The organism is Pseudomonas vranovensis DSM 16006 (assembly GCF_000425805.1).
Lineage (GTDB): Bacteria > Pseudomonadota > Gammaproteobacteria > Pseudomonadales > Pseudomonadaceae > Aquipseudomonas > Aquipseudomonas vranovensis.
In genome coordinates, this window is the sequence record NZ_KE384455.1 from 215,281 (window position 1) to 271,007 (window position 55,727).

General features: G+C 62.9%; 62 protein-coding genes (2 of these 62 only partly in view). 9 read left to right on the forward strand and 53 right to left on the reverse strand.

Annotated elements, in window-relative coordinates:
- A protein-coding gene (locus H621_RS0121990; RefSeq protein WP_036990289.1) for a TonB-dependent receptor crosses the window boundary here: on the forward strand, positions 1–1,748 show its 3' portion. Its footprint begins 421 nt before the window's first position; 1,748 of the gene's 2,169 nt are visible here — the last part of the coding sequence; the start codon falls outside the window, past its left edge; it ends in the stop codon at positions 1,746–1,748.
- 10 nt (positions 1,749–1,758) lie between these two features.
- Positions 1,759–3,213 (forward strand): PepSY domain-containing protein, encoded by a 1,455-nt coding sequence (locus tag H621_RS0121995; protein WP_028945438.1) that lies wholly within the window; start codon positions 1,759–1,761, stop codon positions 3,211–3,213.
- A gap of 139 nt (positions 3,214–3,352) precedes the next feature.
- Here the strand turns inward: H621_RS0121995 and H621_RS27470 are convergent, their stop codons facing one another.
- Positions 3,353–4,315: a class I SAM-dependent methyltransferase gene (locus H621_RS27470; protein WP_051270682.1), complete on the reverse strand. Its 963-nt coding sequence runs from the start codon at positions 4,313–4,315 to the stop codon at positions 3,353–3,355.
- A gap of 149 nt (positions 4,316–4,464) precedes the next feature.
- Between H621_RS27470 and H621_RS28280 the strand changes: the two genes are divergently transcribed.
- On the forward strand, positions 4,465–5,160 hold the full coding sequence (locus H621_RS28280; protein WP_028945439.1) for a DsbA family oxidoreductase: 696 nt from the start codon (positions 4,465–4,467) through the stop codon (positions 5,158–5,160).
- Here H621_RS28280 and H621_RS0122010 read toward each other — a convergent pair.
- Positions 5,069–5,983, reverse strand: coding sequence for a LysR family transcriptional regulator (locus H621_RS0122010; protein WP_028945440.1), 915 nt, complete (start codon positions 5,981–5,983; stop codon positions 5,069–5,071). The two genes, H621_RS28280 and H621_RS0122010, sit on opposite strands and share 92 nt — an antisense overlap.
- Before the next feature lie 86 nt (positions 5,984–6,069).
- Here H621_RS0122010 and H621_RS0122015 point away from each other — a divergent pair, with 86 nt between their 5' ends.
- Complete coding sequence (locus H621_RS0122015) at positions 6,070–6,762, forward strand: alpha/beta hydrolase (RefSeq protein WP_028945441.1); 693 nt, start codon at positions 6,070–6,072, stop codon at positions 6,760–6,762.
- On the opposite strand, the gene H621_RS0122020 is transcribed toward H621_RS0122015, so the two are convergent.
- Positions 6,749–7,654, reverse strand: a complete 906-nt coding sequence (locus H621_RS0122020; RefSeq protein WP_028945442.1) for a DMT family transporter — start codon at positions 7,652–7,654, stop codon at positions 6,749–6,751. The two genes, H621_RS0122015 and H621_RS0122020, sit on opposite strands and share 14 nt — an antisense overlap.
- A 130-nt stretch (positions 7,655–7,784) precedes the next feature.
- On the opposite strand from H621_RS0122020, the gene H621_RS0122025 reads away from it, so the two are divergent.
- Positions 7,785–8,222, forward strand: a complete 438-nt coding sequence (locus tag H621_RS0122025) for an Lrp/AsnC family transcriptional regulator (RefSeq protein WP_028945443.1) — start codon at positions 7,785–7,787, stop codon at positions 8,220–8,222.
- Between the two features lie 133 nt (positions 8,223–8,355).
- On the opposite strand, the gene H621_RS0122035 is transcribed toward H621_RS0122025, so the two are convergent.
- The 3 genes from H621_RS0122035 to H621_RS0122045 are packed head-to-tail and all read right to left on the reverse strand — an operon-like array spanning position 8,356 to position 10,913.
- The gene (locus tag H621_RS0122035) at positions 8,356–9,276 is read right to left on the reverse strand and encodes a transporter substrate-binding domain-containing protein (protein ID WP_028945444.1); all 921 of its coding nucleotides are present in this window, start codon (positions 9,274–9,276) and stop codon (positions 8,356–8,358) included.
- 9 nt (positions 9,277–9,285) lie between these two features.
- Positions 9,286–9,636, reverse strand: a complete 351-nt coding sequence (locus tag H621_RS0122040; RefSeq protein ID WP_028945445.1) for a RidA family protein — start codon at positions 9,634–9,636, stop codon at positions 9,286–9,288.
- Between the two features lie 35 nt (positions 9,637–9,671).
- Complete coding sequence (locus H621_RS0122045) at positions 9,672–10,913, reverse strand: D-amino acid dehydrogenase (RefSeq protein WP_028945446.1); 1,242 nt, start codon at positions 10,911–10,913, stop codon at positions 9,672–9,674.
- Positions 10,914–11,019: 106 nt separating this feature from the next.
- Between H621_RS0122045 and H621_RS0122050 the strand changes: the two genes are divergently transcribed.
- Complete coding sequence (locus H621_RS0122050; protein WP_028945447.1) at positions 11,020–11,934, forward strand: LysR family transcriptional regulator; 915 nt, start codon at positions 11,020–11,022, stop codon at positions 11,932–11,934.
- Between the two features lie 12 nt (positions 11,935–11,946).
- Here the strand turns inward: H621_RS0122050 and H621_RS0122055 are convergent, their stop codons facing one another.
- From H621_RS0122055 to H621_RS0122065, 3 genes are all read right to left on the reverse strand, one after another.
- A complete protein-coding gene (locus tag H621_RS0122055) occupies positions 11,947–12,609 on the reverse strand; it encodes a hypothetical protein (RefSeq protein ID WP_028945448.1) in 663 nt (220 codons plus the stop codon).
- Between the two features lie 210 nt (positions 12,610–12,819).
- Complete coding sequence (locus H621_RS0122060) at positions 12,820–13,158, reverse strand: FKBP-type peptidyl-prolyl cis-trans isomerase (RefSeq protein ID WP_028945449.1); 339 nt, start codon at positions 13,156–13,158, stop codon at positions 12,820–12,822.
- Positions 13,159–13,300: 142 nt separating this feature from the next.
- The gene (locus H621_RS0122065) at positions 13,301–14,263 is read right to left on the reverse strand and encodes a DMT family transporter (RefSeq protein WP_028945450.1); all 963 of its coding nucleotides are present in this window, start codon (positions 14,261–14,263) and stop codon (positions 13,301–13,303) included.
- A 155-nt stretch (positions 14,264–14,418) separates the two neighbouring features.
- Between H621_RS0122065 and H621_RS0122070 the strand changes: the two genes are divergently transcribed.
- Positions 14,419–15,312, forward strand: a complete 894-nt coding sequence (locus tag H621_RS0122070; protein WP_028945451.1) for a LysR substrate-binding domain-containing protein — start codon at positions 14,419–14,421, stop codon at positions 15,310–15,312.
- Here H621_RS0122070 and H621_RS0122075 read toward each other — a convergent pair.
- From H621_RS0122075 to ccmA, 12 genes are all read right to left on the reverse strand, one after another.
- Positions 15,305–15,712: a GFA family protein gene (locus H621_RS0122075; protein ID WP_028945452.1), complete on the reverse strand. Its 408-nt coding sequence runs from the start codon at positions 15,710–15,712 to the stop codon at positions 15,305–15,307. The genes H621_RS0122070 and H621_RS0122075 overlap by 8 nt on opposite strands.
- Before the next feature lie 124 nt (positions 15,713–15,836).
- Entirely contained in the window at positions 15,837–16,775 is a 939-nt protein-coding gene (locus H621_RS0122080; protein ID WP_028945453.1) for a 2-hydroxyacid dehydrogenase, read from the reverse strand.
- 46 nt (positions 16,776–16,821) lie between these two features.
- Positions 16,822–17,235, reverse strand: a complete 414-nt coding sequence (locus tag H621_RS0122085) for a hypothetical protein (RefSeq protein ID WP_028945454.1) — start codon at positions 17,233–17,235, stop codon at positions 16,822–16,824.
- Between the two features lie 9 nt (positions 17,236–17,244).
- Positions 17,245–18,462, reverse strand: a complete 1,218-nt coding sequence (ccmI, locus tag H621_RS0122090; protein ID WP_028945455.1) for a c-type cytochrome biogenesis protein CcmI — start codon at positions 18,460–18,462, stop codon at positions 17,245–17,247.
- The gene (locus H621_RS0122095; RefSeq protein WP_028945456.1) at positions 18,455–18,931 is read right to left on the reverse strand and encodes a cytochrome c-type biogenesis protein; all 477 of its coding nucleotides are present in this window, start codon (positions 18,929–18,931) and stop codon (positions 18,455–18,457) included. Before H621_RS0122095 ends, ccmI begins: the two co-directional genes overlap by 8 nt.
- Positions 18,928–19,464 carry a DsbE family thiol:disulfide interchange protein gene (locus H621_RS0122100; RefSeq protein ID WP_028945457.1) on the reverse strand — a complete coding sequence of 179 codons (537 nt, stop codon included), beginning with the start codon at positions 19,462–19,464 and terminating at the stop codon, positions 18,928–18,930. The genes H621_RS0122095 and H621_RS0122100 overlap by 4 nt, the downstream gene beginning before the upstream one ends.
- On the reverse strand, positions 19,461–21,434 hold the full coding sequence (locus H621_RS0122105; protein ID WP_177431042.1) for a heme lyase CcmF/NrfE family subunit: 1,974 nt from the start codon (positions 21,432–21,434) through the stop codon (positions 19,461–19,463). The genes H621_RS0122100 and H621_RS0122105 overlap by 4 nt, the downstream gene beginning before the upstream one ends.
- Positions 21,435–21,445: 11 nt before the next feature.
- The gene (gene ccmE / locus H621_RS0122110) at positions 21,446–21,901 is read right to left on the reverse strand and encodes a cytochrome c maturation protein CcmE (RefSeq protein WP_028945459.1); all 456 of its coding nucleotides are present in this window, start codon (positions 21,899–21,901) and stop codon (positions 21,446–21,448) included.
- Complete coding sequence (ccmD, locus tag H621_RS0122115; RefSeq protein WP_028945460.1) at positions 21,898–22,074, reverse strand: heme exporter protein CcmD; 177 nt, start codon at positions 22,072–22,074, stop codon at positions 21,898–21,900. Before ccmD ends, ccmE begins: the two co-directional genes overlap by 4 nt.
- On the reverse strand, positions 22,071–22,847 hold the full coding sequence (locus H621_RS0122120) for a heme ABC transporter permease (protein WP_028945461.1): 777 nt from the start codon (positions 22,845–22,847) through the stop codon (positions 22,071–22,073). The genes ccmD and H621_RS0122120 overlap by 4 nt, the downstream gene beginning before the upstream one ends.
- Positions 22,848–22,890: 43 nt before the next feature.
- Positions 22,891–23,559, reverse strand: coding sequence for a heme exporter protein CcmB (ccmB, locus tag H621_RS0122125; RefSeq protein WP_028945462.1), 669 nt, complete (start codon positions 23,557–23,559; stop codon positions 22,891–22,893).
- Positions 23,556–24,188, reverse strand: coding sequence for a cytochrome c biogenesis heme-transporting ATPase CcmA (gene ccmA / locus H621_RS0122130; protein ID WP_028945463.1), 633 nt, complete (start codon positions 24,186–24,188; stop codon positions 23,556–23,558). The genes ccmB and ccmA overlap by 4 nt, the downstream gene beginning before the upstream one ends.
- A gap of 162 nt (positions 24,189–24,350) precedes the next feature.
- Between ccmA and fliK the strand changes: the two genes are divergently transcribed.
- Both fliK and H621_RS0122140 read left to right on the forward strand, forming a co-directional pair.
- The gene (gene fliK, locus H621_RS0122135) at positions 24,351–25,925 is read left to right on the forward strand and encodes a flagellar hook-length control protein FliK (RefSeq protein WP_028945464.1); all 1,575 of its coding nucleotides are present in this window, start codon (positions 24,351–24,353) and stop codon (positions 25,923–25,925) included.
- 103 nt (positions 25,926–26,028) lie between these two features.
- Positions 26,029–26,331: an EscU/YscU/HrcU family type III secretion system export apparatus switch protein gene (locus tag H621_RS0122140; protein WP_028945465.1), complete on the forward strand. Its 303-nt coding sequence runs from the start codon at positions 26,029–26,031 to the stop codon at positions 26,329–26,331.
- A 120-nt stretch (positions 26,332–26,451) separates the two neighbouring features.
- Here H621_RS0122140 and H621_RS0122145 read toward each other — a convergent pair whose 3' ends face one another.
- The 32 genes from H621_RS0122145 to fliE form a co-directional block, all read right to left on the reverse strand.
- Positions 26,452–26,844 carry a DUF2802 domain-containing protein gene (locus H621_RS0122145; RefSeq protein WP_028945466.1) on the reverse strand — a complete coding sequence of 131 codons (393 nt, stop codon included), beginning with the start codon at positions 26,842–26,844 and terminating at the stop codon, positions 26,452–26,454.
- A 1-nt stretch (position 26,845) separates the two neighbouring features.
- Positions 26,846–27,325, reverse strand: a complete 480-nt coding sequence (locus tag H621_RS0122150) for a chemotaxis protein CheW (RefSeq protein ID WP_028945467.1) — start codon at positions 27,323–27,325, stop codon at positions 26,846–26,848.
- A gap of 60 nt (positions 27,326–27,385) precedes the next feature.
- On the reverse strand, positions 27,386–28,210 hold the full coding sequence (locus H621_RS0122155) for a CheW domain-containing protein (protein WP_028945468.1): 825 nt from the start codon (positions 28,208–28,210) through the stop codon (positions 27,386–27,388).
- On the reverse strand, positions 28,210–28,998 hold the full coding sequence (locus H621_RS0122160; protein WP_028945469.1) for a ParA family protein: 789 nt from the start codon (positions 28,996–28,998) through the stop codon (positions 28,210–28,212). Before H621_RS0122160 ends, H621_RS0122155 begins: the two co-directional genes overlap by 1 nt.
- Before the next feature lie 44 nt (positions 28,999–29,042).
- A complete protein-coding gene (gene motD / locus H621_RS0122165) occupies positions 29,043–29,930 on the reverse strand; it encodes a flagellar motor protein MotD (protein WP_028945470.1) in 888 nt (295 codons plus the stop codon).
- Positions 29,931–29,933: 3 nt separating this feature from the next.
- A complete protein-coding gene (locus H621_RS0122170) occupies positions 29,934–30,674 on the reverse strand; it encodes a flagellar motor protein (RefSeq protein WP_028945471.1) in 741 nt (246 codons plus the stop codon).
- Positions 30,674–31,783: a protein-glutamate methylesterase/protein-glutamine glutaminase gene (locus H621_RS0122175; RefSeq protein WP_028945472.1), complete on the reverse strand. Its 1,110-nt coding sequence runs from the start codon at positions 31,781–31,783 to the stop codon at positions 30,674–30,676. Before H621_RS0122175 ends, H621_RS0122170 begins: the two co-directional genes overlap by 1 nt.
- A 44-nt stretch (positions 31,784–31,827) precedes the next feature.
- Positions 31,828–34,041, reverse strand: coding sequence for a chemotaxis protein CheA (locus tag H621_RS0122180; protein ID WP_028945473.1), 2,214 nt, complete (start codon positions 34,039–34,041; stop codon positions 31,828–31,830).
- 12 nt (positions 34,042–34,053) lie between these two features.
- Positions 34,054–34,842, reverse strand: coding sequence for a protein phosphatase CheZ (locus H621_RS0122185; RefSeq protein WP_028945474.1), 789 nt, complete (start codon positions 34,840–34,842; stop codon positions 34,054–34,056).
- Between the two features lie 20 nt (positions 34,843–34,862).
- Complete coding sequence (locus H621_RS0122190) at positions 34,863–35,237, reverse strand: chemotaxis response regulator CheY (protein ID WP_036990294.1); 375 nt, start codon at positions 35,235–35,237, stop codon at positions 34,863–34,865.
- A gap of 104 nt (positions 35,238–35,341) precedes the next feature.
- Positions 35,342–36,082 (reverse strand): RNA polymerase sigma factor FliA, encoded by a 741-nt coding sequence (gene fliA, locus H621_RS0122195; RefSeq protein WP_028945475.1) that lies wholly within the window; start codon positions 36,080–36,082, stop codon positions 35,342–35,344.
- The gene (gene fleN / locus H621_RS0122200; protein WP_028945476.1) at positions 36,079–36,912 is read right to left on the reverse strand and encodes a flagellar synthesis regulator FleN; all 834 of its coding nucleotides are present in this window, start codon (positions 36,910–36,912) and stop codon (positions 36,079–36,081) included. The genes fliA and fleN overlap by 4 nt, the downstream gene beginning before the upstream one ends.
- 119 nt (positions 36,913–37,031) lie before the next feature.
- Positions 37,032–38,342, reverse strand: coding sequence for a flagellar biosynthesis GTPase FlhF (gene flhF / locus H621_RS0122205; protein ID WP_028945477.1), 1,311 nt, complete (start codon positions 38,340–38,342; stop codon positions 37,032–37,034).
- A gap of 11 nt (positions 38,343–38,353) precedes the next feature.
- Positions 38,354–40,483: a flagellar biosynthesis protein FlhA gene (gene flhA, locus H621_RS0122210; protein ID WP_028945478.1), complete on the reverse strand. Its 2,130-nt coding sequence runs from the start codon at positions 40,481–40,483 to the stop codon at positions 38,354–38,356.
- A 249-nt stretch (positions 40,484–40,732) separates the two neighbouring features.
- Positions 40,733–41,869, reverse strand: a complete 1,137-nt coding sequence (gene flhB / locus H621_RS0122215; protein ID WP_028945479.1) for a flagellar biosynthesis protein FlhB — start codon at positions 41,867–41,869, stop codon at positions 40,733–40,735.
- 2 nt (positions 41,870–41,871) lie between these two features.
- Positions 41,872–42,648, reverse strand: a complete 777-nt coding sequence (gene fliR, locus H621_RS0122220) for a flagellar biosynthetic protein FliR (RefSeq protein ID WP_028945480.1) — start codon at positions 42,646–42,648, stop codon at positions 41,872–41,874.
- A 7-nt stretch (positions 42,649–42,655) separates the two neighbouring features.
- Positions 42,656–42,925, reverse strand: coding sequence for a flagellar biosynthesis protein FliQ (gene fliQ / locus H621_RS0122225; protein WP_028945481.1), 270 nt, complete (start codon positions 42,923–42,925; stop codon positions 42,656–42,658).
- 21 nt (positions 42,926–42,946) lie between these two features.
- A complete protein-coding gene (fliP, locus tag H621_RS0122230) occupies positions 42,947–43,699 on the reverse strand; it encodes a flagellar type III secretion system pore protein FliP (RefSeq protein ID WP_028945482.1) in 753 nt (250 codons plus the stop codon).
- The gene (gene fliO, locus H621_RS0122235) at positions 43,699–44,148 is read right to left on the reverse strand and encodes a flagellar biosynthetic protein FliO (protein WP_028945483.1); all 450 of its coding nucleotides are present in this window, start codon (positions 44,146–44,148) and stop codon (positions 43,699–43,701) included. The genes fliP and fliO overlap by 1 nt, the downstream gene beginning before the upstream one ends.
- Positions 44,149–44,619, reverse strand: coding sequence for a flagellar motor switch protein FliN (gene fliN, locus H621_RS0122240; RefSeq protein WP_028945484.1), 471 nt, complete (start codon positions 44,617–44,619; stop codon positions 44,149–44,151).
- A gap of 48 nt (positions 44,620–44,667) precedes the next feature.
- Entirely contained in the window at positions 44,668–45,636 is a 969-nt protein-coding gene (gene fliM, locus H621_RS0122245) for a flagellar motor switch protein FliM (RefSeq protein WP_028945485.1), read from the reverse strand.
- A gap of 9 nt (positions 45,637–45,645) precedes the next feature.
- Positions 45,646–46,143 (reverse strand): flagellar basal body-associated protein FliL, encoded by a 498-nt coding sequence (fliL, locus tag H621_RS0122250; protein ID WP_028945486.1) that lies wholly within the window; start codon positions 46,141–46,143, stop codon positions 45,646–45,648.
- A gap of 79 nt (positions 46,144–46,222) precedes the next feature.
- Positions 46,223–47,437, reverse strand: a complete 1,215-nt coding sequence (locus tag H621_RS0122255; protein WP_028945487.1) for a flagellar hook-length control protein FliK — start codon at positions 47,435–47,437, stop codon at positions 46,223–46,225.
- A gap of 82 nt (positions 47,438–47,519) precedes the next feature.
- A complete protein-coding gene (locus tag H621_RS0122260; protein ID WP_028945488.1) occupies positions 47,520–47,867 on the reverse strand; it encodes an Hpt domain-containing protein in 348 nt (115 codons plus the stop codon).
- 25 nt (positions 47,868–47,892) lie between these two features.
- Entirely contained in the window at positions 47,893–49,593 is a 1,701-nt protein-coding gene (locus H621_RS0122265; RefSeq protein WP_028945489.1) for an ATP-binding SpoIIE family protein phosphatase, read from the reverse strand.
- Positions 49,594–49,601: 8 nt separating this feature from the next.
- Positions 49,602–49,907: an STAS domain-containing protein gene (locus tag H621_RS0122270; protein ID WP_028945490.1), complete on the reverse strand. Its 306-nt coding sequence runs from the start codon at positions 49,905–49,907 to the stop codon at positions 49,602–49,604.
- A gap of 92 nt (positions 49,908–49,999) precedes the next feature.
- A complete protein-coding gene (gene fliJ, locus H621_RS0122275; RefSeq protein ID WP_028945491.1) occupies positions 50,000–50,452 on the reverse strand; it encodes a flagellar export protein FliJ in 453 nt (150 codons plus the stop codon).
- Positions 50,453–50,458: 6 nt separating this feature from the next.
- Positions 50,459–51,826, reverse strand: coding sequence for a flagellar protein export ATPase FliI (fliI, locus tag H621_RS0122280; RefSeq protein WP_028945492.1), 1,368 nt, complete (start codon positions 51,824–51,826; stop codon positions 50,459–50,461).
- The gene (fliH, locus tag H621_RS0122285) at positions 51,816–52,577 is read right to left on the reverse strand and encodes a flagellar assembly protein FliH (RefSeq protein ID WP_028945493.1); all 762 of its coding nucleotides are present in this window, start codon (positions 52,575–52,577) and stop codon (positions 51,816–51,818) included. Before fliH ends, fliI begins: the two co-directional genes overlap by 11 nt.
- Before the next feature lie 83 nt (positions 52,578–52,660).
- Positions 52,661–53,680: a flagellar motor switch protein FliG gene (gene fliG / locus H621_RS0122290; protein ID WP_028945494.1), complete on the reverse strand. Its 1,020-nt coding sequence runs from the start codon at positions 53,678–53,680 to the stop codon at positions 52,661–52,663.
- Complete coding sequence (fliF, locus tag H621_RS0122295) at positions 53,673–55,454, reverse strand: flagellar basal-body MS-ring/collar protein FliF (protein WP_028945495.1); 1,782 nt, start codon at positions 55,452–55,454, stop codon at positions 53,673–53,675. Before fliF ends, fliG begins: the two co-directional genes overlap by 8 nt.
- A gap of 15 nt (positions 55,455–55,469) precedes the next feature.
- Positions 55,470–55,727 carry the 3' portion of a flagellar hook-basal body complex protein FliE gene (gene fliE / locus H621_RS0122300; RefSeq protein ID WP_010224994.1) on the reverse strand. Its footprint extends 69 nt past the window's final position, so 258 of the gene's 327 nt are visible here — the last part of the coding sequence; its start codon lies off the right edge, out of view — the gene reads right to left on this strand; it ends in the stop codon at positions 55,470–55,472.

The following is a 55,727-nucleotide window of genomic DNA, read 5'->3' on the forward strand; positions in this document are numbered from 1 at the left end:
GTGTCGAAGCCATTGGCGGCCCATCGAGCTTCCTGTTCGGCGCCGGTGCCGTGGGCGGTTCGATCAACTACATCACCAAGCTCGCCAGCCGTGACGAAAACTTCAACGAAGGCCGCATCAAGTACGGTTCCTACGACAGCAGCGAAACCTCGTTCGGCTTCAACCATGCCTTGAACGAAGGCGACGGCATCCGCAACTACGCGCGCCTGGACTTCAGCCATACCCACAGCAACGGCTACGTCGACCGCGAGGAGCGCGATGCCTGGAGCATGGCGTTCTCGCTGCTCACCGACATCAACGATCAGCTCTCCCACACCCTGGCCCTGGAATACCAGAACGAGACCGTCGACAGCCCCTACTGGGGCAGCCCGGTGCTCAACCCACTGGGCGGGGAAATGAAGGTCGACGAAAGCCGGCGCTTCGAGAACTACAACGTCGAGGATGGCCGCTACGAGCAGCGGGTGCGCTGGCTGCGCTCGATCACCGAGTACCGCTTCAACGACGACACCTCGGTGCGCAATACCCTCTACCACTACAACACCGAGCGTAACTTCCGAAACCTTGAAACCTATGCCTACACCGCCGACAACAGCCACGTGAACCGCTCCAATGCCTTGCTGCAGCGCCACGACCAGGAGCTCAACGGCAACCGCTTCGAGCTGCTGCACCAGGGCCAGTTGCTGGGCATGAACAGCCAGTGGTCGGCCGGGCTGGACTACAGCCACAACGTGCAGATGAACTACCCGCGCTCAGTCACCGGGGTGTTCGACAGCGTCGACCCTGCGCACTTCGACCCCGGTCACTTCTACGACCTCAACGGCATGGTCCCGGGCTACCAGAAAAACCGCCAGAACACCGTGGACACCTGGGCGGCGTTCCTGGAAAACCGCCTGCAACTGACCGAGCGCCTGTCGCTGCTGACCGGCCTGCGCTACGACCATATCGACCTTGAGGTCCACAACTACCGCACTGTCGACGCCAACAACCCGCTGGACTTCAAGCAGACCTACGAGCCCACCACCGGGCGAGTCGGCCTGGTCTACCAACTGACCCCGGCCGCCAACGTCTACGTGCAGTACAGCACCGCCGCCGACCCACCCGCCGGCATCCTCACCACCGCCACCTTCGCCCAGGTACGCGACTTCGACCTGAGTACCGGCAAGCAGGTCGAGGTGGGCAGCAAGTTCGACTTTCTCGACGGCCGTGGCGCCGCCACCCTTGCTGCCTACCATATCGAGCGCAAGAACCTCGCCACAGCCGACCCGGCCAACCCTGGCTTCACCCAGCCGGTGGGCAAGCAGTCGTCGCGCGGCGTCGAGCTTGCGGGCTCGTTGCGCGTGACCCCGCAGCTGCTGGCCGAGGGCAACCTCGCCTACGTCGATGCCCAGTACGATGAGTTCAACGAGAACGTCGGTGGCACCAGCGTGTCGCGCAAGGGCAACACCCCGACCAACATTCCCGAGCGCGTGGCCAACCTGTGGCTGACCTACGACATCGACCCCAACTGGCAAGTGGGTGGCGACAGTCGCTATGTGTCGTCGGTGTACGCCGACGCAGCCAACACCCGGCATGCGCCGTCCTACACGGTGTTTGGTGCCTTTGTCGGCTACAAGGTCGACACCGACACCCGCATCACCGCCCGGGTGCGCAACCTGACCGACGAAGTCTATGCCCGCTGGACCAGCGCCAGCATGCTCTACCTGGGTGCCCCGCGCTCCCTGGAGCTGGCCGTGCAGACGCGCTTCTAGGATGCCCGCGATGAAACGCTACCTGTACCTGTGGCACCGTTGGCTCGGCATCGGACTGTGCCTGTTCATGGCCCTGTGGTTCTTCTCGGGCGTGGTCATGCTTTATGTCGGCTATCCCAAGCTGACACCCCGGGAACACCTCGCGCACCTGCCGGTGCTCGACCTGCAGGGCTGCTGTGTCGACCTGGGCAGCGCCCTGGCTGCCGCCGACCCGGACCGGAGCCCATCGAGCATCCGCTTGAGCACCGTGGCTGGTACGCCGCGCTACTTGCTCAGCTACAGCGGTGGCAGCAATGTGGCCGTGGATGCTCGCACGGGCCGGCGCCTGGGGCCGACCGATCACAACCAGGCCGTGGCCAGCGCCCATCAATACGACCCACTGGCGCCAGCGCGCTACCGCGGCCTGGTGCAGGAAGACCTGTGGACGCACTCCCGGGCCCTGGATGCCGATCGTCCGCTACAGCGCGTGCAACTCGACGATGCCGAAGGCACTCTGCTCTATGTCTCCGGTCAGACCGGCGCAGTGGTGCGCGATGCCAGCGCCGTAGAGCGTGGCTGGAACCTGGTCGGTGCCTGGCTGCACTGGCTGTACCCGCTGCGCGGCATCGGCCTGGACGGGCTGTGGAGCAACCTGGTGATCTACCTGTCGCTGGGCGCTACCTTCATGGCACTGCTGGGCACGGTGATCGGCGTGTTGCGCTGGCGGTTGCGCAAGCCCTACCGCAGCGGCTCGCGCTCGCCCTACCGAGGCTTTGCCCGCTGGCATCATATCGGTGGCTTGCTGTTCGGCGTGCTGGCGATCACCTGGATCTTCAGCGGCTTGATGTCGATGAACCCGTGGCGGGTGTTCAGTAGCGCGGCGCCGCTGAATACCGCTGCCTACCAAGGCGGGGTACTGAAGGCCGAAGCCTTCCCGGAGTCGGCGCAGCAGGCGATCGCGCGCTTTGCCGATGAAGGCTTTGCAGTACGGGAGCTGGAGTGGCGGTTGATCGGGGGAACGGGGTATCTGGTGGGGCATGACGGTGCCGGCCGCACCCGGCTGCTAGCCGACGGGGAAGTGCTTGGGCGCTTGCCGAAGGCAGTACTGGATCGTGCTGCCCAGGCGGTGCTGCCGGCGGTGAAAATGCACAGCGAACAACTCGACACCTACGACTTCTACTATTACGCACGGGCCGAACAGAGCATGCTCGGGCACCTGGACAAACGCTTGCCGGTGCTGCGAGTACGGTTTGACGACCCGCAGCAGAGCTGGCTGCACCTGGACCTGTACACCGGCGAACTGCTCGGGGTGATGGACCAGCCCAGGCGGGCGTCACGCTGGCTGTTTGCCTTGCTGCACAGCTGGGACTGGCTGCCGTTGCTGGAGCGAAGGCCACTCTGGGATGTGTGGATGATAGTGCTCAGCATCGGCGGGCTGGTGATCAGTGTCAGCGGTATCGTGCTGGGCTGGCGCAGGCTGCGGTAGGAGTATCCTGAATACCACCGCTGCGCGGCCGATCGCAGGCTGTCGCCAGCGGCTACCGGGCATTCTGTAGCCGCTGCCGAGGAACGAGGCTGCGATCGACTGCGCAGCCGTCGCAAGGGTGGCGCTAGCGAACTGAAAGTTACGTCACATCGCGGGGCAAATCGAGACGTCGCACCGCCGCTCCTGCAAAAACCATTGCCTTGAGTCCGCCGGCCGGATCGACGTCCGGGAATTCCGGCGCATTGGCCACGCGCTCCACGAAAGTCAGGGCCGGCGCCTCGTGCGCCATGCCCTCGATCAGGAACTCAGGCCCGATCCCCGGATCGTTCACACACGCCAGGACCGTCCCCGACTCACTCAACAGTTCCGGTAAACGGCGCAGGATCTTGCGGTAGTCCTGGGTCAACACAAAGCTGCCTTTCTGAAAGGTGGGCGGGTCGATGATGATCAGGTCATAAGGCCCGGACTTGCGCACCTTGCCCCACGACTTGAACAGCTCATGCCCCAGAAAGCTCACCCGCGACAGATCATGGCCATTGTGCCGATGGTTGTCCCGCCCCCGGCTCAGGGCCGAGCGCGCCATGTCCAGGTTGACCACGTGCTCGGCACCGCCGGCAACCGCCGCCACGGAAAACCCGCAGGTGTAGGCGAACAGGTTGAGCACCCGCTTGCCGGCCGCCCGCTCACGCACCCAGCGGCGGCCGTAGCGCATGTCGAGGAACAGGCCGGTGTTCTGCTTGACGCCCAGGTCCAGCTGGTAGCGAAGGCCATCTTCGTCGATCAGCCAGTGCTCGCTGGGCGTGCCCAGCAACCAGTGGCCCGGGCTGTCGGGCAGGTAACGGTGCTGGATCAGGATCGCCTGCCCTGCCCAGCAAGGCGCTTCAGCCAGTGCCAGCAGCATCTGCTCCAGCGCCTGCAACTGCCCCTCGGGCGGCTCGCGAAACAGCGACACCAGCAACACGCCCTGCAACCAATCCACGGTGATCTGCTCAAGCCCCGGCCAGCACCGGCCGCGGCCATGAAACAGCCGTCGGGTTTCTGTCGGCGCCGGGTCAAGGGCCGCGAGCAGGTGGTGCTGGAGGGTGTCGATCACAGAAGTCATGGGCAAAGTCGATGGCGTAAAGCGGCCTATTCTACCCTGCCCGTTCACCCATGAAAGAAGTGCGCCGATAACCCGTATTTTTGTCGCTTTTTTTCGACCGCTGGCACTGGCGATAGTACCCGCCTCCCCTTCAGCAACGGGTCACTGCCATGTCTTCCTTGAAAGTCGAGTTCTTCCACGACGTTGTCTGTGGCTGGTGCTTTGTGCTTGCCCCGCAACTCAAGCTACTGCAGCGCGAACTCGATCTGGATATCCAGCACCGCAGCTTCATCCTGCAATCGAGCCGCGACGAAATGATCGAGCGCTTCGGCTCGATGGTCCAGGCCAAACAGACCATTCTCGGCCACTGGCAATCCTGTGCCGAAGCCGAGGATGTAAAACGCATCAACATCGAAGGCATGCGCCAGCAACGTTTCGAGTACCCCAACGGCCTGCTCGCCGCCCGGGCCTGCCAGGCCGCTCATGCGTTGGGTGGCAACAGCGCCCATGGGTTGCTGTTCGACCGATTGCAGGCGGCGCACCTGGTGCACAGTCGCAACATCGGCGACCCGGACACCGTGGTGGCCATTGCCGCTGAAGCTGGCTTCGCCCCCCAGGCGTTCCACCACAGCCTGCAGTATCAGGCACCCGCCTTGCTCGACCGCGACCTGCAACTTGGACGAGACCTGAATATCCGCTCGGTACCTTCGCTGGTAGTGGCCGAGCGGTATGTGATTGCCGGCGCCGTGGGCGTTGAGCAGTTGCGTCAAGCGCTCACCCAGATTCGCTCGCACCTCGACCAGCCTGCTGGGCACACAACTGACGCAGGATCAGCACCATCGCCTGCACCTCGGGGTTGTGCCTGAACACGTCGGCATACCCCAGGTACATCGGCACCTCGCGCTCACGCTGATGCTGCAGTGGCACAGGGCGTAAGCGCCCTTCAGCCAGTTCCCGGGCAATGGCATGCCTGGGTAGCCAGGCAAACCCCAGGCCACGCTCGACCAACGAACTGGCTGCGGCCAGGCTGCTGACGGTCCAGCGCTGGGAGGTGCCGAGCCAGCCGCTGTTCTGTACGTGGCGCGCGCCGGAGTCACGAATCACCACTTGCCGGTGGGCCTTCATCGCGTCCAGGCTCACCTCACCCTGCGCTGCCGCCAACGGATGCCCGACGGCCACCACGCAGATCAGCGGCACGCTGATCAAGAATTCCTGAACGTAGCCCGCCGGCAAACTGCTGGCGACACCCAGCTCCACCTTGCCGTCCTCCAGCAATTCAGCGGCCCCGGACAACGCTGTTTCATACAGGCGAATACGGTGATGGGCGAATGTCGAAGAGAACTCATGCAGCGCTTGCTGCAGCAATTCGAACGGGAACAGCACATCCACCGCCACCCCCTGTTCGGCAAACAGGCCCGGCTGATACTGGTTGGCCAGTTGCTCAAGCTTGTGCGCAGCGCCCAGCAAGTGCTTGGCCTGGGGCAGCAGTGCCTCGCCCAGGGGCGTCAACACCGCCTTGCGGCCTTCGATGATGAACAGTTCCTGATCGAGCAGCGCCTCCATACGATTGACCGCGTGGCTGATCGCCGACTGCGACTTGAACAAGTGCTCGCCCGCCTGCTGAAAGCCCCCGCATTCCACCGTAGCCACGAACGCGCGCCACTGGTCGAGACTGATCCTTGAAAACATCATGACCTCCCTGTCGATCGCCAGCCGTCGGTGTCTGGCAAATGCACCTAAACTACCACTCCCACCACTTTTGCCGGGCAACGATCATGAGCGAGAAACCCACCATAGTTCTGGTTCACGGCTTCTGGGGCGGTGCCGCCCACTGGAGCAAGGTCATCCTCGAACTGTCACGCCTGGGTCACCGCGACCTGCACGCCGTGGAAATGCCCCTCACCTCGCTGGCCGACGATGCCGAACGCACGCGCAAGATGGTCGCCTCGATTCCCGGCACGGTACTGCTGGTCGGCCACTCCTATGGCGGCGCGGTCATTACCCAGATGGGCAACCAGCCCAATGTCGCCGGCCTTGTGTACATCGCCGCTTTCGCCCCCGATGACGGCGAAAGCCCGGGCAGCATCACCGGTAACAATCCACCTGAAGCGGCGGCCAACCTGCAACCGGACACCGACGGCTACCTGTGGATCAAGCCCGACAAACTTCACGAAAGCTTCTGCCAGGACCTGAGCAAGGATGAAGGACTGGTCATGAGCGTCACCCAGAAGGCGCCGCTGGCCAGCACCTTTGCCGACACCATCAGCAACCCCGCGTGGAAGCACAAGCCTTGCTGGTATCAGCGCTCGACCCACGACCGCATGATTCACCCCGACAACCAGGCCTTCATGGCTGAACGCACGAAGCCCAAAGAAACACTCAACCTGGAGGCCAGCCATGCGTCACTGGTCTCCAGGGCCGCCGAAGTGGCCGCCCTGATCGACCGCGCCGCACTCAGTCTGGCTTGACCGCAGCCGCCTTGGCCGCTGGCTTGAACCACCAGCCCTGCTGCATGCCAGCCGCCGCCAGCAGGATCGCCGCCACACCCAGCCATTGCAGCGGCTCCAGGCGATGGCCAAAGGCGAACCAGTCGACGAAGATCGCCGCGATCGGGTAGATGAACGACAAGGCCCCGGTCAAGGCGGTCGGCAGCTTCTGGATTGCGCCGTACAGCAGCACATACATCACCCCGGTGTGGACAATCCCCAGCGTGATCAACGAGCCCAGCTCACCGGCTTCGCTGGGCAGGCCCGACGTGTTGGCCCAGGGCGCCAGCAGCAAGATGCCGGTGCATACCTGGACCAGCGCAATCAGATGTGGCGGTGTACCGCTCAAGCGCTTGATGATCAACGCCGCCACGGCATAGAGAAACGCTGCGCCAAGCGCCAGGCCAATGCCCAGCAAATACTCATTGCCGCTGCCGCCCTGGCTGCCATGGGCACTGACGATCGCCAGCATCCCGAGAAACGACAACGCCAGCCAGAACAGCTTCTGCAGCGTGATCTTCTCGCCGAGGAACACCGCCGCCAGCCCCACCAGCATGAATGGCTGGACGTTGTACACCGCCGTGCCGATGGCGATCGATGCGCGAGAATAGGAGGCAAACAACAACACCCAGTTGCCCACGATCGCCACCCCACTGAGAACCGCCAGGGCGAAGGTGACGCGGGTCAGGATACCCGGCTTGAGAAAACCCATGGCCAGGCAGATCAACAGCAACGTACCGGCCCCGAACACGCAACGCCAGAACACCACATCCAGCACCGGTTGCCCGGACACCAGCACAAACCAGCCGATGGTCCCCGAAATCAGCATCGCGGCGACCATCTCGAACGACCCACGGCGTATTGAACTGTCCATCACCCACCTCCTTGACGATGGGCAAATTATCACCAGCGCGACGGGGCGGTTCCAGTGGATAAAACAGGCTAAGCTGAAAATCTACCTTTACTATCAAGGCAGATTTCTAAATCCGCCTAACGAGGCCACTATGACCGACGATATTGACCAGGTATTGATAAAAGCGCTGATGGAAGACTCCCGGCGCTCGCTCAAGGCCCTGGCACAACTGAGCGGGCTGTCATCACCCAGCGTCAGCGAACGCCTGCGTCGCCTGGAAGAGCGCGGCGTGCTCAAAGGCTACACGGTAGAAATCGACCCGCGCTGTTTTGGCTACCAGCTGCAAGCCATCGTCCGGGTGCGACCATTGCCGGGGCAGTTGCAGGAAGTAGAGCGCCAGATCATGGCCATCCCCGAGTTCACCGAATGTGACAAGGTGACCGGGGATGACTGCTTTATCGCGCGCTTGCATGTGCGTTCGATGGAAGAACTCGACACGGTTCTCGACAAGCTCAACAGCCATGCCGAAACCAACACGGCGATTGTGAAGAAAACGCCGGTGAAGCGCCGGTTGCCGCCGATGGCGTAGCCCCTTGGGGCACGAACCACGGCCGCTGCGCGACCGATCGCAGGCTGTCGCCAGCGGCTACGCCGGCCTGTGCTGCAATGGTTTCGATCGACTGCGCAGCGGTCGCCAGGTGTTGCGCGATTGCCTCAGCCAGTCACATTGCATCGAGGCGTGAGCCCGCTTCTACCGGCTCACTCGACGGCTTGGCAATCAGCCCCTTGAGCTCACTGGTCATCGGGAACTCCAGGTTCAACCCGTTTGGCGGGATCGGTTGCTCGAACCAGCGTTTGTAGATGCCATCGATCTTGCCGCTGCGGTATACATCCGCCAGCGCTTCGTTGACCAGTGTCAGCAGCTGCGTATCCCCCTTGCGCACCATGCAACTGTAGATTTCCTGGGACTGCGCCTCCCCCACCACTACCCAGTCATGCGGGTTGCGCGCCTTGGCCCGTTCACCGTAGAGCAACGCATCGTCCATGTAGAACGCAGCCGCGCGACCGGTCTCCAGCATCTTGAACGCCTCGCCATGGTCCTTGGCGCTGATGACCGAAGCCCCCAGCTTGTGTTCGAGGTTGTAGTTCTTCAGGTACTTTTCGTTGGTGGTGCCTGCGGTACTCACGACGTTCTTGCCCTTCAAGTCGTCCAGGCTGTGGATGCCACTGTCTTTATTGGTCAGCAACTGGCCTTTGACGAAGATGAAGCCGTAGGAGAAATCCACCTGTTTGGCACGCTCTGCGGTAACGCCGGTGGTACCGCACTCCAGGTCGACGGTGCCGTTCTGAACCAATGGGATGCGTGTCTGCGAGGTCACCAGGTTGTAGCGCACTTTCAATTCAGGCACTGCCAGCTTGGTCTGCAGGTGTTTGACGATTTCACCGGCCAGGTCGACCGAGTAGCCCATGGGCTTGCCACTGTTGTCGCCAATGTAAGAAAAAGGAATGGATGAGTCGCGATAGCCCAGGGTGATGCGCCCGGAATCAGCGATTTTTTTCATTGTGCCAGTGAGGGGTGGGGTGTCGGCCATCGCAGAATGTGCAAACAGCAGCGACAGGGCAATCAGGGCAGGTTTGAACATGATGACCTCCTAGCCGCGCACGGCAGTCACAGTAATTTCCACGCGCACACTCGGGCGCGCCAGTTCGGCCTGCACGGTGGTGCGGGTCGGTACATGACCAGGTGCGAGCCAGGCCGACCAGACATCGTTCATCGCCTCGAAGTCGGTGGCAATGTCCTTGAGGTAAATGGTGGCGCTGAGCAACTGGCGCTTGTCGCTGCCCGACTCGGCGAGCAGGGCGTCGATCTTGTCCAGCACCTCCTGGGTCTGCTCGCGGATGTCGCGGGCCTGGGTGGGTACCTGGCCGGAGAGGAACACCAATTGCCCAAACAGGGCGGCGGCGCTCAAGCGCTCGTTACTGTGCAAACGGGTTATCGACATCAGGACACTCCTTGCGATTGTTGTTTTTCTACAGGTCAGGCAGCCCGAGGGGACAGGCCGTGCAAGTCGATCGACGGCGCGCGGCCGCTGATCAGTTCGGCCAGCAATGCGCCACTGGCACACGCCAGGGTAAAGCCGAGGGCGCCATGGCCGAGATTGAGCCAGAGGTTGCGGTAGCGGGTGGCCCCCAGCAGGGGCACGCCACTGGGCGTTGCCGGGCGCATGCCGGCCCATTCCCGGGCATGCGCATAGTCAGCGGCATGGGGCAAGGTACTGACCGCCAGCTGGCGCATGCTGGCCAACCGCGCAGGGTCCAGCGATTCGTCGAAGCCGACGATATCGACCATGGCCGCAACGCGAAGTTGGTCTTCGAGACGGGCATAGACAATCTTGCGGTCGTAGTCGGTGATGCTGACAGCCGGAGCCTGCTGCCCCGCCCTTATCGGCGCGGTCAGGCTGTAGCCCTTGAGCGGATAGATCGGTACCTGCAGGCCCGGCAGGCCGAGACGGGTGCTACGGTGCCCGGCACAGAGTACCAGGCGCTCCACCGGCACCACCTGGTCGCCCAGCTCCAGCGCCTGGACCACACCATCGGCATGACGAATTCGACTGACGCTCTGGCCCAGCAGCAGGCGGCACTGCCCTGAGGCCTGCAAGCGTTCGGCCAGGGCCAGGCAAAAACGATGACAGTCGGCGACTTCTTCATCGGCGGTGTACACCCCGCCGATGAAGGGAGCATCGGCCAGTGCCGGTTCCAGTGCGGCGATGCCGACAGCATCGAGCACCTGCTGCCCCTGGGGATCGAGCAGATGATGGCGGGCATGGGCAAAACTGGCCGGGTTGCGAAAAGTCACCAACTTGCCATTGCGCCGCCAGGCGAAACCGCCCAGTTGGTCTTCCTCACGCCAGTGAGCCAGAGTGGCCTGGCTGTGCAGGGCCAGGCGCAACAGGTGAGCGGCATTGGTGCGGTTGACCGAGCTGCGGCACGCGGCCATGAACGCCCCCATCCAACGCCATTGGGCCAGATCCAGGCGCGGACGCAACTTGAGCGGCGAGTCGCTGCGCAACAGCCAGCCCAGCGCCTGCAGCGGCACCCCGGCATCGGCCAGCGGCGATACGTAGCGGTAGGACAATTGCCCGCCATTGGCGTAGCTGGTGCCACCGGCCAGGCTCTTGCGCGCCTCGATCAGATCAACTGCAAAACCTTCGCGTACCAGGGCGTAAGCCGTTGCCAGGCCGATGACGCCGCCGCCGATCACTGTTACCCGCTGTGCCATGTGCCTGCATCCACAAATCCGAAGGCCTTCAGACTAGGGGCGGTGACAGCCGCTGGATAATGAATAAAAATGGCTCAGCCATAAACAAAGGTTATGGGTTATTGCCATGCGCTTGCGTCATATCGAAGTATTCCAGGCCATCCGCCAGACCGGCTCGATCAGCGGCGCGGCACAGTTGCTGCACGTGACGCAGCCGGCAGTGTCGAAAATTCTCCAGCACGCCGAGGCTCAGCTGGGATTCCCGCTGTTCCTGCGAGTGCGTGGCAAGTTGCAGATCACGCCCGAGGCCTTGGCCCTGGAACGCGAAGTGGACAAGGTCAGCGACAGCGTCGAAGGGGTTCGGCGTCTGGCCGCCAGCCTGCGCCGCCAGCCGGGCATGAGTTTGCGTATCGGCGCGACGCCGGCCCTGGCCTTGTCGCTGTTTCCACCGGTGATCAGCCTGTGGTCCGAACGTCATCCGCAGTCCGAATGCGAGCTGTCGAGCTACCACAGTCGCGAGCTGGTGCAGCAGTTGCTGATGCGCGAGATCGACGTCGCCCTGACCTTGCGTCACCCGGAACACCCGGGGCTAAACGCCCAGGCGTTGGCTCATGGTGTGCTGGTGGCGCTGGCGCCAAAGGGTTACTGGGCCGAAGAAAGCCAGGGCGTGCCGCTGTCGGTCGAAGCACTGGCCGGCGCACCGCTGATCGGTTTGAGCAGCAGCGACCCGCTGGCGGCGCAGGTGGGCAGCTACCTGAAGAATCTGGAACCTGCGCCGCGCATTGGCATACGCGTGCAGACCTACTCACTGGCCCGGGCCATGGTCGAGTCAGGCGCCGGGCTGGCATTGATCGACCCGTTCACTGCCCTGGGCTCAAAACACACCCTGGTACGTCCGTTGAATCCGCCCCTGCCAATCACCCTGTACGCACTCACGCGCGTCAATGAAAGCCATCCGCACACCCTGGACGACTTGCTGCAGTTGTTTGGCCAGCGCGCCCGCGAGCAGATCGCCAAAGTCCCTGCCTTGCAAAGTTCCTGAACCTGCCGGCAATCAGCTCGGGCAGCTCTGCTCACCGTTGTTCAGGCCCTGCTTGTAGTTGCGACTGAGCAGGCTGGCCTTGCCGTTGTGCCAGGTCAGGGTCAGCACGTAGAGCGAGTCGAAATCGCCACCGTCCCAGTCCTCGGTGATGACCTGTTTCTCGCCCACGGCTTTGCCGGCCACGGTATTGATCAACTCGGGCAGGTAGCCGTGGGACCAGGCGGTATAGACGGTGGCGTTGCGGTATTTGTCTTGCAGCAGTTCGTCGGCAAGCGCACCGGTGTCGTTGGCACCGAAGTCAATGTTCACCGGCAGCCCGAGCTTGATGGCGCTGGGGCTGATGGTCATCAGCGGGCGGATGTAGCTGTAGGCATCGTCCTTGCTGCCCTCTTCCACATGGCGGGACGGGTTGGCAGCGAACACGTAGTCGGCCTTGCCGAACTTTTCCGGAAGCACGGTGGCCAGGTCCAGCGCACGATTGAGTCCCTGGCAGTTGAGTTGCCCCAAGCCTTCGCCAGGCTTTTCGGCATGGCGCAGAAACACCAGGGTCTGGACGCCATCCACAGGCTCGGCGCGGCTTTCGACGGCTTCCACGGCCAGCAGCGTGACACCACCGAGCAGGGCCAGGGAACACACGGCGTGGCGGTGACGCTTGAACAGGATCGACAACTTCATGGAGCGAACTCTTCTACGGCAAAAGGGATGTGGCGGACCCGCCTGTGACACACCGCGGCCGAGGCCGCGGGTGATCCCTGTCTGTCGTTCCATCCGTGGAGCGGGCTAACTGAGAGTGCGATAAGCCCGTTTGGTTCGATCCTTGAGCGCTCAACCCTGAGCACGAGTGACTTTAATACCTTGATATTGCACAAATAAGACCAACGGCCATCAATCGTCGCGGGTCAGGACTTCCAGCAACTCGATCTCGAAGGTCAGGTTCGAGTGGGGCGTGATCGCGCCCATGCTGCGTTCGCCGTAGGCCAGGTGCGAAGGTACCACGAGCTTGCGCTTGCCACCGACCTTCATGCCCATTAGGCCCTGGTCCCAGCCCTTGATGACACGGCCAGTGCCGATTACACACTGGAATGGCTTGCCGCGATCATAGGAAGAGTCGAATTTTGTGCCGTCTTCGAGCCACCCTGTGTACTGCGTGGTGATCAGGGCGCCCTTGACCGCTTCCTTGCCGTCGCCGAGCTGGATATCGATGATTTGCAGTTCGCTGCTCATGGTTTACCTCGTTCAAGCGCTGTATTTCATGGCAGCCTTTTCGCAGGAATGAACAGCGTTTGCAAGCGCCGCGGAGCTTGCTGTGGGAGCAACGGTCTTGCTCAAACCTGTGGGACCGGGTTTTCCCCGCGATCACGATAATTCAAGTTACATTGCATCGCGGGGCAAGGCGAGACGTCGCACCGCCGCTCCTACCCGGGCCGTGTTGGCGCATCGACAGGCATACGCCGCCGATCACCAGGACGATGGCTGCGCCTTCCAGCAGGTTCGGGCCGCTTTGGCGCCAGATGAAGGCGTACAGCAGGGCGAACAAGGTTTCAAACACGATCAATTGGCCGCTTAAGGTCAATGGCATACGCTTGGACGCGGCATTCCACAGCAACGCCGCCAACCATGAGCCGAAAATCGCGCAGGCCAGGCTGTATGCCCAGAACAGCCACCAGCGCTCGGTCGATGCCTGCACCTGCAGTTGCGCGGGCTGCCACAGTGCAAGGAGGGCCACCAGCACCAGGCTGAACACACCGGTCATCACCCCGCACAGCACCGACCATTGGTGGCTGTCGAAATGTCCGCACTGTTTGAGGTAACGGCTGTTGTGTACGGCGTACCAGGTCCAACAGGCCAGCGCTGCGAGGGCATAGAGCACGCCGGCGATCTTGTCTTCCAGTGCCCCTTGCTCGACGGCGAAGGTTTGCAGGTTGATGCAAAGCATACCGGCAAGGATCAGCATCAAAGGCACGAACAGTTGCTTGAGTGCCACCCCCCCGCTGTCGTGGCGACCATAGAGCGTAATGGTCAGCGGCAGCACCCCCACGATCAACGACGCTGGCGCCACACTCAACCGCTGGATCGCTGCCACCAGGCAAATGAAGTACAGCAGGTTGCCGATCAGCGCCAGGCGTCCCAGCATCCACACATCCGGCAGGGTCAGGCGGCCAAGGGCCTTGCGCATCGGGATGGCCAGCACCAGGGTCACCAGCCCGAACAATACGAAGCGGGCGCAACTGAGCAGTACCGGACTGAACTCTGGCAACAATTGCGGCACCATCAGCACCAGTCCCCACATCGCACCGGCTACACCGGCATAGGCCACACCCTGTTTCACGCTGCCTGCTCCTGTTCAACGAAGTGCGCAGGCTACCGCTCGACCTGAAACAGGACAAAAGATCATTCGGCATGCAGCCATTCCTTCGGGGAATGGCTTTCGTCGTGAAAGCATCGACTCTATGATGCAGCCATTCCCTGGACCGGACCCTCAGCATGAGTCGCTTTGCCCGTCACCTGCCCCCGCTGGACACCCTGATTGCCTTTGAAGCAGTGGTGCGCACCGGCAGTTTTACTCGCGCCGCCAGCGAGCTGTACCTGACCCAGAGCGCGGTGAGCAAGCAGATCAAGGTGCTTGAAGATCACCTCGGTGCGGTGCTGTTCGAGCGCCGCGCCCGAGGCATTGCCCTGACTGCGGCCGGCGAAGGGTTCAACAGCATTGTCGAACCCATGCTGGAGAGCCTTCTGGCTAATGTGTTGCGCCTGAAAACCGGCCACAGCAGCCGCAATGTCAGCGTCATCTGCACCCATGCGGTGGCCCAGTACTGGCTGTTCCCACGGCTGCTGCGCTTCAACGCACTGCACCCGGAACTGACCGTGAATATTCACGCCAGCAACGAAATCAGCGAAAGCGACATTGCCCACTACGACTTCGGCATCCTCTATGGCCATGGTCGTTGGAGCTCACTCAATGCCGATAAACTGTTCGACGAAACCATCTACCCCATCGCCAGCGTCAAACGCAGCCTGCCGGCGGTCAGTTCATTGAGCGAACTGCAGGCACTGCCGTTGATTCAACTGGACGCCTCGGCCTGGAACTGCCTGGACTGGCCAGACTGGTTCGCCCACCAGGGTGTGCGCTACAAGGCACCCGCCGATGCGGTGACCTTCAACCAGGTGAATCTTGTGTTCGAGGCTGTACTGCAAGGAATGGGCGTGGGATTGGGCTGGGAATTCATGGTTCGCGAGCGCATCGACAATGGCGATATCTACCCGGTATCGGCGCTTGTCGTGCACACAGGCCAGGCCGACTACCTGGTGCACGACAAACAGGCCCCCTGCTCACCCGCCGCACAGGTGTTCCAGGGCTGGCTGCTGGGGCTCAACTGAACAGGGCTTCGACTTCGGCAGCGGTCATGGTCTTGGTGTCGTTGGCAAAGCAGTAGTAACTCGGTTTTTCATCGATATACACCTGCAGATCGAAGACCCAGTCGGTGTCACCGTCCAGCACGCCCACCGACACCGAGTCGAAGTCGCCGGACTTCAACCGATACAGCAGGTGCGTGCCGCACTGCCCGCAAAACAGGCGTTCGGCCCATGCGGAGGAGTCGTAGATTACCGGTTGCCCGGCGGTGAACGTGACCGGTTCCGAGCAATGCACCGACAACAACGGGCCTCCCGCCCACTTGCGACACATGCTGCAGTGGCAGGCATCGACGCTGGCTTTTTCCACGTTGACACTGAGTTTGACGGCGCCACACAGGCAGCTTCCGTGTTTTTCGAAGGACATGTTCGAGGCTCCACGCAAGGAAGTGAGGCGCCAAGTGTAGACCGGTAGGACCGGGCTTGCCCCGCGATGCATGTGCCTGACACATCGCGATCGCGGGGCAAGTCGAGACGTCGCAGCGTCGCGCCTACAGGGTGACTGGCGTCAGCACTGGTTTGCCGGCGAAGAAGGCCTGCAGGTTCTTGAGCACCAACGCCACGGTATCGCGCGCGGCATCCGGGGACTGGCCGGCGACGTGAGGGGTGAGTACGGTGTTGGGCAAGGCTTTCAGGGCATCCGGCACTGCAGGTTCATCGTCGAACACATCCAGTGCTGCGCCGGCGATCACGCCATTGCGCAAGGCCCCGACCATATCGATGGTATTGACCACGCTGGCCCGGGCGATGTTCACCAGAAAGCCGTCCGCGCCCAATGCTTCAAGCACCGGCTTGTCGATCAATTGACGGGTATGGGCCCCACCGGGAGTGGCAATGACCAGAAAGTCCGAGGCCTGGGCCAGCGCCAGCGGGCTGTCGCAATAGCTGTAGGGTACATCGCTGCGCGGGCTACGGTTGTGGTAGCTGACGTGCATGTCGAACCCTTGCGCCGCACGCTTGGCGATCGCCAGCCCCACTGCGCCGAGGCCCAGGATACCCAGGCGCTTGCCGCTGACCGAAGGGCTGATGACCCGGTTCCACTCACCGCGTCGGGTAGAGGCATCGGCGCGGGGAATGTCGCGCACCACTGCCAGCAGCAGGGCCATGGCGTGGTCGGCCACTGCCGTGGCATTGGCGCCCGCACCATTGGTGACGGTGATGCCGCGAGCAGCCGCCGCGGCCAGGTCGACCTGTTCGTGGCCGGCGCCGATGACGCAGATGATTTTCAAGGCGGGCAATGCGCCGATCTCGTCGGCATGCAGGCCCAGGGGGCCGCGGGTCAGCACCGCATCGATCTTGCCGCCATGGCGGGCAATGGCTTCGGCGCGCAGGGCTGGGGTCTGCGCGCGAATCAGGTGAAAGCCGCTGTCTTCCAACAGTGGCAGGTAGTCATCGACCGTTTCTACCAGCACCAGTACCGTTTGTGTCATGCCATGCTCCCGACTGTTTGCGAGGGCGCATTATGCGGACTTCCGGTTACTGGGCAAAAGCCCGTCCCAAACCACCCGGCACGCCACTGCTATCGATTTCCTGCCAGGGGCCGTTGAGGTTGGTCGACCAGCTCCAGCCGTTGTTCCAGCGGTAGTAGGTGCGTTGGCGGTAGAAGGTGTTGGTCTGGCCTTCGAGCACGTACACACCCAGGCGCGGGTCCCAGTGGCTGGCGCCACCGGGCGGTGGCGCAAAGCTTGCCGAGGTGCGCGGCATCGGCTTGGGTGCCGGAGTGATCACCGGCTTGCTCGGCTTGGTGGTGGGCGGCGGTGTCGGCTTGGTGCTTGGCCCCGGGGGCAGGGTTTCGATCGGGGGCGCAGTGGGTTCGGAGGGCTGATGAACAGTACACGCACTCAGGCCAACGGCCAGGGAAAGAAGGGCAAGGCGTGCAATGCTGTTCATAGTGATCTCTTACTGGTCCGGGCTGTCGATGGTCAAGTGCTGTGCGGCAGTCGTGCTGCTGGCCAGCGGGCTGCTGCGACCGATCCACTCACCCTGGGTCGGCTGGCCAGCACGCGAGACGCGCGCAACCAGTTGGACTTCGGGAAAGCTGGACAGTTTCATGTTCGGCATCATTGCGTCGCTGTCACTCAGTTCTACCTCGATCGGCAATTGGGCCACTGTCACCCGCTTGGCCGCCAGCGGCATGGGTGGACCAGCACTTGCGCGGGCAAAGATGAACACGGTGTCGTCTGGCTTGACCTTGTCCTTGAGCGCCGCCGCCAGCTCTACCCGCACTTTGAGCCGCGCAGTGGCGGCAACGGCCGGCGTAGCTTGCGGTGCCGGCGATGCGGCTTTGCCCTCGCCCGCCTTCAGCCGGTCCTGGGCACGGTCGATGCCGCCCTGCAGGGCTGCGCGCGAGGTGTCGCCTTCAGGCAGTTGCACCAGCAGGCGGTTCCAGTAGTCGATGGCCTCCTGATAGTGCTCGCGCTCGAACGCGGCAATGCCGAGCAGGCCCAGGCTGGTGACTTCGTTCGGGTCCGCCTTGAGGGCTTCGTCGGTCAGCGCTTGCAGTTGCTCGGTCCACTGTTTGTCGTTGGCAAAGTACAGGGCCTGGGCCCACTGCCCCAGCAGTTCCGGCTGGCGCCCGGCCAGGGTCGCGGCCCGCTCGAACACCTTGGCGGCATCGGCGGCGCGATCCTGGGCCATGTAGGCGCGACCGAGGAAGTACAGGCCTTCAGCTGAATCCGGCTGCGCCTCGACGGCACGCTCAAGGCGCGAGGTCATCTCTTCCATCGACTGCGGCGCCTTGGCGAATTGCTGGGTCAGCTCGACCTGCTCGCTGGCACCAAAATGCAGGTACAGGCCCAGGCCCATCAGCGGCACCAGCACGGCGGCCAGCAACGGCAATGGCTTGCCCAGGCGCCCCAGGCGCTGGGGTTCGGCATTTTCGGTATCGTCCAGCAGCTCGCGGGCCGCTTCATCACGCCCCTTGGCCAACTGCGCGTCATCGAGCACGCCGGCCGCTTGCTGGGCCGTCAGCTCTGCCACCCGTTCCTGGTACAGGGCAACGTTCAACGCAGTGCGGTCTTCTTCCAGTTGCGCACGACGGCCGCGCAACACCGGGATCAGCAAAAAGCTCAGGGCCACCAGCAACAGCAGGCCTGCAGCAAGCCAGAAATCAGTCATGGGTCTGTTCTTTGTCCAGCAATTTGGCGAGGCGCTCACGCTCCTCGGGGGAAAGGTCGACAGCCTCTGCAGCGCTCTGCGCCCGACGCTTGCGCACGATCATGGCCAACAGGCCGAAACCGCCCACCAGCAACACGCCCGGGCCGAACCACAACAGCCAGGTACGCGACGTCAGCGCAGGCCTGTAGCGAACGAAGTCGCCATAGCGGTCGACCATGAAGTCGATGATCTGCTGATTGCTCTTGCCCTCGCCCAGCATGCGGAAGATTTCCCGGCGCAGGTCGGCGGCAATCGGTGCGTTGGAATCGGCGATGTCCTGGTTCTGGCACTTGGGGCAGCGCAGTTCCTTGGTCAGGTCGTGGTAACGCTCGCGCTCGGCCTCGTCGGCAAACTGATAGGTGTCGATGGCCGCCTGGGTGACGCCGGCCAGGCTCAGGCCCAGTACAGCAGCTGCCAGCCAGCGCTTCATGGCTTGGCCTCATCGATCAGGCCCTGGTAGATCGGTGCCAGTTGCTCGCGCCAGACCGTGGCATCGACCACGCCGACGTGCTTGTAGCGGATGATGCCCTTGGCGTCGATAACGAAGGTTTCCGGCGCACCATACACCCCAAGGTCCAGGCCCAGGCTGCCCTGCTCGTCGCGGATATCCAGCTGATAGGGGTTGTGGAACTCGGCCAGCCACTTGAGCGCGGCAGCGTTGTCGTCCTTGTAGTTGACCCCGTGGATCACCACGCCCTGCTCGGCCAGCTTGTTCAGGTACGGATGCTCGACCTTGCACGAGGGGCACCAGGTGGCCCAGACGTTCACCAGTGCTGGCTTGCCGATCAGGTCGGCCTGGGTCAGCGGCTTGCCATCCTGTACCGAGGCCAGGGCAAAGGCCGGGAACGGCTTGCCGATCATTGCCGACGGCAGCTCGGTGGGGTCCAGGAAAAGCCCCCGGTAGAGAAACACCGCCACCAGCAGAAACACCGCCAGCGGCAGCACCATGATCCAACGCTTCATGCAGTTGCTCCAGACATGCCCAGCACTTCACGCACGCGGGCTTTGACCTTGACTCGATAACGACCGTCCATTGCCGCCAACAACCCGCCAAGACCGGTCAGCAGACCGCCCAGCCAGATCCAGCGCACGAAAGGCTTGACGTGTACACGCACGGCCCAGGCGCCGTTTTCCAGCGGCTCGCCCAGGGCGACGTAGAGGTCACGGGTGAAGCCTGCATCGATACCCGCTTCAGTCATCATCGACTGCTGCACGGTGTACAGGCGTTTCTCCGGATGCAGCACATTGATCTCGCGACCGTCCTTGACCACTCGCACGGTGCCTTTGTCGGAGGTGAAATTCGGCCCCTCGAAGTGCTTGGCGCCTTCGAAGGTGAAGTGATAGCCGGCCAGTTCCACCGACTCGCCCGGTGCCAGGCGCAGGTCGCGCTCGGCACTGTTGTTGCTCGACAGCACCACGCCCAGGGCGCACACCGCCAGGCCCAGGTGTGCCACGTGCATGCCCCAGTAGCTGCGGCTCAAGCCACGCAGGCCCTTGACCAGGCCCTTGTGGCGAGTCTTGTCGAGGATGTCGCGGGCGCCGGCCAGCACGATCCACGCCGCCAGGGCGAAGGTGGTCAGCACTTCCCAGTCAAAATCGTCGACCAGCAAGCCACCGACGGGGGCCAGCACGGCACTGGCGATCAACACCGGGGTGAGCATGCTGACCAGCCATTGGGTGGGGGTGTCTTTCCAGCGCACCATCACGCCAATGGCCATGACCACCATCAGCAAGGCCATCAACGGCAGGAACAGCGCGTCGAAGTACGGCGGGCCGACCGACAGCTTGGCCCCGGTCAGCGCGTCGAGGAACAGCGGATAGAGCGTGCCGAGCAGGATCATCGAGGCGGCGACCACCAGCACGATGTTGTTGGCCAGCAGCAGGGTTTCACGGGACCACAGGGCAAACCCGACCTGGCTCTTGACCACCGGTGCGCGCAGGGCGAACAGCGTCAGCGAGCCCCCCACCACAAAGAGCAGGAATATGAGGATGAACACGCCGCGCTCGGGGTCCGAGGCAAAGGCATGTACCGAGGTCAGCACCCCGGAACGTACGAGGAAGGTACCGAGCAGGCTCAGGGAGAACGCGGCGATGGCCAGCAATACCGTCCAGCTCTTGAACACGCCACGTTTTTCAGTGACAGCCAGGGAGTGGATCAGTGCGGTGCCCACCAGCCAGGGCATGAACGAGGCGTTTTCCACCGGGTCCCAGAACCACCAGCCTCCCCAGCCAAGCTCGTAGTAGGCCCACCACGAGCCCAGGGTGATACCGATACCCAGGAACGCCCAGGCTACCAGGGTCCAGGGCCGCGACCAGCGCGCCCAGGCGGCGTCCAGGCGTCCCCCGAGCAAGGCGGCGATGGCAAAGGCGAAGGCGACCGAGAAGCCCACATACCCCATGTACAACATCGGCGGGTGAACGATCAGGCCGATGTCCTGCAGCAATGGGTTGAGGTCGGCGCCATCGGTAGGCACTTGTGGCAGCAGGCGCTTGAAGGGGTTGGAGGTGACGATCAGGAACGACAGGAAGCCGACGCTGATCATGCCCATCACGGCCAGTACCCGGGCCAGCATCACCTGCGGCAACTGGCGTGAGAAGATCGACACGGCGAAGGTCCAGCCGCCGAGGATCATCGCCCACAGCAGCAACGAACCTTCGTGGGCGCCCCACACGGCACTGAACTTGAAGTACCAGGGCAAGGCACTGTTGGAGTTGTTGGCCACATAGGCGACCGAGAAGTTGTCAGTCATGAAGGCGTGGGTCAGGCAGGCGAAAGCAAACGCCAGGAAGGCGAACTGGCCCCAGGCCGCAGGCCTTGCCAGGCTCATCCACAGGCTATCGCCACGCCAGGCGCCCAGCAGCGGCACGGAAGCCTGCACGGCGGCAAAGCAGATCGCCAGGATCATGGCCAACTGGCCGAGTTCAGGAATGATCAGCGCCGCGTTCATGGCTTGGCTCCGGTGGTGGTCGCGGCCTGGCCGCTTTCCTGAAGGGCCTTGGTCACTTCAGGCGGCATGTACTTCTCGTCATGCTTGGCCAGCACTTCGTCGGCCACTACCACGCCCTCGGCATTGAGCTTGCCCAGGGCGACGATGCCCTGCCCTTCACGGAACAGGTCGGGGAGGATACCGCGGTAGGTGATCGGTACCGACTTGTTGAAGTCGGTGACCACGAAACGCACGTCGAGCGAATCGCCCGAGCGCTGCAGCGAGCCGGCTTCGACCATGCCGCCAGCGCGAATTCGGGTGTCCAGCGGCGCTTCGCCGTTGGCGATCTGGGTGGGGGTGTAGAACAGGTTGATGTTCTGTTGCAAGGCACTCAGGGCCAGGCCCACGGCGACACCCACGCCCGCCAGCAGGCCGAGAATGATGAACAGACGCTTCTTGCGTTGCGGATTCACTGGTTGCTCTCCCGGCGCAGACGGCGCGCCTCTTCTTGCAGGTAACGCCGCCGTGCCAGCAAGGGCGAGGCAACGTTGACGGCCAGCACCAGCAGGCAGATGCCATAGGCCGACCAGACATACAGGCCGTGATGGCCCATGGCGAGAAAATCACTGAAGGAGGCGAAACTCATCGCGCCATCCCCCGACCCAGGCAGTTCATGACCTCCTCCTTGACCCAGCTGGCGCGAGCTTCGCGCTTGAGCACTTCGAGGCGCATGCGCAACAGCAACACCGCACCGAAGAAGCAATAGAAGCCCAGTACAGTCATCAGCAGCGGCAGCCACATTTCGGCGGGCATCGCCGGCTTCTCGGTCAGGGTGAAGGTGGCGCCCTGGTGCAGGGTGTTCCACCACTCCACCGAATACTTGATGATCGGGATGTTGATCACCCCGACAATGGCCAGCACGGCGCAGGCCTTGGCCGCGCTCTCACGATTGCTGATGGCCTGGCCCAGGGCAATAAGACCGAAGTACAGAAAAAGCAGGATCAGCATCGACGTAAGGCGTGCATCCCAGACCCACCAACTGCCCCAGGTCGGCTTGCCCCAGATGGCACCGGTAACCAGCGCCACGGCGGTCATCCAGGCACCGATGGGCGCGGCGCACTGCAGGGCGACGTCGGCGATTTTCATTTTCCAGACCAGCCCGACCACGCCAGCCACCGCCAGCATCACATAGCACGACTGGGCCAGCATGGCAGCGGGCACGTGGATGTAGATGATGCGAAAACTGTTGCCCTGCTGGTAGTCCTGGGGCGCAAAGGCCAGGCCCCAGATCACGCCGATGCCAATCAACAGGATCGCGGCAACCGCAAGCCAGGGCAGCATGCGGCCACTGATGGCATAGAACCACTTGGGCGAACCCAGTTTATGAAACCACGTCCAGCTGATTACGCTGCTCTTCATCACGGTACATCCAGGGTCTTTGCTGGGCAGTGCCCAGACCTCATTATTCGCCGACGCTGATCTTCAGGCCAGCCGCTATTGCAAAGGGTGCCAGAGTTACTGCCAAGGCGGTCAGGCTGCCAAGCCAGAGCAGATAACCGGTCGCCGGCATAGCTTGCAATGCCGCCTGCAAGGCGCCACTGCCCAAGATCAACACCGGGATATATAACGGCAAAATAAGTAGCGCCAACAAAAGGCCGCCACGTTTCAAACCAACAGTCAGCGCCGCTCCCACTGCACCCAGAAGGCTCAGCACCGGGGTACCCAGCAACAACGATGCCAGCAATACCGGCAGGCACGCCGCAGGCAATCCCAGCATCAGTGCCAGCAAGGGCGCCAACAATACCAGTGCCAGACCGGAAAAGGCCCAGTGTGCCAGCACTTTCGCCAGTACCAGAAGAGGCAGGGGGTGCGACGAAAGGACCCACTGTTCCAGCGATCCGTCCTCGAAATCACTGCGAAAAAGCCCGTCCAGCGAGAGCAGAACCGATAAAAGTGCAGCCACCCAGACCAGTCCCGGAGACAAGGTTTGCAACAATTGAGTCTCAGGACCGACCGCCAATGGGAACAGCGCGATCACAATAGCGAAAAACACCAGGGGGTTGGCAAGCTCTGCAGGACGGCGGCACAGCAGGCGCGCTTCACGGCGCAACAACAAAACGAACACACTCATGCGGCCCACTGCCCCAGGTTCAGTTCACGGTAACCGGACGGCTTGCGTTCCAGGGTGTGGTGGGTGGTCAGCACGACCATGCCGCCCTGCTCGCAATGGGCGGCCAGGTGCGCTTCAAGCTGGGCCACGCCCTGCTTGTCGAGGGCAGTGAAGGGTTCGTCGAGAATCCACAGCGGCGGGCTGTCCAGGTACAAGCGGGCCAGGGCCACACGGCGCTGCTGGCCAGCCGACAGGGTATGGCAGGGTACATCTTCAAAACCGCGCAGGCCGACCGCTTCGAGGGCCTTCCAGATGGCTGCAGGGTCGGCCGGGGTATGCAATGCGCAGAGCCAGGCCAGGTTTTCTTCAGGGCTGAGCAAATCCTTGATACCGGCAGCGTGGCCGATCCACAGGAGGATTTTCGCAAGTTCATGGCGCTGTTCGAGCAACGGCTTGCCGTGCAGGCGGATCTCGCCGGCCGTCGGCTGCATCAGGCCGGCCAACAGGCGCAACAAACTGGTTTTGCCGCTGCCGTTGGGGCCGCTGATCTGCAACATGTCACCGGCGGCCAGGTGCAGCTCGAGATTTTCGAAGAGCATTCGCCAGTCGCGCTCGCAGGCCAGGCCTACGGCTTGGAGATGAGGGGTCACGGTTTCGCCTTATGCTGGGATGCCTGTCTCAAGTCGGCCCTGACCTTGCCGTTATAGTGGCAATGGATACAAGGCCCGAGCGCGCTGAGCGCGAATGATCGGGCGGCATTATACATGTGATGTCCTACTGCAAAGAGGGCTATTTCAACAGGTTGCCAGCTGATGACAGGTGAAATTAACAACCTTGGCCCGCAGGCTCCAGCCGGCCCTTCGATGCGCTCGTCGGCAACGGGTGAACTGCTGCGCCTGCTGCAACCCCAACAGGCCCTGCTGGCCCCCGGTGAAACGGCAAAGGCCGAAGTATTGGCCCTGCGCCAGGTTGGGCAGGACTTCCAGCTTCTGCTCAAACTGACCCAGGAAAACGGCAAGCAGATCAACGTTCAGGCCAGCAGTAACCTGGCATTGCCCCAGGGCAGCCTGCTGGCGGTGAGCCAGAGCAGCGCCAGCAATCTCTCCATCAGCCTGCAGCAAGTGCTCGCCAGCAGCGTGGCCAGCCTGACCCGGCTCGACACCCGTGAGACGCCGGTAGGCAGCCTGCTGCAAGGCAAGGTAGTCACCAGCCAGATGTTGCCCCAGGCCGCCGGCCAGTTGGCCCAGTACCGTTCGCTGGTGAGCTTGCTGGGTCCCCAAGCCGGCACCACACTCACCCTCGACAGCCCGCGGCCGCTGGCGGTGGGCAGCCTGCTCAGTGCGCGGGTACTAGGGGACCAGTCGTTGCAATTCGTCCCCCTGAGCGGACGCCAGGATCAACTGGCCATCACCCAGCAACTGGGCACCCAGCAAAGCCGACAGGCGTCGTTGCAGGGGTTGCTCAGCGCATTGCAGCAACTGCGCCAGGACAGCAACCAGAACGGCGAGGTGCGCAACAGCGTCGACAAGCTGCTGGCCAGCCTGCCGGATGCCCGCCAGCTCAGCGACCCCAAGGGCCTGGCCCAGGCGCTGACCAACAGCGGTGCGTTTCTGGAAGCCAAGCTGCTGGGCGGCCTGGGGCAACAGTTGGCGCCGGACTTCAAGGCCCAGATCGTGCGCCTGGTGGCGCAGTTGCTGCCGGGGCTGCCGGGGCTGCCGGGCACCAGCACGTTCAACCCGGCCGCAGCCGCCAGCACCCTGGCCCAGGTGATGCCCGGCATGGTCCGCAATGCCCTGGGGATGCTCGGCCAGGTCAGCCCACGCCCCCACCCTGGCAGCTTCCCCCTGCCCTCGCGGCTACTGAAGAGCCAGGACGGCGAAGCCGACCTTGAACACCTGCTGCGCCTGGCTGCCGCCGCCATCTCACGCCTGCAGAGCCATCAATTGGCCAGTTTGGAGCAGACCGGCACCACGCCCGAGGGCAACCTGCAAACCACCTGGCAACTGGAAATCCCCCTGCGCAGCGGCCAGGACTTCATCCCCCTGCAGTTCAAACTGCAACGCGAAGAAACGCCGGAGCAACAAAACGATCCACAACGTGAACAGCGCGATCCGCTGGAAATGCGCTGGCGCATCGAGCTGTCGTTCGACCTGCAACCGCTGGGACCGCTGCAAGTCCAGGCGCAGATCAGCCAGGGCAGCCTGTCGAGCCAGTTGTGGGCCGAGCTGCCCCGCACCGCACAGTTGATCGACAGTCAGTTGGGCAACCTGCGCGAGCGCCTGCTGGCCCGCGGCCTGAACGTAACCGAACTGTGCTGTCATCACGGCACACCGCCCCAGGGGCCGCGCACGCGCCTGGAACAACGCTGGGTGGATGAAACCGCATGAATTTTGTGGGAACGGGCTTGCCCCGCGAACGTATTTCAACCGGAACTTCGTTTCGCGGGGCAAGTCGAGACGTCGCACCGCCGCTCCCCACAAGGAAATACGCATGACTGAGAAAACAGCCATTGCCCTGACCTACGACGGCCAACAAGCGCCCACCCTGAGCGCAAAGGGTGACGACGAACTGGCCGAAGCGATCCTGGCCATTGCCCGCGAACATGAAGTACCGATCTACGAAAACGCCGAACTGGTGCGGCTATTGGCACGCATGGAGCTGGGCGATCAGATACCCGAGGCGCTGTATCTGACCCTTGCCGAAATCATCGCCTTTGCCTGGCAGCTCAAGGGCAAGGTGCCGGTGGGGTTTGTCGATCAGGAGCCGCAGGAGCGGGATATCACCCCACCTTGAGCCGCTGCACCTGATCACGACCGTTGCGCGGCCGATCGCAGGCTGTCGCCAGCGGCTGCACGGGCGTCTGCAGCCGCTAGGAACGAGGCTGCGGTCAGCTGCGCAGCAGTCGCCTGGCCTTCAATTGCGATGCACCTTGCTCATCAACTCGGCCTCGGCCTGGGTCAGGCCACAGGTCTGGGTCAGTTCATCGACACTGGCCCCCATGCTCACCAGCCGCGCCGCTTGTGCAAACGACAGGCTGTTGGGGTCGCGCTGCTCCAGTTGCAACAGTTTGTCGGGCAACGGCGCTACGACTGTGCACAGCTCGTGCAGCGCCTCGCCCATGCGCACGCTGCCGTTCTGGTAGTCGTCCAGGCGCTTGGCCAGGTCCTTGATGCGCTGGTCGCGCAACGCATCACCCTGGGCCTGCTGGGCGGCCAGTTCACGCTGGCGCTTGCTGTAGTTCAGGAAGAACCACAGGCTCACCGCCCAGAGCAGTGCCAGAAATATGACTGCAACCTCAAGGATCAACTCAGATGTTCTCCAGCTCGGACCACTCTTCCTCGGTCATCATCTTGTCCAGCTCGACCAGGATCAGCAGTTCGTTGTTCTTGTTGCACACGCCCTGAATGAACTTGGCCGATTCTTCGTTACCGACATTCGGTGCGGTCTCGATCTCGGACTGGCGCAGGTAAACCACTTCGGCAACGCTGTCGACCAGGATGCCGACCACTTGCTTGTCGGCCTCGATGATGACGATACGGCTGTTGTCGGTGATTTCACTCGACATCAGGCCGAAACGCTGACGGGTGTCGATCACAGTGACCACATTGCCGCGCAGGTTGATGATGCCCAGCACGTAGCTCGGGGCACCCGGGACCGGGGCGATTTCGGTGTAGCGCAGGACTTCCTGCACCTGCATCACATTGATGCCATAGGACTCGTTGTCCAGCTTGAAGGTAACCCACTGCAGGATCGGATCTTCGGAACCTTGTGCAGACGACTTTTTCATTCCCCTATCCCTCAAAATCCGCCATCGGCGGTGTGCTCAGTGCGGTCGCGGTGCGACCGATCATTTATGGCTGATGTTCATTTGCCTGACCGCGCCGCTGGCGATCAACCCTGCCAGTTCCGCGACGTCGAGCAATGCACACATGTGTTCGATGACCGTACCGGCCAGCCAAGGCCGCTGGCCACGCTGGCTGCGCCATTTGATCTCGTTGGGGTCCAGGCGCAGCGAACGGCTGACCTGGTGTACCGCCAGCCCCCACTCATGGCCCTGGACCGAAATCACGTACTGCAGGCCCTGGCGAAAATCGTCGCGGTAGCGGTCTGGCATGACCCAGCGCGCAGTGTCCAGCACCTTCAGGTTGCCGCCCTGGCTGGGTAGGATGCCCAGGAACCAGTCCGGCTGCCCGAACAGCGGCGTCAGCTCATGGCCTGCCAGCGAGTAGATCGAGCCCAGGCATACCAACGGCACCGCCAGGGTCAACCCGGCGACATCGAACAGCAGGCACTCGAAGGGCTCGGCCGCCCATGCCGGGCGACCGTCAACGCTCGCCGGTTGTGCAGGCTGGCTGATCGAGGCCGGCAGGTGTACCTCCACCAGCGGCTCGACCGTGGCCGGCATGGGCTCGGCCACCGGCATGAGCGCTGGCAGCACAGGACATTCCGGTTCGGGAAGTGGCAGCGGGTCCGCCTGTGCCGCGACGGCGATCTGCGAGCTGGCGCCCCTTGCATCGCGAACCTGCTCTTCGAGCACGGCAGCCTCGAAGTCATCGCTCTCGACTGCCGGCGCGGGAAGCTCAAGCGCCTCGGTGGCCTCATACAACAAGCCGTCCAGGTAGGACTGCAGGGCCAATTGCGGCCCGGAGGCCAGCTGTAGCGGACGATTCATCAGGCCACCTGCTGGGTTAGGTTCTGCGTCAGCAGATGCTTGAGCAGGGCCCGGTAGGCCACCACTGCGCGACTCTTGCCATCGAACTGGGAGGGCGTCTGCCCGGCCCGGCTGGCATCGCGCAGGCGGGTATCCACCGGGATGTAGCCTTGCCAGATGGTCTCCGGGTACGCGTCACGCAGCATGCGCAAAGTGCCCATCGATGCCTGGGTGCGACGATCGAACAGGGTCGGCACGATGTGATAGGGCAACGCCTGCTTGCGCGAGCGGTTGACCATCGCCAGGGTGCTGACCATACGTTCAAGGCCCTTGACCGCCAGGTACTCGGTTTGCACCGGGATCACCAACTGCTGGCTGGCCGCCAGGGCATTGACCATCAGCACGCCGAGCAACGGCGGGCTGTCGATGATGGCGTAGTCGAAATCCTGCCACAGCTGCGCCAGAGACTTGGCGATTACCAGGCCCAGGCCGCTTTGCCCGGGCGACTGGCGCTCCAGCACCGCCAGCGCAGTACTGGAGGGCAGCAGGGAAATATTCGGGTCGCTGGTTGGCAGCAGCAGTTGCCCGGGCAAGCCTTCAGGCACCGCGCCCTTGTGCAGGAACAGGTCGTAGCAACTGTGCTCCAGCACGTCCGGGTTATGCCCGAAGTAGCTGGTCATGGACCCATGGGGGTCGAGGTCGACGACGACCACACGCTTGCCCGCCTCGGCCAGCAAACCGGCCAGGGCGATGGACGTGGTGGTCTTGCCGACGCCACCTTTTTGATTGGCTACTGCCCAGACTCTCATTACGTTGCTTCCTCCCGGTACGGCGGTGGCCCTGCCGGGAACGGTTATAAGTTCGGTGACGGAGGATTGACGCGACTGCCCCCCGACGACGGTGATTGTGCTGGCGGTGCAGTTTGTGTGCCAGCACGCTTCAACGCGGCGTCCGGCGTGGCATTGGCGCTGCCCGAAGCGGTCAGGCTGCGGCGTACTTCAAGGTTGCGCGAAATCACCAGCACGACCCGACGATTGCGCGCGCGCCCCTCGGCCGTGTCGTTACCGGCAATTGGCTGGAACTCGCCATAGCCCACCGAGGCCATGCGCGCCGGATTGACACCGTCCATGGCCAGCAAGCGGACAATGCTGGCCGCCCGCGCCGATGACAGTTCCCAGTTGGTCGGGTACTGGGCGGTGCGAATCGGCAGATCGTCGGTGAAACCTTCGACATGCACGGGGTTGGCAAAGGGTTTGAGGATCTTGGCCACCTTCTCGATGATGCTGAAGGCAATGTCGCTGGGCATGGCATCGCCGCTGCCGAACAACAGCGAGGAGTTGAGTTCGATCTCCACCCACAGCTCATTGCCACGCACGGTCATCTGGTCGGACTTGATCAAGTCGCCAAAGGCATCGCGGACATCGTCGGCAATCGACTTGAGCGGATCAACGCTCGCCCCCGCAAGGCCTGCGTCAATCTGCTCGCTTTCCTTGATCAGAGGCTCGGCGGGCCTGACGCTGAGCGGGCGCTCGTCGCCGATCGGGATCGGCCGCATGCTCCGTTCGGGGTCGTTGAACACGCCGATCAGGGCCTCGGAAACGACCTTGTACTTGCCCTCGTTGATCGAGGAGATCGAGTACATGACCACGAAGAAGGCAAACAGCAAGGTGATGAAGTCCGCGTAGGACACCAGCCAGCGTTCGTGGTTTTCATGCTCTTCGGGTTGTCGGCGGCGCGCCATGCGTTACTCCATGAAGCCCTGAAGCTTCAACTCGATCGAGCGCGGGTTCTCGCCTTCGGCGATCGACAGCAGCCCTTCCAGGAGCATTTCCCGGTAGCGCGACTGACGCAGGGCGAGGGCCTTGAGCTTGTTGGCCACCGGCAGGAGGATCAGGTTGGCGCTGGCCACCCCGTAGATGGTGGCGACGAAGGCCACGGCAATGCCGGTGCCCAACTGCGAGGGGTCGGCAAGGTTGCCCATCACATGGATCAAGCCCATGACCGCACCGATGATACCGATGGTCGGCGCGTAGCCGCCCATGCACTCGAACACCTTGGCGGCCTGGATGTCGCGGCTTTCCTGGGTGTAGAAGTCCACTTCGAGAATGCTGCGAATGGCTTCGGGCTCGGCGCCATCGACCAGCAACTGCAGGCCCTTGCGCGCATACGGATCGGGCTCGGCATCGGCCACCCCTTCAAGGCCCAGCAGGCCTTCCTTGCGCGCGGTCAGGCTCCAGTTCACGACCCGGTCGATGCCACCGGCCAGGTCGACCCGCGGCGGGAAGATGATCCAACGGACAATTTGCAGCGCCCGCTTGAAGGCGCTCATGGGCGACTGCAGCAATGCCGCCGCCAGGGTACCGCCCAGTACGATCAACGCGGCCGGGCCGTTGATCAGGGCCGACAGGTGTCCTCCCTCGAGGTAATTGCCGCCGACAATGGCGACAAAGGCCAGGATGATGCCGATCAGGCTCAAGACATCCATCAGACACAGGCCTCGACCAGGTGCTTGCCGATCTCGTCCAGGTTGTACACCGCGTCGGCCAGGTTGGCCTTGACGATCGCCATGGGCATGCCATAGATCACGCAGCTGGCCTCATCCTGGGCCCACACCGTGCTGCCGCCCTGCTTGAGCAGGCGCGCGCCTTCACGGCCATCGGCCCCCATGCCGGTGAGCACCACCGACAGCACCTTGTCCCCGTAGGACTTGGCGGCCGAACCAAAGGTGATGTCTACGCAGGGTTTGTAATTGAGGCGCTCATCGCCCGGGAGGATTTTCACCGCACCACGCCCATCGACCATCATCTGCTTGCCACCCGGGGCCAGCAAGGCCAGGCCGGGGCGCAGCATGTCGCCGTCCTCGGCTTCCTTGACGCTGATCTTGCACAGCTTGTCGAGGCGTTCGGCAAAAGCCTTGGTGAACGCCGCCGGCATGTGCTGGACCAACACGATCGGCGCCGGGAAATTGGCCGGTAGCTGGGTCAGCACCCGCTGCAGTGCCACCGGACCACCGGTGGACGTACCGATCGCCACCAGCTTGTAGGGCTTGCGCTTGGGCGCGGCCGACGTCGTGGCGGCACGTACCGGTGCAGCGGCGCGCGGCGCAGGGCTGGCGCCCAGGCTGCTGACACTTGGCTGGGCGTGGGCCACTGGCTGGGGGGCAGGCGTGGGGCTGGCAAAGGCGCTGAAGCGACGGTTGCTGCGCGAAATGGTGTGGACCTTTTCGCACAGCAGTTGCTTGACCTTCTCGGGGTTGCGCGAGATGTCTTCGAAGTTCTTGGGCAGGTAGTCGACCGCACCGGCATCCAGCGCATCGAGGGTTACCCGGGCGCCTTCGTGGGTCAGCGAGGAGAACATCAACACCGGGGTCGGGCAGCGCTGCATGATGTGCCGCACGGCGGTGATGCCGTCCATCATGGGCATTTCATAGTCCATGGTGATGACATCGGGCTTGAGCGACAGTGCCTGGTCGATCGCTTCCTTGCCGTTGGTCGCGGTACCCACGACCTGGATAGTCGGGTCCGCTGAAAGAATTTCCGAGACACGGCGGCGGAAGAAACCGGAATCATCCACCACCAGGACCTTGACTGCCATAAACACTCCATTAGGGGGCGCGGCGTGACGCCGCGCCACCAGAATCAAATACGCCGGGCGGCGTAACGCTTGAGCATGCTCGGCACATCGAGGATCAGCGCAATGCGCCCGTCACCAGTAATGGTGGCGCCCGACATGCCCGGGGTGCCCTGGAGCATCTTGCCCAGCGGTTTGATGACCACTTCTTCCTGGCCCACCAGTTGATCGACAACGAAGCCGATCCGCTGGGTGCCTACCGAAAGGATCACCACGTGCCCTTCGCGTTGCTCTTCATGAGCGGCGGAACTGACCAGCCAGCGCTTGAGGTAGAACAGCGGCAAGGCTTTGTCGCGCACGATCACGACCTCCTGGCCGTCGACCACGTTTGTGCGCGACAGGTCCAGATGGAAGATCTCGTTGACGTTGACCAGCGGGAAGGCGAACGCCTGGTTGCCCAGCATCACCATCAGGGTCGGCATGATCGCCAGGGTCAGCGGGACCTTGATGACGATCTTCGAGCCCAGCCCCTTGGTCGAGTAGATATTGATCGAGCCGTTGAGCTGGGCGATCTTGGTTTTCACCACGTCCATGCCCACGCCACGCCCGGAGACGTCCGAGATCTCGGTCTTGGTCGAGAAGCCCGGGGCGAAGATCAGGTTGTAGCACTCGGTGTCGCTCAGGCGCTCGGCGGCATCCTTGTCCATCACCCCGCGTTTGACCGCAATGGCGCGCAGGACGTTGGCGTCCATGCCCTTGCCGTCATCGGAGATCGACAACAGGATGTGATCGCCCTCCTGCTCGGCCGACAGCACCACCTTGCCGCTGCGGGTCTTGCCGGCGGCTTCGCGCTCTTCGGGAGTTTCGATGCCGTGGTCGACGGCGTTGCGCACCAAGTGCACCAACGGGTCGGCCAGCGCCTCGACGAGGTTCTTGTCGAGGTCGGTTTCTTCACCGACCAGCTCGAGGTTGATCTCTTTCTTCAACTGCCTGGCCAGGTCGCGCACCAGTCGCGGGAAGCGCCCGAAGACCTTCTTGATCGGCTGCATGCGGGTTTTCATCACCGCGGTCTGCAAGTCGGCCGTGACCACGTCAAGGTTCGACACCGCCTTGGACATGGCTTCATCGCCGCTGTTCAGACCCAGGCGCACCAGGCGGTTACGCACCAGCACCAGCTCGCCGACCATGTTCATGATCTCGTCCAGGCGTGCAGTATCGACCCGCACGGTGGTTTCCGCTTCGCTGGCCGGGTGCTTCTCGGCAGTGGGCGACGGCTGTCGGGCCGGTGCGGGTGCGGCAGCCTTGGCAGGCGCAGCCGGGGCCGTTGGTTTGGCAGCCGCCACCGGGGTCGGGGCCGGTGCAGGCTTGGCCGCTACCGCCGCGGTTGGCGACGCGGCCGGGGCCACGCTGTCGGGGGTGAACTTGCCCTTGCCGTGCAGTTCATCGAGCAGGGCTTCGAATTCGTGTTCGCTGATGTGATCGCCGGCTGGCTCGGATGTCGGCGCAGACGCCTGGGCCGCAGCAGCAGGCAACGCATCGACGGCAAAGGTGCCCTTGCCATGCAATTGGTCAAGCAACGCTTCGAATTCGTCATCGGTGATTTCGTCGCTGGCACCCTGGGCCGCTACCGGTTCCGCCACCGCGGGCGCCGCAAGGCTGTCGGGGGCGAACTGGCCTTTGCCGTGTAACTGGTCGAGCAACGACTCGAACTCGGCATCGGTAATTTCATCGCTGGCGGCGTCGGGTGCCTGGGCCTGGGCTTCAGCCTCGGCCTTGATGGCATTGAGCGAGTCGAGCAGTTGTTCGAACTCGGTATCGGTAATGTCCGCTTCGGCAGCAACCGGGGCTTCTGGCGCCGGCTCTGGTGCCGACGCCGGTGCCTGCTCGGCGCCAGCCGGCTCGGCCAGGCGCGACAAGGCCGCCAGCAGCTCAGGCGTGGCCGGGGTGACATCGGTGCGCTCACGCACTTGGCCGAACATGCTGTTGACGGTATCCAGGGCTTCCAGGACCACGTCCATCAGCTCGGCATCGACGCGCCGCTCACCCTTGCGCAGGATGTCGAAAACGTTTTCGGCGATGTGGCAGCACTCCACCAGCTCGTTGAGCTGGAGGAAGCCGGCGCCCCCTTTTACAGTGTGAAAACCGCGAAAGATCGCATTGAGCAGGTCGGCATCATCCGGACGGCTTTCCAGCTCGACCAGTTGCTCGGACAGTTGCTCAAGAATCTCGCCGGCTTCTACCAGAAAATCCTGAAGGATTTCTTCATCGGCGCCGAAGCTCATTAAACGTGCTCCCTAAAAACCCAGGCTGGACAGCAGATCATCGACATCGTCCTGACCGGACACAACGTCTTCACGTTTATCGGCATGAATCTGCGGACCTTCACCCCGGGCCGGATGTTTTTCTTGATCTTTTTCAGCACGCAGCTGCTGGTGGTCATGTTCGATACCGGCAAAGCGGTCGACCTGACTGGCCATCAGCACGAGCTTGAGCAGATTGCTTTCTACTTCGGTGACCAGCGCAGTAACGCGCTTGATCACCTGGCCGGTCAGGTCTTGGTAGTCCTGAGCCAGCAGAATGTCGTTGAGGTGCCCGGCGACCTTGCGGTTGCCCTCGGCGCTGCGCGTCAGGAAACTGTCGACGCGCTTGGCCAGCTCACGAAACTCCGGTGCCGCCACTTCGCGACGCATGAAGCGCTGCCAGTCAACGCTCAGCGCCCTCGCCTCTTCGCCCAGCTCATTGAGTACCGGGGTACTCGCTTCGACCAGGTCCATGGTGCGGTTGGCCGCGCCTTCGGTCAGCTTGACCACGTAGGACAGGCGCTCGGTCGCGTCGGTGATCTGCGACACTTCTTCGGCCTGCGGCATGTGCGGGTCGATCTGAAAGCTGACGATCGCACTGTGCAGCTCGCGCGTAAGCTTGCCGACTTCCTGGTACAGGCCACGGTCACGGGTCTGGTTCAGCTGATGGATCAGTTGTACCGCGTCGCCGAACTTGCCTCGCTCGAGGCTGTCGACCAGCTCCTGGGCGTGCTTCTTGAGCGTGGACTCGAACTCGCCCAAGGATGTTTGTGTTTGCTCCATAGCGCCCCCGTGGCGTGTCTTCAGCTGTTGACGCGCTCGAAGATCTTCTCGATCTTTTCTTTCAGCACCTGGGCCGTGAAAGGCTTGACCACATAGCCGTTGACGCCGGCCTGGGCCGCTTCGATGATCTGCTCGCGCTTGGCCTCGGCGGTGACCATCAGCACCGGCAGGTGCTTGAGGCGCTCGTCGGCGCGCACTTTGCGCAGCAGGTCGATGCCGGACATGCCAGGCATGTTCCAGTCGGTCACGAGAAAGTCGAAATGGCCGCTTTCGAGCATCGGCAATGCGGTGTTGCCGTCGTCAGCTTCCTGGGTGTTGGTGAAGCCCAGGTCACGCAGCAGGTTCTTGATGATCCGCCGCATCGTCGAGAAATCGTCGACGATGAGGATTTTCATGTCTTTGTTCAATTAGACCTCCAAGCAGTCTTTAACGCGCTCAGCGCAGAACGCGCATTCAATCAATTCGGGCACTACATTTCGCGACTGCATTGAACCTGCGTTCAACGCGCTCGCCATTCTCCCAGGCGACTGCGCAAACGCGCTGCACACTGGCTGTGCAACTGGCTGACACGTGACTCGCTGACCCCCAGGACCTCACCGATTTCCTTGAGGTTCAGCTCTTCGTCGTAGTACAGGGCCAGGACCAGACGCTCACGTTCCGGCAGGTTGGCGATGGCGTCGGCCAAGGCTGCCTGGAAACGCTCGTCTTCCAGGTCGCGCGACGGCTCGAGCTGGGCACTGGCGCCATCCTCGTGCAGGCCTTCGTGTTCGCCGTCCTGCAACAGGTCGTCGAAACTGAACAGGCGACTGCCCAGGGTGTCATTCAAGATCCCGTAGTAATCATCGAGACTCAATTGAAGTTCGGCAGCAACCTCGTGATCTTTAGCGTCACGACCGGTTTTTGCTTCAATTGCGCGAATCGCGTCGCTGACCATACGGGTGTTGCGGTGAACCGAACGTGGCGCCCAGTCCCCTTTACGCACTTCGTCCAACATTGCGCCGCGGATTCGGATGCCGGCGTAGGTCTCGAAACTGGCACCCTTGCTGGCGTCGTACTTGTTGGACACCTCGAGCAGGCCGATCATGCCGGCCTGGATCAGATCCTCCACCTGCACACTGGCCGGCAGACGCGCCAGCAGGTGATAGGCGATGCGCTTGACCAACGGCGCATAACGCTCGATCAACTCATACTGGGCATCTCGCGATGCCTTGCTGTACATCCGATATCCGCTGGCGCTCATAGCACAGGGCCCGCGCTCGTCGGCTGCACCAGGCGCTCGACGAAAAACTCCAGGTGACCCCGCGGGTTGGCCGGCAACGGCCAGGTGTCGACTTTCTGGGCAATGGCCTTGAATGCCAGCGCGCACTTGGAACGCGGGAAGGCTTCATAGACCGCACGCTGCTTTTGCACCGCCTTGCGCACGCATTCGTCGTACGGAACGGCGCCGACGTATTGTAGGGCCACGTCCAGGAAGCGATCCGTGACCTTGGTCAACTTGGCGAACAGGTTGCGACCTTCCTGCGGACTCTGCGCCATATTGGCCAGCACGCGGAAACGGTTCATGCCGTAATCGCGATTGAGCAGCTTGATCAGCGCGTAGGCGTCGGTGATCGAGGTCGGCTCGTCGCACACCACCAGCAGCACTTCCTGCGCGGCGCGGACAAAACTGACCACCGAGTCACCGATACCCGCAGCGGTGTCGATCACCAACACATCGAGGTTGTCACCCAGTTCGCTGAACGCCTGGATCAGGCCTGCGTGCTGTGCCGGTGCCAGGTGCACCATGCTCTGTGTGCCAGAGGCGGCCGGTACGATGCGCACACCGCCCGGCCCCTGCAACAGCACGTCGCGCAATTCACAGCGGCCTTCGATGACGTCAGCCAGGGTCCGCTTGGGAGTAAGCCCCAGCAGGACGTCGACATTGGCCAGGCCCAGGTCGGCGTCCAGCAGCATGACCCGACGGCCAAGCTCTGCCAACGCCAACGACAGGTTCACCGACACATTGGTCTTGCCGACGCCACCTTTACCGCCTGTTACGGCGATTACCTGTACGGGATGCATGCTACCCATGTTTGTTCAATACCTTGTCTTGCTTAGACCGAGGCCACATAGCCGGCTGCGCTTTCAACACCTGAAAAATGCATGGCAGACCATCAATGCAGATACTTTGCAACGTCTTCACAATCACCTCAGCCAACACGCTTGCCGTGGCTGTGGTAGAGATCAGCGAACATATCGGCCATCGCCTCTTCGCTGGGCTCCTCCTGCATCTGCACGCTGACCGCACGGCTCACCAGCTGGTGGCGACGCGGCAAGTGCAGATCGTCAGGAATGCGCGGCCCATCGGTTAGATAGGCCACTGGCAATTCATGACTGATGGCCAGGCTCAGGACTTCGCCGAGGCTGGCCGTTTCATCAAGCTTGGTCAGGATGCACCCGGCCAGCCCACAGCGCTTGTAGCTGTGATAGGCGGCAGTGAGCACCTGCTTCTGGCTGGTCGTCGCCAGCACCAGGTAATTCTTGGCCGCAATGCCGCGTCCGGCAAGGGTTTCAAGCTGCATGCGCAGGGCCGGGTCACTGGCCTGCAGGCCGGCGGTGTCAATCAGGATCACTCGCTTGCGCAGCAGCGGCTCCAGCGCCTGGGCCAGCGATTGGCCGGGGTCGACGTGGGTTACCGAGACGTTGAGGATGCGGCCCAGGGTCTTGAGCTGCTCCTGCGCGCCAATACGGAAACTGTCCATGCTCACCAGGGCCATGTTCTGCGCGCCGTACTTGAGCACATAGCGCGCCGCCAGCTTGGCCAGAGTGGTGGTCTTGCCCATGCCGGCCGGGCCGACCATGGCAATGACGCCGCCCTCTTCGATCGGCTCGACTTCCGGCACATGGATACGCCGCGCCAGGTGCGCCAGCAGCATGCGCCAGGCATGGCGCGGTTCGTCGATACCGGCGATCTGGTCGAGCAGCTCACGAGCAATCGGGCCGGTCAGGCCAATGCGCTGCAGGCGCCGCCAGAGGTTGGCCTGCTGTGGCTGGCTGCCCTGCAGCTGGCTCCAGGCAAGCGAACCCAACTGCACTTCGAGCAATTCACGCAACCCATTGAGTTCCGAGCGCATGGCATCGAACAGGCGCGGGTCGACCGGTGCCGGCGCAGGTACCTGCGGCGCGACCGGCTCATCCACGTGCGTGTCGACCAGCGGCTCGGAGGCGGTCAGCGGCAGGCCGGCGAACAGCTGGCGGTTGGCATCGTCGCTGTCGTTGCGGGTACTGAGCTCGGCCTGGGCCGTGACAATTCGCGACTGCGTCTTGCGCAGTTCATCTTCCAGTTCCACATTCGGAACCCGTGGCGCCAGGGCAGACAGCTTGTAGTCCAGCGCAGCCGTCAGCTCGACACCGCCAGCAATCCGTCGGTTGCCGATGATGGCGGCATCAGCCCCCAGCTCATCTCGAACCAGCTTCATGGCTTGACGCATATCGGCAGCGAAAAAACGCTTAACTTGCATAACCCACTACCTCAGCCGTTGGGGCCTACTGTGGCAACGATGGTAACTTGCTTGTTGTCAGGTATTTCCTGATACGCCAAAACATGCAAATTCGGTACAGCCAGGCGACCAAAGCGCGACAGCATTGCACGTACCGGTCCTGCGACCAGCAGGATCGCCGGCTGCCCCTGCATCTCTTGACGCTGGGCAGCCTCGATCAACGAACGCTGAAGCTTTTCAGCCATGCTCGGTTCAAGAAGAACACCGTCTTCCTGACCTTGCCCGGCCCTTTGCAGACTATTGAGCAAAATCTGTTCCAACCTTGGCTCCAGGGTGATCACAGGCAGCTCGGACTCAACGCCGACAATGCTTTGCACGATGGCGCGACACAATCCGACGCGCACCACTGCCACCAACGCGGCGGTATCTTGACTCTTGCCGGCATTATTGGCGATGGCCTCGGCAATGCTGCGGATATCACGTACCGGCACCTGCTCGGCAAGCAGCGCCTGCAGCACCTTGAGCAGACCCGACAATGAAATGACACCCGGCACCAGTTCCTCGGCAAGTTTAGGCGATGCCTTGGCCAGCACCTGCAACAGTTGCTGGACCTCTTCGTGGCCGATCAACTCATGGCAGTGCTTGTGCAGAATCTGGTTGAGGTGGGTGGCGACTACGGTACTGGCATCCACCACGGTGTAGCCCAGCGACTGCGCCTGGCTGCGTTGGCCGACGTCGATCCACACCGCCTCCAGGCCGAAGGCCGGGTCGCGGGCGGCAATGCCGTTGAGGGTGCCGAACACCTGCCCCGGGTTGATCGCAAGCTCACGGTCCGGGTAGATCTCGGCCTCGGCCAGGATCACCCCCATCAGGGTCAGGCGATAGGCACTGGGCGCCAGGTCCAGGTTGTCGCGGATGTGAACCGTGGGCATCAGAAAGCCCAGGTCCTGGGAGAGCTTCTTGCGCACGCCCTTGATCCGCGCCAGCAATTGCCCACCCTGGTTGCGATCCACCAGGGGGATCAGCCGGTAGCCCACTTCCAGGCCGATCATGTCGATGGGCGTGACATCATCCCACCCCAACTCCTTGGTATCGGCGGCACGCTGTGGCGATGGCAACAGGTCTTGCTGGCGCTGCACTTCTTCCTGGGCCTTGAGCTTGACCTGGTTCTGCTTGCGCCACACCAGGTAGGCACCGCCGGCGGCCAGCAGGCCCAGGCTGAGGAAGGCAACATGCGGCATGCCCGGCACCAGGCCCATGACAATCATCAAGCCCGCCGACACACCCAGCGCCTTGGGCGAATCGAACATCTGCCGATTGATCTGCTTGCCCATGTCCTCGGAGCCGGAGGCACGGGTCACCATGATCGCAGCCGCGGTAGACAGCAACAGCGACGGCAACTGCGCCACCAAACCGTCACCAATCGTCAACAGCGCATAGACCTTGCCAGCGTCGCCGAACGTCATGCCGTGCTGGAACATACCGACCAGCATGCCGCCAATCAGGTTGATGAACAGGATCAGCAGGCCGGCGATGGCATCACCGCGCACGAATTTGCTGGCACCGTCCATTGAACCGTAGAACTCGGCCTCCTGAGCCACTTCCGAACGCCGCGCCTTGGCCTGGTTCTGATCGATCAGGCCGGCGTTGAGGTCGGCGTCGATGGCCATCTGCTTACCTGGCATGGCATCGAGGGTAAAGCGTGCGCTCACCTCGGAAATACGCCCGGCACCCTTGGTCACCACCACGAAGTTGATGATCATCAGGATCGCGAACACCACGATACCGACCACATAGTTGCCGCCGATCACCACCTCGCCAAAGGCCTGGATCACCTTACCGGCGGCGGCATGGCCGTCGTGGCCGTGGAGCATCACCACGCGCGTGGACGCCACGTTCAGGGCCAGGCGCAGCAAGGTGGCCACCAGCAGGATGGTCGGGAAGGCGGCGAAGTCCAGCGGGCGCAGGGCGTAGACACAGACCAGCAGGACCACGATCGACAGGGCGATGTTGAAGGTGAAAAACACGTCGAGCAGGAACGGCGGGATCGGCAACATCATCATTGCCAGCATCACCAGCAGCAACAGCGGCACACCCAGATTGCCCCGGCCGAGGCCGGCCAGGTTGTTGCGGGCACTGTTGATTAACTGAGAGCGATCCACCGGTATTCCTCGTTAGCTCAAGCAAAACTTTGACGCGAAATGACGCGCGCAGCGCTGCCTTTGCAAGAAGCTTTCCAACTTTCGAAATACCGGGGATTAATGCACCAGGAGCTGGACCGCGACCGCTGCGCAGCCGATCACAGGCTCCCGCCAGCGGCTACGCGAGCCAAGCCTGCAATCTGTAGCCGCTGCCGAGGAACGAGGCCGCAATCGACTGCGCAGCAGTCGCGCTCCTATCACCACGAAAGATCAGGAATCGCGGCGCAGGTCCGGCGGGATCGGCAGGTCCTTGAGCGGCTCCGGCGGCTTGCCCTTGCCCGCCCGGTACTGGCGGATCTGGTAGACATAGGCCAGCACCTGGGCCACCGCCAGGTACAAGCCGGCAGGGATTTCCTGCTCAAGTTCGGTGGAGTAGTAGATCGAACGCGCCAGCGCCGGCGATTCGAGCAACTGGATGTTGTGCTCCTGGCCGATCTCGCGAATCTTCAGGGCCAGGAAATCCGTGCCCTTGGCCAGTAACAGTGGCGCTGCGCCCTTCTCCGGGTCGTATTTGAGCGCCACGGCGTAGTGGGTCGGGTTGGTAATGATCACGTCCGCCTCAGGCACCGCCGCCATCATCCGGCGCTGCGACATCTCGCGCTGCAACTGGCGAATACGCTGTTTGACTTCAGGCTTGCCCTCGCTGTCCTTGTACTCGTCGCGCACTTCCTGCTTGGTCATCTTCAGTTTCTTCAGCGACTGCCACAACTGGAACGGCGCATCCACCGCGGCGATCAGCAACAGCCCCGCTGCCATCCACAGGGCACTCCAGCCCACCACCTGCACGCTGTGGATAATCGCCTGCTCGATGGGCTCATTGGCGATGGACAACAGGTCGTCACGATCAGAGGCCAGCACCACCACCGCCACGATCAGGATCACGAAGAACTTGGCAAGGGCCTTGAGCAGCTCGACCAGGGCATGCATGGAGAACATCCGCTTGATGCCGGCCAGCGGGTTCATGCGACTGAACTTGGGCGCCAGGGTGCCGCCGGCAAACAGCCAGCCACCCAGCGAGATAGGGCCGATGATCGCCGCCAGCAGCAACACCAGCAGCACCGGCTGGGTGGCCAGCAAGGCCATTTTCCCCGAGGCCATCAGGAAGATGCCCATCGAGCGCTCATCGATCAGCACCTCCCGCGAGAGACTGAAATTGATCCGCATGAGCTCCATCAGGGTTTCCGCCAGGCCTGCGCCAAACGCCAACAGACCACCCGCGCCTGCCAGGGTCACGGCTACGGTGTTGAGTTCCTTGGAACGGGCGATCTCACCTTTCTCGCGCGAGTCCTTCTTGCGTTTCTCGGTGGGGTCTTCTGTCTTGTCCTGACCGCTTTCGCTCTCTGCCATGCTCAGCGCGCCCGTGCCAGTTCACGCAGCCACTGCAAAGCTTCGCTGGCCAGCGCCTGGTAGTGAGGAAGTACGTCGGCCAGGCCGACCCAGAAAATACCCATGCCCATGACCAGGGTCAGCGGGAAACCGATGGAGAAAATGTTCAACTGCGGCGCGGCACGGGTCATGACGCCGAAGGCGATGTTGACCACCAGCAAGGCGGTGATCACCGGCAGCACCAGCAGCAAGGCCGCGCCAAATACCCAACCCAGGCGCCCTGCCAGGTCCCAGAAGTGATTGACCAGCAAGCCACCACCGATGGGCAACGTGGTGAAGCTCTCGGTCAGCACTTCGAACACCACCAGGTGGCCGTTCATGGCCAGGAAAAGCAGGGTCACCAGCATAGTCAGGAACTGGCTGATCACCGCCACGTTGACGCCGTTGGCCGGGTCGACCATGGAGGCAAAGCCCATGCCCATCTGGATCGCGACAATCTGCCCGGCCACCACGAACACCTGGAACAGCAACTGCAACGACATGCCCAGCAACGCGCCGATGATCACCTGCTCGGCAATCAGCAACAACGCGCTGAGGTCCAGGGCGTGTACCTCAGGCAACGGCGGCAAGGCGGGAACGATAACGACCGTGATGGCCACGGCGAAGTACAGGCGAATCCGCGCCGACACCAAGGTGGTGCCGAACACCGGCATGGTCATCAGCACGGCGGCCACGCGAAACAACGGCAGGATGAAACTGGCCACCCAGGTGCCGATCTGCGTGTCGGTCAGCTCCAGCATGCCCGGCTCAACCGATCAGCTGCGGGATGCTGCCGTACAGCGACAGCATGTATTCCATGAACTTCTGCACCAGCCACGGCCCGGCCACGATCAAGGTGATCAGCATGACCAACAGGCGCGGCAGGAAGCTCAGGGTCTGTTCGTTGATCTGGGTGGCGGCCTGGAACATCGCCACGATCAGGCCAACCAGCAGGCTCGGCACTACCAGCACGGCGACCATCAGGGTGGTCAGCCAGAGCGCATCGCGAAACAGGTCGACGGCGACTTCAGGGGTCATGGGCTACTTCTCCTAGAGGCGTCAGACGCCACCGAAACTGCCGGCCAGCGTGCCCATGATCAAGGCCCAGCCGTCCACCAGCACAAACAGCATGATCTTGAACGGCAGGGAGATGATCAGCGGCGACAGCATCATCATGCCCATGGCCATCAGCACACTGGCCACCACCAGGTCGATGATCAGGAAGGGAATGAAGATCATGAAACCGATCTGGAACGCAGTCTTGAGCTCGGAGGTGACAAAGGCCGGTACCAGGATGGTCAGCGGCGCCTGGTCGGGGCTGGCGATGTCGGTGCGCTTGGACAGGCGCATGAACAGGTCCAGGTCGCTCTGGCGCGTCTGCGCGAGCATGAAGTCCTTGAGTGGCACCTGGGCCTTGGCGATCGCTTCCTGGGCCACCATCTGCTCGTTGAGGTAGGGCTGCAGGGCGTCCTTGTTAACGCGGTCGAATACCGGCGCCATGATGAACAGGGTCAGGAACAGCGCCATGCCCGTGAGAATCTGGTTCGACGGCGTCTGCTGCAGGCCCAGGGCCTGACGCAGGATAGAAAAGACAATGATGATGCGGGTGAAGCTGGTCATCAGAATGACGAATGCTGGAATGAAGCTCAGCGCCGTCATGATCAGCAGGATCTGCAGGCTTACCGAGTATTCCTGCTGCCCGTCGGCACCGCTGGACAGGGTGATCGCCGGAATCGACAACGGATCGGCAGCCAACGCCAGGGGCGCCGCCAGCATCAGCGCAAGGGTCAATACAATACGCCAGGCACCCATTACGACTTGTCCTTCTGATCCTTGCCCATCAATTCCAGCAGGCGCTGGGCGAATTCGGGGGTGGCCGGGCGGGCGGAGGCCGGCACTGCTACCGGTTCCTTGAGTACGTGCAATGCCTCGATGGAACCCGGGGTGTGGCCCAGCAGGATCTGCTCGTTGCCCACCTGCACCAGCACCAGGCGGTCGCGCGGCCCCAGCGAGCGGCTGCCGAGCACCTCGATGACCTGCTGGCTGCCCGGCGCTGCGTTCTGCACCCGGCGCAACAGCCAGGCCAGCAGCAGGATCAACCCCACCACCAGCAACAACCCCAGCACCAGCTGTGCCAACTGGCCGACGACACTGCCACCGCCCGCCGTGGCCGCAGCCGCCGCCGGTGGCTGCACCGCCAGGCTGACGTTCAGGTATAAACCCGCCCCCAGGGCCAGCGCGGCCCGCATCACGGCCTTCACTCAGCGCAGCTTCTTGATGCGTTCGCTTGGGCTGATCACGTCAGTCAGGCGAATACCGAACTTTTCGTTGACCACCACCACTTCGCCATGGGCGATCAGCGTGCCGTTGACCAGTACATCGAGCGGCTCACCGGCCAGGCGGTCGAGCTCGATCACCGAGCCCTGGTTGAGCTGCAGCAGGTTACGGATATTGATCTCGGTGCTGCCCACTTCCATGGAGATGCTCACCGGAATGTCCAGGATCACATCCAGGTTCGGGCCTTCCAGGCTCACCGGCTCGTTGCTGCGCGGCGAGCTGCCGAATTCTTCCATGGGCAGGCGGTTGGAACCCGAGCCGCTGCTGGCGCTGTCGGCGGCCAGCAAGGCATCGATATCGGCCTGGCCGGCGTCGCCGGTTTCTTCAAGGGCCGCAGCCCACTCATCGGCCAGGGCCTGGTCCTCCGCGGAGGTGATGTCGTTTTCGTTAGCCATTTTGTCCTCGACGGGCAATCAATTCGGAGTTTGAAACATAGGCGCCGCTCAGCGGCGCTCGATCGGATCGATGATCTGCAGGGCCAGGGTGCCCTTGTGCGAACCCAGCTTGGCCTTGAACGACGGCACGCCGTTGGCCCGCAACACCAGTTCGTCGGGAAGCTCGACCGGAATCACGTCACCGGGCTGCATGTGCAGGATGTCGCGCAGTTTGAGCTGACGCCGGGCGACCGTGGCGCTGAGCGGCACGCTGACGTCCAGCACGTCTTCACGCAGGGCCTTGATCCAGCGTTCGTCCTGGTCATCCAGGTCGGACTGGAAGCCCGCGTCGAGCATTTCGCGCACCGGTTCGATCATCGAGTACGGCATGGTCACGTGCAGGTCGCCGCCACCGCCGTCGAGCTCGATGTGGAAGGTCGACACCACCACCGCCTCGCTCGGGCCGACAATGTTGGCCATGGCCGGGTTGACCTCCGAGTTCATGTACTCGAAGTTCACCGGCATGATCGCCTGCCAGGCCTCCTTGAGGTCGACGAAGGCCTGGTCGAGCACCATGCGCACCACGCGCAGTTCGGTCGGGGTGAACTCGCGGCCCTCGATCTTGGCGTGACGCCCGTCACCACCAAAGAAGTTGTCCACCAGCTTGAACACCAGCTTGGCGTCGAGGATGAACAACGAAGTGCCACGCAGCGGCTTGATTTTCACCAGGTTCAGGCTGGTCGGCACGTACAGCGAATGCACGTACTCGCCGAACTTCATCACCTGCACGCCACCCACCGCCACGTCGGCGGAGCGACGCAGCAGGTTGAACATGCTGATGCGGGTGTAACGGGCAAAACGCTCGTTGATCATCTCCAGGGTCGGCATCCGTCCGCGGACGATGCGATCCTGGCTGGTCAGGTCATAACTTTTGACGCTACCCGGTTCAGCGTTGGTCTCGGTTTGCACCAAGCCATCGTCGACGCCATGCAACAAGGCATCGATTTCATCCTGGGACAGCAGGTCCTGCACGGCCATCGGGGGCTCCTACTGCAATACGAAATTGGTGAACAGCAGCTGGTCCACGACCGGCTTGCCGACTTCTTTCTGCGCCACTTCCTGAACGCTGACGGTCGCCTTCTGGCGTAGCATTTCCTGGCCCACGGGGCTGGCCAGGGTGTCGAATCCCTGGCCTGAGAACAGCATCACCAGGTTGTTGCGGATGACCGGCATATGCACCTTGAGCGCATCCAGGGCCGCCTGATCGCGGCCCTGCAGAGTGATACTCACCTGCATGTAGCGCTGGCGACCGTTCTGGTTGAAGTTGACCACGAAGGCTGGCGTCAATGGCTCGTAGATCGCTGCTGGCTTGAGATTGCCGGCTAGCGCGGGATCGGCTTGCGGCTCGCTCTGGCTCTTGTTCAGGAAGAACCAGGTGGCCCCCACCGACAGCCCGACGGCCAGCAGCAATGCCAGCACCAGCAGCAGGATCAGCTTGAGTTTGCCTTTTGCGGCGGGGTCTTTCTCTGCGTCGCTCTTCGCCATGCCAATATTCCGTCATTCATCGGAGAATTCAGTCACATGGCGTGGGTTGAGCAAGTGTTATGCCAACTGACTGTAGGTTTCAGGCGTAGTAGTCGACGGCGCTCGAGCCGATGACCACTTGCTGCTCGACCGGCGCGGTCGCCGCGGCGACTTCACCCGCCTCATTACGCCGCGCCGCCACGCCACTCAGGCGCGGCGAGTCAGGATTGCCCTGCTGCTGTCCACGGGACTGATCGGCGACATTGACGTCCGGTTGCCCCAAGCCTTGCTGGGCGAACATCTCTTTGAGCCGATGCACCTGGTTTTCCAGGGCCTCACGCACCCCCACATGACCACTGGTAAAGGTGATCTGCGCCTGCTGCTCGGGCGCCAGGTGTACGCGGATATCCAGGCGCCCCAACTCGGCGGGCTCAAGCTGGATATCGGCAGATTTGAGGCTTTGGCTGGAGAGGTACATGACGCGGTTGACCAGCCCTTCGGTCCAGCCGCCCTGGTTCATCGCCAAGGGTTGGTGCAATGGCGCAGGCGCTACGGTAGGGTTGCCGGGCTTTGCCGTGGCGGCCTGGCTCAGGGCGCTCAAGCGTTCGGCGAAGTTATCCACACGGGTATCGCTGGCAGAGCTCTTGAGGTCTTTGAGGCCGTCATCGAGCAGCGCAGAAAAGGCCTTGTCGCCGGGCTCGCCCTGCTCGGCATCGGCGCCCGCCTCGTCCACCAGCGCCGCCAGGGCATTGGCGACCGGCTGCGCGGAAGCATCGGCCTGCGTCGCCTTGCCTGCGGCATGGGCCGAGGTGGTGCCCTGGGCCTGGGCGCTCTGCTCAAGGGCCATGCGCAAGGCTGGCATGTCCGCCAGCGGATCGGCGTCAGGGTCGAAAGGCAGCGCTTCACCTGCCTCGGGCGCCACACCCACCTGGGCCTGCAACTGTGCCGCCTGCACGACCGGCGCCACCGCCTCGGCCTGAGCCTGGATCAACTGCGACCCGGGCTGGGCATCGGTTACCTGGCCGGCGACGAGCTTGGGGTCGAGCGCGGTCGGATCGACGCCAGACGCCGCGTCTTCGACAGCATCGTCCTTGTCTTCAGGCAAATTCTTGCCGCTGTCGGCAACTGCCTGCTTGTCCTTGCCGCTGGCGGCAGTGGCCTGCTCCGGGCTGCGGGACTGCTGCGCATAGACCTTGGAGAAGCCTTGCGACTTGTCTTTGGCGTTCTGCAACAACGCGTCCGGCTGGCTGGCCGCAGCCCGCGTCGGCTTGGCCGCGACACCGGGCTGGAGCAAAGGGTTGGAAGCAACAGGCATGTAAGCGTCTCCGCTGCAGGGCATCTTAAACGTTCAATGGCGAAGGTACAGCAAAAGTCGCGCCAGCTTTGCCTGCAGGCAATCAACCGATCAAAACACGCTGGTGTTCATCGCTGTACAACTGGCGAACCAGCGTGTACTCGCGGTCGATCTGGTTGATCAGGTCTTCGATCCCATACAAGGGCTGTTGGTTGACACGCTCTTCCAGTTGCCCGCACAACTCGGCCAGGGCCAGCGCCCCCATGTTGCTGCTACTGCCCTTGAAGCTGTGTGCGGCATGCCCAAGCTCGGTTGCATTCTTGGCCTCATGCAATTGGCTAAGGCGTTTCTCGGAGTCGTCGAGAAAGGTTTCCAGCAAATGCAGGTAGCCATCGTCCATGACCTCCTGCAGGTCGCTGAGTACCTTGCGATCGATGTGGTTATCAGTCACTTGCTCACTCCTTGATCAAGTTGGATTATGCCAGAGCGTCCCAGGTGAACTCCACGCATGCGCGGCGCCCCTGGTCAGTCCATTCGGCATGCCGGCTCAGCCGGCGAATCAGGTTCAGCCCTCGCCCGCTCAAGCCCTGCTCGATAAGCGGTCGTGCCAGCACGCTGGTTACGTTGAAACCCTTGCCGCTATCGTCCACTTCAATGATCAGACGCCCGCCCGGGCCCCGAGGTTCAACCCGCAGGCCTACTCGAATATAGCCCGCACTCAGAGCCTGCAAGCGCTCACTGCGCTGGCGGTAGTACTCGGCAAAGCCGGCGGCATCTCGCTTGAGCCCTGAATCGAGGCCCAGCACCCCATGCTCCAGGGCGTTGGAATACAACTCGCTCAACACACTGTGCAACGCCCCGCTCTGGGCCCGCATACCGTGTACTTCCTGCAGTAACTGCAACAGGTAGGGCAGCGGGTTGAAGCGCTTGAGCGTCTGGGCGCGAAACTCGAACTGCAGCGACCAATCCAGCGGTGCGCTCTGGCCGCTGTCAGAATAGATCAAAGGTGGCGGCGACAACGCCTCGGGCTCCACCATGCTGATTTCCAGCAGGCTGACGTCGTCACGGGAGCGCCCGCGAAAGGAGTCCAGCGCATGCAGCACTTCCTCGAACAGCAAGGCAGGCTGGCGATTGTCGACGAGCACCCGGCGCAGGCGCTCTACCCCGAATAGCTGGCCCTGATCGTCACTGGTGTCGACTACCCCATCCGACAGCAAGAACAACCGCTCGCCCAGGCCCAGCGGCAGCACCTGGGTCGAATCATCGAAGCGCTCCGGCGCCAACACGCCCAACGGCAAGTGCCGGGACACCAGCGCCAAGGGCTCACCACCGGCGGCCGGCAGCAGATAGCCATCCGGCATGCCGCCATTCCACACCTCGACCACACGCCGCTGAAAACTCAAGTTGAGCAGTACTGCGCAACAGAACATATCCACGGGCAGGATGCGCTTGAGCTTGGCATTCATCTCGCGCAGGGTTTCAGCCAGGCCATAGCCCTTGGCCGTCATGCCGTAGAACACTTCTGCCAGCGGCATGGCACCGACCGCTGCCGGCAAGCCGTGACCGGTGAAGTCCCCCAGCAGCACATGCATATCCCCGGACGGAGTGAAGGCCGCCAGCAACAGGTCACCGTTGAACAAGGCGTAGGGTGACTGCAAATAGCGGATATTGGGCGCGCTCAAGCAGCCGGCATGGGCCACTTTGTCGAACACCGCCTTGGCCACGCGCTGTTCGTTGAGCAGATGATGATGGTGACGGGTGATCTGGTCGCGCTGCTCCAGCACCGTCGCCTGCAAGCGGCGCAGGCGGTCCATTGCCTTAATTTTGGCGCCCAGGATCACAGGGCTGTAGGGCTTGGCCAGAAAATCGTCGCCACCGGCCTCCAGGCAGCGCACCAACGCTTCATCTTCACTCAGCGACGTCAGGAAGATGATCGGCACCAGCGTTTCGCCTGCCAGGGCCTTGATCCGCCGCGCCGCTTCAAAACCATCCATCACCGGCATCAACGCATCGAGCAGCACCACCTGCGGACGCTGCTCGGCAAACAGCGCCACGGCTTGCTCGCCATTTTCGGCGGTGAGCACCGCATGTCCCTGCTTGCTGACGATGCGCGCCAGCAGCAGGCGATCGGCCGCCCCATCCTCGGCAATGAGCACGGTCAGGGTCGAGTCAGGCATGGCCTGGATCAACTGATGTCGAACAGCTTGTCGAAATTGGAGATGGCGAGAATCTTGCGCACATCGGAACTGGTATTGACCACCTGGACCTCCGACTCATCGCCTCCCACGTGATCGCGCAGCATCAGCAGCATGCCCAGCGCCGAACTGTCGAGGTAGGTCGCCTCTTTCAGGTCGACCACCACTGAATCCGGCCGTACCGGCTTGCGCTCATAGGCCTCGCGAAATTCCTGGTGCTTGCCAAAGTCAAAGCGGCCTTTGACTTTGATCGTCAGTTTTTTCCCATCCTGGGAGACCACGGTTTCAACGGCCATGTAGGCGATTCCTTCGAAGACGACGATGACAGACAACTAGAAGGTGTAGCAGCCCCGCTCCGGCGGGGCAACTCTTGCCCCCCAGGCCCGGATCAGTAGCGATCGTGGCGGGGCAGGCGCTGGGACAGTTCGTCGAGCAGCTTCTGCTCGCGCTTGTCCTCGACCAGGCGGGCTTCGTCGATGTAGCGCTGCACCAGCTTGCGCAGGCCTTCGACCCGGGCATAGGCCTGTTGCCAGGTGCCACGGGCATTGGTGAGGTTGTTCTGGTGCCAGGCCAGACTCTGGCGCTGCTGGGTCATGGCGCTTTCCAACTGGCCGAGAAAGCGCTGGTAGTTCACCAGCCAACTGCCCGAGACCCCCTGGCCACCGCGGTTGATCCATTGCAGTTGATAGTCTTCGCGAAAGCGGTCGAGTTCGGCAAGCTTGGCCTGGGCCAGGCTCACCTGCTGCTGGAACTGGCCCAGGCGCTGGGCGGCCTGGCGCTCGGCGTTCTCGGCCATCTCCACCACCGGCGCCAGGCGCGCGGCACGACCAGGCTGGGCCATGGCCTATCAGCCCCCCGCGCCGGGATTGGGCTGGGCAAAGACGCTTTCCAGATGCTCGCGGCTTTGCTCCAGGCTGACATTGTCGTACAGCCCCTGGCGCAGGTAATGCACCAACTTCGGCTGCAAGGCGATGGCCAGGTCCGTCTCGGCATCGCCACCGGCCACGTAGGCACCGACGCTGATCAGATCACGGCTCTGGGACAGCCTCGACCACAGCTGCTTGAACTGCTGAGCCTGGCCCATCTGCGCCGGGCTGACCACCTGGGGCATGACCCGGCTGATCGAGGCTTCGATATCGATGGCCGGGTAGTGCCCTTCTTCGGCCAGGCGCCGGGACAGCACGATGTGGCCGTCGAGCACCCCCCGGGCCGAATCGGCAATCGGGTCCTGCTGGTCGTCCCCCTCGGACAACACGGTATAGAACGCAGTGATCGAGCCGCCACCGGCCTCGCCGTTACCGGCACGCTCCACCAGCTTGGGCAACTTGGCAAATACCGAAGGCGGATAACCCTTGGTGGCAGGCGGCTCACCGATGGCCAGGGCGATTTCCCGCTGAGCCTGAGCGAAACGGGTCAGCGAATCCATGAGCAGCAGGACGTTCTTGCCTTTGTCGCGAAAGTACTCGGCAATACGGGTGCAGTACATCGCCGCCCGCAAGCGCATCAACGGCGCATCGTCGGCTGGCGAGGCCACCACCACCGAACGTTTCAGGCCCTCGGCGCCCAGGATGTGCTCGATGAATTCCTTCACCTCACGGCCCCGCTCACCGATCAGGCCGACCACGATGATGTCGGCCTCAGTGAAGCGGGTCATCATGCCCAGCAGCACACTCTTGCCCACGCCGGTACCGGCGAACAGGCCCAGGCGCTGGCCGCGGCCCACCGTCAACAGGCCGTTGATACTGCGGATACCGACGTCCAGCGGTTGACTGATCGGGTCACGGTTGAGCGGGTTGATGGTCGGGCCATCCATCGGCACCCAGTCTTCGGCCTTCATCCCGCCCTTGCCATCGAGCGCGCGTCCGGCACCATCGAGCACCCGTCCGAGCATGCTCATGCCCATGGGCAGGCGGCCGTTGTCGGCCAGCGGCACAACGCGTGCGCCCGGCGCGATGCCGGCGACGCTGCCGACTGGCATCAGGAACACCTTGCCGCCGGAAAAACCCATCACTTCGGCTTCAACCTGCACCGGGTGGTAGCTGTCGTCGTTAATCACCACGCATCGGCTGCCGACAGCTGCACGCAGGCCTTCGGCTTCCAGGGTCAGGCCGACCATGCGCAGCAGACGGCCTTCGACCACTGGCTGTACAGGCAACTTGATGGTGTCGGCGTAGGTACCCAGGCGCTTGCCGAAGCTGGTGCGGTCAAGGCGCATCAGCGCTGCCCAGGTCTACCTGCAGGTCGGGCGCTGCAGGATGCAGGCCCTGGTCGTGCAACTGGTCGAACAGTTGCGCCAGGGCTTTTTCGATTCGGGTTTCCATGCTCGCGTCGATGCGACTCTGGTCGGTTTCGATACGACAACCGCCGGGCAGCAGCGTGTCGTCTTCGAGCAGTTTCCAGCGCTCTTCATGACGCTCGCGCAGCGCCTTGACCAAGGCGAAGTCCTGCGGGTTGATATGGATGCGTATGTTGTCCGCACCCATGGGCAGCAACTTCAAGGCTTCACGCAGTACCTGGGTGATCTGGCTGGAATCGCTGCGCAGCTCGCGACCAATGACTTCACGGGCCATGTGCGCGACCAGGTGTACCAGGGATTTCTCGATCTGGTTGTCCTGTTCGGCGATCGGCTCAAGCAGGTTGTTCATCAAGCATTCAAGGCTCGACACCTTGGCAGCCAGGGCTGTTTCAGCCTCCTGGCGGACCTTGAGCTGGGTGCTGTGGAACCCTTCGCGCTCGCCGGTGGCGAAGCCTTCGTTGTAGGCCTCCTGGCGGATGCTTTCGAGCTCTTCGAGGGTCAGCGGCTGGACTTCTTCCAGCGGCACTTCCTCGACCTCTTCCTGAACGACTTCAGGTTCTGGCTCGGGCTCAGGCTCAGGTTCCGGGTCGAAACTGGGCAGCGCCCAGCGATCGAAACCTTCGACGTCGTTGGCGCGAATCAGCTCACTCAGATGCTCGTTGGTTGACATGATTGCACGCACTCATTCTGATCGCGGGGCAAGCCCGCTCCCACATTGCAGGGTGGGAGCGGGCTTGCCCCGCGAAAAATCGCTTAGATCATCTCTTCGCCGCCCTTGCCACCGAGCACGATCTCTCCGGCTTCGGCCATACGGCGGGCGATGGTGAGGATTTCCTTCTGCGCCGCCTCGACGTCGCTGACCCGCACCGGCCCCTTGGCCTCCAGGTCGTCGCGCAACAGTTCCGAGGCCCGCTTGGACATGTTCTTGAAGATCTTGTCCTTGACCTTCTCGTCGGCGCCCTTGAGCGACACCACCAGCACATCCGAAGACACTTCGCGCAACAGCGCCTGGATGCCGCGGTCGTCGACGTCGGCCAGGTTGTTGAACACGAACATCAAGTCTTCGATCTGCTCGGAGAGGTCGCCGTCGATGTCGCGGATCGCGTCCATCAGCTGGCCTTCCACCGAACTGTCGAGGAAGTTCATGATATCGGCAGCGCGCTTGATGCCACCCAGGTTGGTACGCGCGGCATTGGAGTTGCCGGAGAACTGCTTCTCGAGGATCTGGTTGAGTTCCTTGAGCGCCGCCGGTTGCACGGTATTCAACGACGACACGCGCAGGATGATGTCCAGGCGCACCTTGTGGTCGAAGTTGCCCAGTACCTCGCCGGCCTGGTCCGGGTCCAGGTAGGCCACCACGATGGCCTGGATCTGCGGGTGCTCGAAGCGGATGACATCGGCCACGGCACGCGGCTCCATCCACTTGAGGCTGTCCAGGCCGCTGGTGTTGCCACCGAGCAGGATGCGGTCGATCAGGCCGTTGGCCTTGTCCTCGCCCAGGGCCTGGGTGAGCATCTTGCGGATATAACCGTCGGAGCCGACGCCCAGGCTGGTCTGGTCGCCGACGATCTCGACGAACTCGCTCATCACCTGCTCGACCTGCTCGCGATGGACGTTGCCCATCTGCGCCATGGCCACGCCGACCCGCTGCACTTCCTTGGGGCCCATGTGCCGCAGCACCTGGGCAGCGTCGGTCTCACCCAGGGACAACAGCAGGATCGCTGCCTTGTCGACCCGGGACAGTTTGGCGGTAAGGGCTCGGTTATCACTCATCGGCATTGATCCACTCTTTCACGACCTGGGCCACGCGACCCGGGTCTTCGGCCACCAGGCTCTTGATTGCGTTGAGCTGTGCGTCGTAACCCTCGCTCGGGCTCGGCAGCAGAATGCTTTGCGGACCACCCAGGCTGACGCGGTCGTTGGCCAGCTCGCCATCCAGACCGAGCATACCGCCCAGTTCCATGTCGCCATCGGCCGCGGCGGGTTGCTTGCCGTGGCCGGTGATGTTGTTGAGTACCGGGCGCAGCACGCCAAACACCAGTACCAGGATGAACAACACACCCATCACTTGCTTGATGATGTCCCAGAACCAGGGCTGGGAATAGAACGGAATCTCGGCGATTACCTCGCCACGGTCGGCGGCGAACGGCACGTTGATTACGCTGACACTGTCGCCACGGCTGGCGTCGAAGCCCACCGCGTCCTGCACCAGGCGGGTGAAGCGCGCCAGGTCTTCGGCAGCCCAGGGGGCACGGGTGCTGTTGCCGGTAGCCGGATCGACCTTGAGCTGGTCGTCGACCACCACTGCCACCGACAGGCGGTTCAGGCGCCCCTGCTGCTGGCGGACGTGGCTGATGGAGCGGTCAAGTTCGAAGTTCTTGGTCGACTGCTGGCGCTTGTCGGCCGGGTACGGAGCGAGCATCGGCTGACCGGTGGCCGGGTCCATGATCTGTTGGCCGTTGGCATCGAGCAGCGGCTGGCCGGGCTGCACGGCAGCGGTTGCAGCAGCGGCACCGCCGGTGGTCTGCGGCGCGGTGGCAGGGCCTGGCGGCTGGTTGCTCAGGGCACCGGGCACGCCTTGCGGGCCCATGCTGCTGGAGCGTTGTTCATTGACCGACTGCTCGCTGCGCAGCGCCGGCTGATCAGGGTTGAACTGCTCGGAAGTGGACTCGACGGCGCTGAAGTCGACATCAGCCGACACTTCGGCCTTGTAGCGGTCGTTGCCCAGCACCGGCTGCAGAATGTTGTGTACACGCTGAGTGAGCATGCCTTCCATGCGGCGACTGTAGTCGAACTGCTTGCCAGCCATGGTCAGCTCGGAGTTGTGTACCTGGTCGGAGAGCAGGTTGCCCTTCTGGTCGACCACGGTCACGTCAGACTTGCCGAGCTCCGGCACGCTGGTCGCCACCAGGTTGACGATGGCCATCACCTGGCCCGCCTCCAGGGCGCGGCCCGGATACAGCTCGACCAGTACCGAGGCGCTCGGCTTGCGCTCATCGCGCACGAACACCGAGCTTTTCGGAATCGCCAGGTGTACCCGTGCAGCCTTGACGTTGTTCAGGCTCGACACTGTGCGCGCCAGCTCACCCTCAAGGCCGCGGCGGTAACGAGTGGCTTCCATGAACTGGCTGGTGCCCAGCCCTTGTTCTTTATCGAGGATTTCAAAGCCGACATTGCCATCGCCCGGTGCCACGCCGGCAGCGGCAAGTTTCAGGCGCGCGCGGGAAATGTCTTCGGACTTGACCAGCAAGGCGCCGGAATTGGGTTCGACGGTGTAAGGAATATCAGCGGCGGCCAGGGTTTCCATGACCTGCTTGGTGTCCATGCCGGCCAGGCTGCCGTACAACGGCCGGTAGTCGGGCTGCTGCGACCAGAGCACCACGGCAAAGCCGATCGCCACGCTCGCCGCCAGGCCCACCAGCAGGCCCACCTGGCGCAGCATCGGCATCTGCGAGATGTTCTCAAGGAACGACATGCCGAACAGCGGCGGCTTGGACGCGGCTGCGCTGCCTTTGGCGGGCATGTTATCGACGACTGCTTCGGCCATGACTCAATCTCGCCCTTATACCGGCATCTGCATGATGTCTTGATAGGCCTGGACCAGCTTGTTGCGCACCTGGGTCAAGGCCTGAAAGGAAACGCTGGCTTTCTGCGAAGCGATCATCACGTCGGTGAGGTCCACGCCGCTCTTGCCGATTTCAAAGGCATTGGCCAGTTGCGTGGAAGCCTGCTGGGTGTCGCTGACCTTATTGATGGCCTGTCCCAGCATGTCGGCAAAATTGCTTGAGCCGAGCTCAGGCGCAGCAGCCGCCTTGGGCAT

Coding starts and splice junctions, on each gene's coding strand:
- H621_RS0122180 (WP_028945473.1), bottom strand. CDS start 34,041: ATGAGCTTCGGCGCCGATGAAGAAATCCTTCAGGATTTTCTGGTAGAA.
- fliA (WP_028945475.1), bottom strand. CDS start 36,082: ATGAGCGCCAGCGGATATCGGATGTACAGCAAGGCATCGCGAGATGCC.
- H621_RS0122035 (WP_028945444.1), bottom strand. CDS start 9,276: ATGTTCAAACCTGCCCTGATTGCCCTGTCGCTGCTGTTTGCACATTCT.
- fliN (WP_028945484.1), bottom strand. CDS start 44,619: ATGGCTAACGAAAACGACATCACCTCCGCGGAGGACCAGGCCCTGGCC.
- H621_RS27470 (WP_051270682.1), bottom strand. CDS start 4,315: ATGACTTCTGTGATCGACACCCTCCAGCACCACCTGCTCGCGGCCCTT.
- H621_RS0122020 (WP_028945442.1), bottom strand. CDS start 7,654: ATGGACAGTTCAATACGCCGTGGGTCGTTCGAGATGGTCGCCGCGATG.
- H621_RS0122055 (WP_028945448.1), bottom strand. CDS start 12,609: ATGAAGTTGTCGATCCTGTTCAAGCGTCACCGCCACGCCGTGTGTTCC.
- fliP (WP_028945482.1), bottom strand. CDS start 43,699: ATGGGTGCCTGGCGTATTGTATTGACCCTTGCGCTGATGCTGGCGGCG.
- fleN (WP_028945476.1), bottom strand. CDS start 36,912: ATGGGTAGCATGCATCCCGTACAGGTAATCGCCGTAACAGGCGGTAAA.
- H621_RS0122025 (WP_028945443.1), top strand. CDS start 7,785: ATGACCGACGATATTGACCAGGTATTGATAAAAGCGCTGATGGAAGAC.
- H621_RS0122045 (WP_028945446.1), bottom strand. CDS start 10,913: ATGGCACAGCGGGTAACAGTGATCGGCGGCGGCGTCATCGGCCTGGCA.
- H621_RS0122040 (WP_028945445.1), bottom strand. CDS start 9,636: ATGTCGATAACCCGTTTGCACAGTAACGAGCGCTTGAGCGCCGCCGCC.
- fliF (WP_028945495.1), bottom strand. CDS start 55,454: ATGGCCGAAGCAGTCGTCGATAACATGCCCGCCAAAGGCAGCGCAGCC.
- fliQ (WP_028945481.1), bottom strand. CDS start 42,925: ATGACCCCTGAAGTCGCCGTCGACCTGTTTCGCGATGCGCTCTGGCTG.
- H621_RS0122085 (WP_028945454.1), bottom strand. CDS start 17,235: ATGAACAGCATTGCACGCCTTGCCCTTCTTTCCCTGGCCGTTGGCCTG.
- fliI (WP_028945492.1), bottom strand. CDS start 51,826: ATGCGCCTTGACCGCACCAGCTTCGGCAAGCGCCTGGGTACCTACGCC.
- fliM (WP_028945485.1), bottom strand. CDS start 45,636: ATGGCCGTGCAGGACCTGCTGTCCCAGGATGAAATCGATGCCTTGTTG.
- fliL (WP_028945486.1), bottom strand. CDS start 46,143: ATGGCGAAGAGCGACGCAGAGAAAGACCCCGCCGCAAAAGGCAAACTC.
- H621_RS0122060 (WP_028945449.1), bottom strand. CDS start 13,158: ATGAGCAGCGAACTGCAAATCATCGATATCCAGCTCGGCGACGGCAAG.
- H621_RS0122075 (WP_028945452.1), bottom strand. CDS start 15,712: ATGTCCTTCGAAAAACACGGAAGCTGCCTGTGTGGCGCCGTCAAACTC.
- ccmD (WP_028945460.1), bottom strand. CDS start 22,074: ATGAGTTTCGCCTCCTTCAGTGATTTTCTCGCCATGGGCCATCACGGC.
- ccmI (WP_028945455.1), bottom strand. CDS start 18,462: ATGACTGATTTCTGGCTTGCTGCAGGCCTGCTGTTGCTGGTGGCCCTG.
- fliG (WP_028945494.1), bottom strand. CDS start 53,680: ATGAGTGATAACCGAGCCCTTACCGCCAAACTGTCCCGGGTCGACAAG.
- ccmB (WP_028945462.1), bottom strand. CDS start 23,559: ATGAGTGTGTTCGTTTTGTTGTTGCGCCGTGAAGCGCGCCTGCTGTGC.
- H621_RS0122265 (WP_028945489.1), bottom strand. CDS start 49,593: ATGCCTGACTCGACCCTGACCGTGCTCATTGCCGAGGATGGGGCGGCC.
- fliJ (WP_028945491.1), bottom strand. CDS start 50,452: ATGGCCCAGCCTGGTCGTGCCGCGCGCCTGGCGCCGGTGGTGGAGATG.
- H621_RS0122070 (WP_028945451.1), top strand. CDS start 14,419: ATGAGTCGCTTTGCCCGTCACCTGCCCCCGCTGGACACCCTGATTGCC.
- flhF (WP_028945477.1), bottom strand. CDS start 38,342: ATGCAAGTTAAGCGTTTTTTCGCTGCCGATATGCGTCAAGCCATGAAG.
- H621_RS0122255 (WP_028945487.1), bottom strand. CDS start 47,437: ATGCCTGTTGCTTCCAACCCTTTGCTCCAGCCCGGTGTCGCGGCCAAG.
- H621_RS0122190 (WP_036990294.1), bottom strand. CDS start 35,237: ATGAAAATCCTCATCGTCGACGATTTCTCGACGATGCGGCGGATCATC.
- H621_RS0122080 (WP_028945453.1), bottom strand. CDS start 16,775: ATGACACAAACGGTACTGGTGCTGGTAGAAACGGTCGATGACTACCTG.
- H621_RS0122170 (WP_028945471.1), bottom strand. CDS start 30,674: ATGGATGTCTTGAGCCTGATCGGCATCATCCTGGCCTTTGTCGCCATT.
- H621_RS0122185 (WP_028945474.1), bottom strand. CDS start 34,842: ATGGAGCAAACACAAACATCCTTGGGCGAGTTCGAGTCCACGCTCAAG.
- H621_RS0122015 (WP_028945441.1), top strand. CDS start 6,070: ATGAGCGAGAAACCCACCATAGTTCTGGTTCACGGCTTCTGGGGCGGT.
- H621_RS0122175 (WP_028945472.1), bottom strand. CDS start 31,783: ATGGCAGTCAAGGTCCTGGTGGTGGATGATTCCGGTTTCTTCCGCCGC.
- H621_RS0121995 (WP_028945438.1), top strand. CDS start 1,759: ATGAAACGCTACCTGTACCTGTGGCACCGTTGGCTCGGCATCGGACTG.
- H621_RS0122270 (WP_028945490.1), bottom strand. CDS start 49,907: ATGGCCGTTGAAACCGTGGTCTCCCAGGATGGGAAAAAACTGACGATC.
- H621_RS0122140 (WP_028945465.1), top strand. CDS start 26,029: ATGACTGAGAAAACAGCCATTGCCCTGACCTACGACGGCCAACAAGCG.
- H621_RS0122050 (WP_028945447.1), top strand. CDS start 11,020: ATGCGCTTGCGTCATATCGAAGTATTCCAGGCCATCCGCCAGACCGGC.
- H621_RS0122010 (WP_028945440.1), bottom strand. CDS start 5,983: ATGTTTTCAAGGATCAGTCTCGACCAGTGGCGCGCGTTCGTGGCTACG.
- fliR (WP_028945480.1), bottom strand. CDS start 42,648: ATGCTGGAGCTGACCGACACGCAGATCGGCACCTGGGTGGCCAGTTTC.
- H621_RS0122155 (WP_028945468.1), bottom strand. CDS start 28,210: ATGAATCGTCCGCTACAGCTGGCCTCCGGGCCGCAATTGGCCCTGCAG.
- H621_RS0122160 (WP_028945469.1), bottom strand. CDS start 28,998: ATGAGAGTCTGGGCAGTAGCCAATCAAAAAGGTGGCGTCGGCAAGACC.
- H621_RS0122095 (WP_028945456.1), bottom strand. CDS start 18,931: ATGAAGCGCTGGCTGGCAGCTGCTGTACTGGGCCTGAGCCTGGCCGGC.
- H621_RS0122100 (WP_028945457.1), bottom strand. CDS start 19,464: ATGAAGCGTTGGATCATGGTGCTGCCGCTGGCGGTGTTTCTGCTGGTG.
- fliK (WP_028945464.1), top strand. CDS start 24,351: ATGACAGGTGAAATTAACAACCTTGGCCCGCAGGCTCCAGCCGGCCCT.
- H621_RS0122120 (WP_028945461.1), bottom strand. CDS start 22,847: ATGAAGAGCAGCGTAATCAGCTGGACGTGGTTTCATAAACTGGGTTCG.
- H621_RS28280 (WP_028945439.1), top strand. CDS start 4,465: ATGTCTTCCTTGAAAGTCGAGTTCTTCCACGACGTTGTCTGTGGCTGG.
- flhB (WP_028945479.1), bottom strand. CDS start 41,869: ATGGCAGAGAGCGAAAGCGGTCAGGACAAGACAGAAGACCCCACCGAG.
- motD (WP_028945470.1), bottom strand. CDS start 29,930: ATGGCGCGCCGCCGACAACCCGAAGAGCATGAAAACCACGAACGCTGG.
- fliH (WP_028945493.1), bottom strand. CDS start 52,577: ATGTCAACCAACGAGCATCTGAGTGAGCTGATTCGCGCCAACGACGTC.
- H621_RS0122150 (WP_028945467.1), bottom strand. CDS start 27,325: ATGAAAAAGTCGTCTGCACAAGGTTCCGAAGATCCGATCCTGCAGTGG.